The organism is Labrys sedimenti (assembly GCF_034424805.1).
Taxonomy (GTDB): Bacteria; Pseudomonadota; Alphaproteobacteria; order Rhizobiales; family Labraceae; genus Labrys; species Labrys sedimenti.
In genome coordinates, this window is sequence record NZ_JAXOUF010000002.1 from 1,017,736 (window position 1) to 1,070,379 (window position 52,644).

General features: G+C 64.1%; 52 protein-coding genes (1 of these 52 only partly in view). 25 read left to right on the top strand and 27 right to left on the bottom strand.

Going from position 1 to position 52,644, the window contains the following annotated elements:
* The 3 genes from mltG to gmk form a co-directional block, all read left to right on the top strand.
* Positions 1 to 1,072, top strand: partial view of an endolytic transglycosylase MltG gene (gene mltG / locus U1R88_RS11105; protein WP_322431269.1) — the 3' portion only. 374 nt of this gene lie to the left of the window's left edge; 1,072 of the gene's 1,446 nt are visible here — the last part of the coding sequence; its start codon lies off the left edge, out of view; the stop codon is at positions 1,070 to 1,072.
* A 161-nt stretch (positions 1,073 to 1,233) separates the two neighbouring features.
* Complete coding sequence (locus tag U1R88_RS11110; RefSeq protein ID WP_322431270.1) at positions 1,234 to 2,121, top strand: YicC/YloC family endoribonuclease; 888 nt, start codon at positions 1,234 to 1,236, stop codon at positions 2,119 to 2,121.
* Complete coding sequence (gene gmk / locus U1R88_RS11115) at positions 2,118 to 2,783, top strand: guanylate kinase (RefSeq protein ID WP_068287223.1); 666 nt, start codon at positions 2,118 to 2,120, stop codon at positions 2,781 to 2,783. Before U1R88_RS11110 ends, gmk begins: the two co-directional genes overlap by 4 nt.
* Before the next feature lie 2 nt (positions 2,784 to 2,785).
* On the opposite strand, the gene rsmA is transcribed toward gmk, so the two are convergent.
* The 5 genes from rsmA to lptF all read right to left on the bottom strand — a co-directional run bounded on the left by rsmA (position 2,786) and on the right by lptF (position 9,391).
* Positions 2,786 to 3,628: a 16S rRNA (adenine(1518)-N(6)/adenine(1519)-N(6))-dimethyltransferase RsmA gene (gene rsmA, locus U1R88_RS11120; RefSeq protein ID WP_322431271.1), complete on the bottom strand. Its 843-nt coding sequence runs from the start codon at positions 3,626 to 3,628 to the stop codon at positions 2,786 to 2,788.
* 2 nt (positions 3,629 to 3,630) lie between these two features.
* Positions 3,631 to 4,635: a 4-hydroxythreonine-4-phosphate dehydrogenase PdxA gene (gene pdxA, locus U1R88_RS11125; protein WP_322431272.1), complete on the bottom strand. Its 1,005-nt coding sequence runs from the start codon at positions 4,633 to 4,635 to the stop codon at positions 3,631 to 3,633.
* A 69-nt stretch (positions 4,636 to 4,704) separates the two neighbouring features.
* The gene (locus tag U1R88_RS11130) at positions 4,705 to 7,149 is read right to left on the bottom strand and encodes an LPS-assembly protein LptD (protein WP_068287232.1); all 2,445 of its coding nucleotides are present in this window, start codon (positions 7,147 to 7,149) and stop codon (positions 4,705 to 4,707) included.
* Positions 7,149 to 8,228: an LPS export ABC transporter permease LptG gene (lptG, locus tag U1R88_RS11135; RefSeq protein ID WP_322431273.1), complete on the bottom strand. Its 1,080-nt coding sequence runs from the start codon at positions 8,226 to 8,228 to the stop codon at positions 7,149 to 7,151. Before lptG ends, U1R88_RS11130 begins: the two co-directional genes overlap by 1 nt.
* On the bottom strand, positions 8,225 to 9,391 hold the full coding sequence (lptF, locus tag U1R88_RS11140) for an LPS export ABC transporter permease LptF (protein ID WP_068287238.1): 1,167 nt from the start codon (positions 9,389 to 9,391) through the stop codon (positions 8,225 to 8,227). The genes lptG and lptF overlap by 4 nt, the downstream gene beginning before the upstream one ends.
* Before the next feature lie 176 nt (positions 9,392 to 9,567).
* Between lptF and U1R88_RS11145 the strand changes: the two genes are divergently transcribed.
* The 3 genes from U1R88_RS11145 to U1R88_RS11155 are packed head-to-tail and all read left to right on the top strand — an operon-like array spanning position 9,568 to position 12,141.
* Entirely contained in the window at positions 9,568 to 11,064 is a 1,497-nt protein-coding gene (locus U1R88_RS11145) for a leucyl aminopeptidase (RefSeq protein WP_322431274.1), read from the top strand.
* Complete coding sequence (locus U1R88_RS11150) at positions 11,061 to 11,681, top strand: glutathione S-transferase family protein (protein ID WP_322431275.1); 621 nt, start codon at positions 11,061 to 11,063, stop codon at positions 11,679 to 11,681. The genes U1R88_RS11145 and U1R88_RS11150 overlap by 4 nt, the downstream gene beginning before the upstream one ends.
* 13 nt (positions 11,682 to 11,694) lie before the next feature.
* Positions 11,695 to 12,141 (top strand): DNA polymerase III subunit chi, encoded by a 447-nt coding sequence (locus tag U1R88_RS11155; protein ID WP_068287244.1) that lies wholly within the window; start codon positions 11,695 to 11,697, stop codon positions 12,139 to 12,141.
* A 28-nt stretch (positions 12,142 to 12,169) separates the two neighbouring features.
* Here U1R88_RS11155 and U1R88_RS11160 read toward each other — a convergent pair whose 3' ends face one another.
* Complete coding sequence (locus U1R88_RS11160) at positions 12,170 to 13,099, bottom strand: LysR family transcriptional regulator (RefSeq protein WP_322431276.1); 930 nt, start codon at positions 13,097 to 13,099, stop codon at positions 12,170 to 12,172.
* Positions 13,100 to 13,189: 90 nt separating this feature from the next.
* Between U1R88_RS11160 and U1R88_RS11165 the strand changes: the two genes are divergently transcribed.
* The 6 genes from U1R88_RS11165 to U1R88_RS11190 all read left to right on the top strand — a co-directional run bounded on the left by U1R88_RS11165 (position 13,190) and on the right by U1R88_RS11190 (position 18,763).
* A complete protein-coding gene (locus U1R88_RS11165) occupies positions 13,190 to 14,338 on the top strand; it encodes a CaiB/BaiF CoA transferase family protein (protein WP_322431277.1) in 1,149 nt (382 codons plus the stop codon).
* Entirely contained in the window at positions 14,335 to 15,468 is a 1,134-nt protein-coding gene (locus tag U1R88_RS11170) for an acyl-CoA dehydrogenase family protein (RefSeq protein ID WP_322431278.1), read from the top strand. The genes U1R88_RS11165 and U1R88_RS11170 overlap by 4 nt, the downstream gene beginning before the upstream one ends.
* A 237-nt stretch (positions 15,469 to 15,705) precedes the next feature.
* Positions 15,706 to 16,527, top strand: a complete 822-nt coding sequence (locus U1R88_RS11175; RefSeq protein ID WP_322431279.1) for a transporter substrate-binding domain-containing protein — start codon at positions 15,706 to 15,708, stop codon at positions 16,525 to 16,527.
* A 154-nt stretch (positions 16,528 to 16,681) separates the two neighbouring features.
* Entirely contained in the window at positions 16,682 to 17,329 is a 648-nt protein-coding gene (locus tag U1R88_RS11180) for an amino acid ABC transporter permease (protein WP_322431280.1), read from the top strand.
* Positions 17,329 to 17,985, top strand: a complete 657-nt coding sequence (locus tag U1R88_RS11185; RefSeq protein ID WP_068287262.1) for an amino acid ABC transporter permease — start codon at positions 17,329 to 17,331, stop codon at positions 17,983 to 17,985. Before U1R88_RS11180 ends, U1R88_RS11185 begins: the two co-directional genes overlap by 1 nt.
* A gap of 1 nt (position 17,986) precedes the next feature.
* Positions 17,987 to 18,763 carry an amino acid ABC transporter ATP-binding protein gene (locus tag U1R88_RS11190; protein ID WP_322431281.1) on the top strand — a complete coding sequence of 259 codons (777 nt, stop codon included), beginning with the start codon at positions 17,987 to 17,989 and terminating at the stop codon, positions 18,761 to 18,763.
* Positions 18,764 to 18,796: 33 nt separating this feature from the next.
* Here U1R88_RS11190 and U1R88_RS11195 read toward each other — a convergent pair whose 3' ends face one another.
* Complete coding sequence (locus U1R88_RS11195; RefSeq protein WP_322431282.1) at positions 18,797 to 19,279, bottom strand: ester cyclase; 483 nt, start codon at positions 19,277 to 19,279, stop codon at positions 18,797 to 18,799.
* 74 nt (positions 19,280 to 19,353) lie between these two features.
* Positions 19,354 to 21,213 carry an ABC-F family ATP-binding cassette domain-containing protein gene (locus U1R88_RS11200; RefSeq protein ID WP_322431283.1) on the bottom strand — a complete coding sequence of 620 codons (1,860 nt, stop codon included), beginning with the start codon at positions 21,211 to 21,213 and terminating at the stop codon, positions 19,354 to 19,356.
* Positions 21,214 to 21,475: 262 nt separating this feature from the next.
* Between U1R88_RS11200 and U1R88_RS11205 the strand changes: the two genes are divergently transcribed.
* The 6 genes from U1R88_RS11205 (at position 21,476) to U1R88_RS11230 (ending at position 27,127) form a co-directional block, all read left to right on the top strand.
* Entirely contained in the window at positions 21,476 to 21,898 is a 423-nt protein-coding gene (locus U1R88_RS11205) for a VOC family protein (protein ID WP_322431284.1), read from the top strand.
* A gap of 356 nt (positions 21,899 to 22,254) precedes the next feature.
* Positions 22,255 to 22,947 carry an aquaporin Z gene (gene aqpZ, locus U1R88_RS11210; RefSeq protein ID WP_322431285.1) on the top strand — a complete coding sequence of 231 codons (693 nt, stop codon included), beginning with the start codon at positions 22,255 to 22,257 and terminating at the stop codon, positions 22,945 to 22,947.
* A 358-nt stretch (positions 22,948 to 23,305) separates the two neighbouring features.
* A complete protein-coding gene (gene ndk, locus U1R88_RS11215) occupies positions 23,306 to 23,728 on the top strand; it encodes a nucleoside-diphosphate kinase (protein WP_322431286.1) in 423 nt (140 codons plus the stop codon).
* 493 nt (positions 23,729 to 24,221) lie between these two features.
* Positions 24,222 to 25,235, top strand: coding sequence for a taurine ABC transporter substrate-binding protein (gene tauA, locus U1R88_RS11220; protein WP_322431287.1), 1,014 nt, complete (start codon positions 24,222 to 24,224; stop codon positions 25,233 to 25,235).
* 183 nt (positions 25,236 to 25,418) lie between these two features.
* The gene (locus tag U1R88_RS11225; protein WP_322431288.1) at positions 25,419 to 26,201 is read left to right on the top strand and encodes a taurine ABC transporter ATP-binding protein; all 783 of its coding nucleotides are present in this window, start codon (positions 25,419 to 25,421) and stop codon (positions 26,199 to 26,201) included.
* Complete coding sequence (locus U1R88_RS11230; RefSeq protein WP_322431289.1) at positions 26,198 to 27,127, top strand: ABC transporter permease subunit; 930 nt, start codon at positions 26,198 to 26,200, stop codon at positions 27,125 to 27,127. The genes U1R88_RS11225 and U1R88_RS11230 overlap by 4 nt, the downstream gene beginning before the upstream one ends.
* An 80-nt stretch (positions 27,128 to 27,207) precedes the next feature.
* Here U1R88_RS11230 and U1R88_RS11235 read toward each other — a convergent pair whose 3' ends face one another.
* The 18 genes from U1R88_RS11235 to U1R88_RS11320 form a co-directional block, all read right to left on the bottom strand.
* Positions 27,208 to 27,591: a DUF427 domain-containing protein gene (locus U1R88_RS11235; protein ID WP_322431290.1), complete on the bottom strand. Its 384-nt coding sequence runs from the start codon at positions 27,589 to 27,591 to the stop codon at positions 27,208 to 27,210.
* Positions 27,592 to 27,605: 14 nt separating this feature from the next.
* A complete protein-coding gene (locus U1R88_RS11240) occupies positions 27,606 to 29,090 on the bottom strand; it encodes an MFS transporter (protein WP_322431291.1) in 1,485 nt (494 codons plus the stop codon).
* Between the two features lie 81 nt (positions 29,091 to 29,171).
* Positions 29,172 to 29,753 carry a TetR/AcrR family transcriptional regulator gene (locus U1R88_RS11245; protein ID WP_322431292.1) on the bottom strand — a complete coding sequence of 194 codons (582 nt, stop codon included), beginning with the start codon at positions 29,751 to 29,753 and terminating at the stop codon, positions 29,172 to 29,174.
* Between the two features lie 132 nt (positions 29,754 to 29,885).
* On the bottom strand, positions 29,886 to 30,062 hold the full coding sequence (locus U1R88_RS11250) for a hypothetical protein (protein ID WP_322431293.1): 177 nt from the start codon (positions 30,060 to 30,062) through the stop codon (positions 29,886 to 29,888).
* Between the two features lie 13 nt (positions 30,063 to 30,075).
* Positions 30,076 to 31,176, bottom strand: a complete 1,101-nt coding sequence (locus U1R88_RS11255; RefSeq protein ID WP_322431294.1) for an amino acid ABC transporter permease — start codon at positions 31,174 to 31,176, stop codon at positions 30,076 to 30,078.
* On the bottom strand, positions 31,173 to 32,363 hold the full coding sequence (locus tag U1R88_RS11260) for an amino acid ABC transporter permease (protein ID WP_322431295.1): 1,191 nt from the start codon (positions 32,361 to 32,363) through the stop codon (positions 31,173 to 31,175). The genes U1R88_RS11255 and U1R88_RS11260 overlap by 4 nt, the downstream gene beginning before the upstream one ends.
* Before the next feature lie 47 nt (positions 32,364 to 32,410).
* Entirely contained in the window at positions 32,411 to 33,454 is a 1,044-nt protein-coding gene (locus U1R88_RS11265; protein WP_322431296.1) for an amino acid ABC transporter substrate-binding protein, read from the bottom strand.
* A 291-nt stretch (positions 33,455 to 33,745) separates the two neighbouring features.
* Complete coding sequence (cysE, locus tag U1R88_RS11270; RefSeq protein ID WP_322431297.1) at positions 33,746 to 34,585, bottom strand: serine O-acetyltransferase; 840 nt, start codon at positions 34,583 to 34,585, stop codon at positions 33,746 to 33,748.
* A gap of 14 nt (positions 34,586 to 34,599) precedes the next feature.
* Positions 34,600 to 35,364: an ABC transporter permease gene (locus tag U1R88_RS11275; RefSeq protein ID WP_322431298.1), complete on the bottom strand. Its 765-nt coding sequence runs from the start codon at positions 35,362 to 35,364 to the stop codon at positions 34,600 to 34,602.
* Positions 35,361 to 36,323: an ABC transporter ATP-binding protein gene (locus U1R88_RS11280; RefSeq protein WP_322431299.1), complete on the bottom strand. Its 963-nt coding sequence runs from the start codon at positions 36,321 to 36,323 to the stop codon at positions 35,361 to 35,363. The genes U1R88_RS11275 and U1R88_RS11280 overlap by 4 nt, the downstream gene beginning before the upstream one ends.
* The gene (locus U1R88_RS11285) at positions 36,320 to 37,468 is read right to left on the bottom strand and encodes an ABC transporter permease (protein ID WP_489671954.1); all 1,149 of its coding nucleotides are present in this window, start codon (positions 37,466 to 37,468) and stop codon (positions 36,320 to 36,322) included. Before U1R88_RS11285 ends, U1R88_RS11280 begins: the two co-directional genes overlap by 4 nt.
* A gap of 74 nt (positions 37,469 to 37,542) precedes the next feature.
* Positions 37,543 to 38,418 (bottom strand): glycine betaine ABC transporter substrate-binding protein OsmF, encoded by an 876-nt coding sequence (gene osmF / locus U1R88_RS11290; protein WP_322431379.1) that lies wholly within the window; start codon positions 38,416 to 38,418, stop codon positions 37,543 to 37,545.
* Positions 38,419 to 38,635: 217 nt separating this feature from the next.
* The gene (locus tag U1R88_RS11295) at positions 38,636 to 38,929 is read right to left on the bottom strand and encodes a hypothetical protein (protein WP_322431301.1); all 294 of its coding nucleotides are present in this window, start codon (positions 38,927 to 38,929) and stop codon (positions 38,636 to 38,638) included.
* Positions 38,926 to 39,693: an ABC transporter ATP-binding protein gene (locus U1R88_RS11300; RefSeq protein WP_322431302.1), complete on the bottom strand. Its 768-nt coding sequence runs from the start codon at positions 39,691 to 39,693 to the stop codon at positions 38,926 to 38,928. The genes U1R88_RS11295 and U1R88_RS11300 overlap by 4 nt, the downstream gene beginning before the upstream one ends.
* Complete coding sequence (locus U1R88_RS11305) at positions 39,693 to 40,712, bottom strand: ABC transporter permease (protein ID WP_322431303.1); 1,020 nt, start codon at positions 40,710 to 40,712, stop codon at positions 39,693 to 39,695. Before U1R88_RS11305 ends, U1R88_RS11300 begins: the two co-directional genes overlap by 1 nt.
* A 9-nt stretch (positions 40,713 to 40,721) precedes the next feature.
* Positions 40,722 to 41,741 carry an ABC transporter substrate-binding protein gene (locus U1R88_RS11310; protein ID WP_322431304.1) on the bottom strand — a complete coding sequence of 340 codons (1,020 nt, stop codon included), beginning with the start codon at positions 41,739 to 41,741 and terminating at the stop codon, positions 40,722 to 40,724.
* Positions 41,742 to 41,925: 184 nt separating this feature from the next.
* On the bottom strand, positions 41,926 to 43,257 hold the full coding sequence (locus U1R88_RS11315) for an O-acetylhomoserine aminocarboxypropyltransferase/cysteine synthase family protein (protein ID WP_322431305.1): 1,332 nt from the start codon (positions 43,255 to 43,257) through the stop codon (positions 41,926 to 41,928).
* A 43-nt stretch (positions 43,258 to 43,300) separates the two neighbouring features.
* Positions 43,301 to 44,344 carry an isopenicillin N synthase family dioxygenase gene (locus U1R88_RS11320; protein WP_322431306.1) on the bottom strand — a complete coding sequence of 348 codons (1,044 nt, stop codon included), beginning with the start codon at positions 44,342 to 44,344 and terminating at the stop codon, positions 43,301 to 43,303.
* Positions 44,345 to 44,629: 285 nt separating this feature from the next.
* Between U1R88_RS11320 and U1R88_RS11325 the strand changes: the two genes are divergently transcribed.
* The 3 genes from U1R88_RS11325 to U1R88_RS11335 are packed head-to-tail and all read left to right on the top strand — an operon-like array spanning position 44,630 to position 47,201.
* The gene (locus U1R88_RS11325; RefSeq protein ID WP_322431307.1) at positions 44,630 to 45,586 is read left to right on the top strand and encodes a sulfonate ABC transporter substrate-binding protein; all 957 of its coding nucleotides are present in this window, start codon (positions 44,630 to 44,632) and stop codon (positions 45,584 to 45,586) included.
* A gap of 14 nt (positions 45,587 to 45,600) precedes the next feature.
* Positions 45,601 to 46,401 (top strand): ABC transporter permease subunit, encoded by an 801-nt coding sequence (locus U1R88_RS11330; protein ID WP_322431308.1) that lies wholly within the window; start codon positions 45,601 to 45,603, stop codon positions 46,399 to 46,401.
* Entirely contained in the window at positions 46,398 to 47,201 is an 804-nt protein-coding gene (locus U1R88_RS11335) for an ATP-binding cassette domain-containing protein (RefSeq protein ID WP_322431309.1), read from the top strand. The genes U1R88_RS11330 and U1R88_RS11335 overlap by 4 nt, the downstream gene beginning before the upstream one ends.
* Positions 47,202 to 47,282: 81 nt before the next feature.
* Here the strand turns inward: U1R88_RS11335 and U1R88_RS11340 are convergent, their stop codons facing one another.
* On the bottom strand, positions 47,283 to 48,578 hold the full coding sequence (locus tag U1R88_RS11340) for an NCS2 family permease (protein WP_322431310.1): 1,296 nt from the start codon (positions 48,576 to 48,578) through the stop codon (positions 47,283 to 47,285).
* A gap of 996 nt (positions 48,579 to 49,574) precedes the next feature.
* On the opposite strand from U1R88_RS11340, the gene U1R88_RS11345 reads away from it, so the two are divergent.
* The 4 genes from U1R88_RS11345 (at position 49,575) to U1R88_RS11360 (ending at position 52,521) form a co-directional block, all read left to right on the top strand.
* Complete coding sequence (locus U1R88_RS11345) at positions 49,575 to 49,802, top strand: hypothetical protein (RefSeq protein WP_068287353.1); 228 nt, start codon at positions 49,575 to 49,577, stop codon at positions 49,800 to 49,802.
* The gene (locus U1R88_RS11350) at positions 49,799 to 50,902 is read left to right on the top strand and encodes a methionine ABC transporter ATP-binding protein (protein WP_322431311.1); all 1,104 of its coding nucleotides are present in this window, start codon (positions 49,799 to 49,801) and stop codon (positions 50,900 to 50,902) included. The genes U1R88_RS11345 and U1R88_RS11350 overlap by 4 nt, the downstream gene beginning before the upstream one ends.
* A complete protein-coding gene (locus U1R88_RS11355; RefSeq protein WP_322431312.1) occupies positions 50,892 to 51,557 on the top strand; it encodes a methionine ABC transporter permease in 666 nt (221 codons plus the stop codon). Before U1R88_RS11350 ends, U1R88_RS11355 begins: the two co-directional genes overlap by 11 nt.
* Before the next feature lie 151 nt (positions 51,558 to 51,708).
* Positions 51,709 to 52,521, top strand: coding sequence for a MetQ/NlpA family ABC transporter substrate-binding protein (locus U1R88_RS11360; RefSeq protein WP_068287357.1), 813 nt, complete (start codon positions 51,709 to 51,711; stop codon positions 52,519 to 52,521).
* Positions 52,522 to 52,644 lie beyond the last annotated feature (123 nt).

Here is a 52,644-nt window from a genome sequence, read left to right on the forward strand (position 1 = left end):
TTCGATCACCATACCCGAAGGCCTCACCAGCCAGATGATCATCGACCGGCTGAACCAGGACGACCTGCTCACGGGCGATGCCCCGCCGGTGCCGCCGGAAGGTGCACTGCTGCCCGATACCTACAAATATGAGCGCGGCACCACCCGTTCGGCCATGGTACGCAAGATGCAGGAAGAGCAGAAGGCGCTGGTCGATCAGATCTGGAAGCAGCGCGCCGCCAATTTGCCGCTGAAGAGCCCGGCGGAAATGGTGACGCTCGCCTCGATCGTCGAGAAGGAGACGGGCCAGGCGGATGAGCGCCCCCATGTCGCCAGCGTCTTTATCAACAGGCTGCAGAAGAACATGCGCCTGCAGTCCGATCCGACCGTGATCTACGGCATGGTCGGTGGCAAGGGTAAGCTCGACAGGGCGCTGACCAGCGCCGATCTTTCGCAGCCGACGCGCTTCAACACCTACACCATCACCGGCCTGCCGCCGTCTCCCATTGCCAATCCCGGCAAGGCCGCCATGCAGGCCGTGGCGACACCCTTGGCGACCAAGGATCTCTATTTCGTCGCCGATGGCACGGGCGGGCACGCCTTTGCCCCGACTCTGGACGAGCACAACAAGAATGTCGCCAAATGGCGGCAGTTCCAGCAGCAGGGTGGTAACGTCCCTGCCGCGCCGCCCCAGCCGACACCTGCGCCGGCTCCGGCACCGGACAATGCCGCCGCGACGCCGGCGCCGGCGCCTGCCCCAGCCGAGGCCCCTGCAGCCAAGCCGCCGGCCAAGCCCTGCAAGAAGGGCAGTAAGGCCTGCAAGCAGCAGACCGAGGCCGAGGCCCCGGCTGCCTCTACGCCGCCGCCGGTACCAACACCTGCACCCGCAGCTGCTCCGTCGCCCGCAGCCGATATCCCATTGCCTGTCCCGTCGGCGCCTCCGGCGGCAGAGACGCCGGCCGCTCCCAATGCAGACCCGGCCCAGGCTGCCAAGCCCAAGAAGGGTGGCTTTGACGATCCTGTCGCCAATACCAACCATGACCCGCTGCTCGACAAGACCTTCGATCTGAACTCGCCGCAGTCGGTGCAATAGGCTGGCTGCGTGCGAGCCGCTTGAGCGCGGAGCCGCGGGGCTCTATCTTCTGTCAGGCTTATTCGACGCGCCCGCGGCGCATCGGGAGCGAGCGCTCAGTTCCGGTTGCCGGTGAAATCCATCCGGTCGGATGCTGAAATCACTGTATGGAACATTGGAAGATGTCCGTTGTCAGTATGACCGGCTTTGCCCGGGTGGAAGGACAGACCGGCGCGAACCGCTGGGCCTGGGAAATCAAGACCGTCAATGGCAAGAGCCTCGACGTCCGCTTCCGGTTGCCGCCCGGATTCGATGCGCTGGAGGCATCGGCGCGCGCCGCCTTGGGCGCCGCTTTTGCCCGTGGCTCGTGCCAGATCGGGTTGTCGTTGAAGCGCGACGCCGTGGCGCCGGTGGTGCGTATCAACCAGGCGGTGCTCGACGCCATCGTCTCGGCGATGGCCGAGGCCTCGCACAAGGTGGATGCTGCGGCTCCACGCCTCGATGGCCTTTTTGCCATCAAGGGGGTGCTCGAGGTCGAGGAGCAGGAGGAAGACGAGGCCGGACGCGCCATGCTGCAGGAGGTCCTGCTGGAGGGGTTCGCCAGGGCTGTAGCCCAATGCGCCGAGATGAGGCGGCGGGAAGGCCAGGCGCTCGCACGCGTCCTGCTCGGTCGTATCGACGAGATCGAAGCCCTCACCCGCGAGGCGGACACCAATCCGGCACGCCAGCCCGCGGCGGTGCGGGAGCGGCTTGCTGCCCAGATAGCCGCACTGCTCGACGCCTCGTCGTCGCTCGATCCCGACAGGCTGCATCAGGAGGCGATCCTGATGGCAGCCAAGGCCGACATACGCGAGGAACTCGATCGGCTGCATGCACATGTTGCCGCCGCGCGCGATCTTCTGGCCAAGGGCGGCCCGGTGGGACGCCGCCTCGACTTCCTCGCGCAGGAGTTCAACCGGGAAGTCAACACCCTTTGCTCCAAGGCGAATGATGTCAGCTTGACCGCGACCGGCCTTTCTCTCAAAGCAGTGGTCGAGCAATTCCGCGAACAGGTTCAGAATATCGAATGAGTAGCACTGCGTCCGTTCCCCAGCGCCGGGGCCTCCTGCTGATCGTTTCCTCGCCTTCCGGTGCCGGCAAGACCACGCTGACGCGCCTTCTTCTGGCCGAGGACAAATCGATGCATCTGTCGATCTCGGTCACCACCCGCCCGCGCCGGGGCAGCGAGATTGACGGCGTCCATTATCGTTTCATCGATGCCGGCACCTTCGAGACCATGCGTGAGAGGGGCGAATTGCTGGAATCGGCCAAGGTGCATGGCAATTACTACGGCACGCCGTCCGGCCCGGTGGAAGAGGCCCTGGCCGCCGGGCGAGATGTCCTGTTCGACATCGACTGGCAGGGCACCATGCAGATCTACAACAAGATGAGGCCGGATATCGTCTCCGTCTTCGTCCTGCCGCCGTCCGTGGCTGAGCTCAAGGCGCGGCTGGAGCGGCGAGCCGAGGATAGCGCCGACATCATCCTGCAGCGCCTGCAGAATGCCCGCGTCGAGATCAGCCACTGGACGAAATATGACTATGTGCTGGTCAACACCGACCTGCAGACCACCTATGCCAAGCTCAAGGAAATCCTCGACGTCGAACGCATGAAGCGTCAGGACAAATCGCAGGTCGGCCAGCTGGTTGATACCCTGAAGGCCGATCTCGACGCCCTCACGCGCGGCCGCTGACGCTATTTCAAGGCATTCGCCAGCGCGACGAAGGCAGCGATCGGGACCTCCTCGGCGCGCATCTCCGGGCGCAGGCCCGCATCGGCCAGTGCGGCCGCCAGGTCGCCGCCAAGCCCTTTGAGGCTCTGGCGCAGCATCTTGCGCCGCTGGCCGAAGGCTGCCTGCGTGATCCGCTCCAGGGCCGCCGGTGTGCAGGGCAGCGGCGTCGGGCGCGGGCGCAGATGCACTACCGAGGAGGTGACCTTGGGCGCCGGGACGAAGGCACTCGGCGGCACGTCGAAAACGATCTCGGCTTCCGTCCGCCATCCGGCAAGGACCCCGAGGCGGCCGTAGGCCTCGTCCGCTTCGGTAGCCACGATGCGCTCGGCAACCTCCTTCTGGAACATCAGCGTCATCGACTGGAACCAGGGCGGCCAGGGCTCGGTCTTCAGCCAACCGATCAGCAGCGGGGTCGCCACGTTGTAGGGCAGGTTGGCGGCGATGCGCACCGGCCCCTCCAGCCCCGCGATCAGGCCCGGCCAATCGGCTTCGAGGGCATCGCCCGCATGCACCGTCAGCCGGCCGGGATAGTGGGCCGCGATTTCGGCAAGGGCGGCCAGGCAGCGTTCGTCGCGCTCCACGGCGACCACGTGCCGAGCTCCGCAGGCCAGAAGCGCCCGGGTGAGGCCGCCTGGGCCCGGGCCGACTTCCACCACGTTCACGCCCTCCAGCGAGCCGCCCGCCCGCGCGATCTTAGCGGTGAGGTTGAGGTCGAGCAGGAAGTTCTGGCCTAGCGATTTCTTGGCCATCAGCTCGTGCTGGCGAATAACCTCGCGCAGCGGAGGAAGGGTGTCGATCTGTGCCATGATCAGCGGGACATTCTATCGGCCAGCGCCAGGCTGGCGAGGAAACTGGAAGGATTGGCCTTGCCGGTACCGGCGAGATCGAAGGCTGTGCCGTGATCGGGCGAGGTACGCACGAAGGGCAGGCCGAGGGTCACGTTGACGGCTTCGTCGAAGGCCAGGGCCTTGGCTGGCGCCAGGGCCTGGTCGTGATACATGCACAGGGCTGCATCATAGGTCTGGCGCGCCCGGGCATGAAACATCGTATCGGCGGGCAGGGGACCGCGAGCATCGATGCCGGCAGCCCTGAGCCTGGCGATGGCGGGCGCGACGACGGCGTTGTCCTCGCCGCCTAATGTGCCGTTCTCGCCGGCATGGGGATTGAGGCCGGCAACCGCGAGCCGCGGTGCAGCGATGTTGAAGCGGTCCTTGAGGTCCCCCGCGGTGATCAGGCCGGTCTCATAGATCAGCTCCTCGCTGAGGGCTGTGGATACTTCGGCCAAGGGAATGTGAATGGTGACCGGCACCACGGCCACCATTTCGGACCAGATCATCATCACCGGCCTGCCGTCATGGCCCCAATGGCGGCGCGCCAATTCGCCCAGGAATTCGGTATGGCCGGGGTGGCCGAAGCCGGCACGGTAGAGCACTTCCTTCATGATCGGTGGCGTGACCACCGCCCGGGCCTGCCCGCGGTGAACAGACAGCACGGCGCGTTCGATCGACTCGATGACCGCAGCGGCACCGGCGACATCAGGCTTGCCGGGCTGGTCAGGGGTGGGATTGGCCAGGGGAACGACAGGAAGGCCATGTGCGAAGGCTGCGATTGCGCCGGTTTCGTCGGTCTCGACGATGGCCAGATCGAGGCCGATGCGCCGGGCGCGGTCCGACAACAAGCCGGGATCGCCATAGACGAAGAAAGGCGCGGCTTCGCGGCGGGCTGAGGCTGCCATCACGATCAGCTCCGGGCCGATGCCCGCCGGTTCCCCCATGGTTAAGGCAATTGGCAGCAAGGACTGTTCGGTCGACATGATCGGGTCAGATGAGCTCGCTTGCATGAACGGGCCAGCCCCGGGCAGGGCAGGCCGGCTCGCTTCGTCTCAGAAGGTCTTCAGATTGCCGTAGCGGTCGGTGTAACTGCTCGGCTTGGTGACATTGAGATTGTCGAAGTCGTTGTTCCAGATCTTGTCGGTGAATTCCTTCGGGCTGCCGCTGACACCCAGGCCACGCAGCTGCAGCTGGAACTGCACCGTGGTGTCGTATTTCAACGACGTGGTGTCATAGGAGCGCGAGACGCTCATGCCGAGCGCGATGCAGGCGTCGACATAGGTCAACCCGGCATAGCTCGACGAGAATTTCTTGGTCCTCATGTCGTAGAGAGCGCCGGCGCTGGCAATCCAGTTCTCGCTCAGCTTGAAGGCGGCCTTGCCATTGATGCCTTCGCGATCGTCGAGCCCCAGCAGCGGCTGGGCATCGTAGCGCGCATAGATGATGTCGGCCTTCAGGCGCCCGATCGTGCCGAGGGCGCCGACCTCGAACTGCCGCATGTCCCAGTTCTTCTGGTCGAAGCGGGCCCCCGACAGAATCGCGAAATTGTTCACCGGCTGCAGATAAACACGCGCGACATAGTCGGAAATGTTGCGATCCAGGCCCGATTGCAGGCCCGTATTGGCCATGTCGCCCCTGGTGAAGGAATTGGTGCCACCGAAGGAGTAGGATTGGCCGAACATGGCGTTGTAGTAGCCGCCGCCATTGGTGGTCAGCGAATATTGCAGGCCGGCATTGACGCGAGAACCATCCTCGGCCCGATCATAGCCGGAATACTTATCCCAATCGAACAGGTTGGTGTCGTCGAAGATCAGGCTCTGGGCGTCTTCGTTCGGGAAGACGCCGCTCTGCATCGCCTTGGGACGCAGGATGACCTGGGCGATCGGTTCGATGATCTGCGTACCCCAATCGGATTGAGAGATGAAGGGGTAGCGATAGTCGAGGCCGATGGCCGGCACCAGGCGCGCCGCAGTGTCGTTCTTCTTGTTGCTGACGAACTGGTCGGCAGGGTTGCCGTCGAGCTGCGTGAAGCCGAGATCGCCGCGAACATAGGCGAAGGGCGTCCACTGCTGCCCATAGGTATCGGTGAAGGTCTTCTTCCAATAGGCGTTGATCGAGGCGCGCGTATAGGTACCGTCGATGCCGCGCTGCAGGCAGTTCGTCCGCGTCTTCGGCGTGAGATTGTCGCAGTTGTAGCCCAGGATGTTGTCGAAGGCGGCCTGCTGGCGGGTCAGGCTGGTCAGATTGAGGTTCCAGCCGAGTTCGCCGCCGAAGACCGGGCGGTCGACGATGTAGTCATAGTCGAGCACCGGCGCGACGACGGGCAGCTGCTTCTGCACGTCGGCCGTGGTCAGGCCCTGGAAATAATAGGCGCGCAGATCGAACCAGGATTTGGTGCCGACGCCCGTCAGATAGACGGTGGAGGTTGCCTCCGTCTTGCCCCTGAGATTGTCGAGGCGGTAGTCGCGCCAGTAATATTTGTCGCTCAGCAGCGAGCCGTCCCAGCCGAAACGCCATTTGTCGTTCAGCCAGAATTCGCCTTTCGACGAAATCGAGCCGCGCCAGTTCGGCCTGCCGATATCCTCATTGGCGAACTTGTCGGGGTCGCTGATGAAGGCGCCCGACGCCATCACCGAATAGGCACCATTGAGCGTACGATGGCGCCATTCGATCTGGCCCGTCGGACCCTGGCTGCTGGCATAGCCGGGGGTCAGGGTCAGATCGTAATTGGGAGCGAGGTCGATGAAATAGGGCAGCTCGAGGCCGTAGCCGATCCGCGAGGAGTGGAAATAGCGCGGCGTGATGAAGCCGCTCTTGCGGGTGACCGACGGGTCGGGGGTCGACATATAGGGCAGATAGGCGATCGGCAGGCCGAAGAACTCGAAGCGAGCATCTTCGAAATAGATCATCTTCTCCTGCTGGTTGTGGATGACCTTGACAGCCTTGATCTGCCACAGAGGCGGCTTCTGCGGATTGTCGGCACAGGGCGAGCAGGCCGAATAGACGCCGTTCTGGAACACGGTGACATTACCGCCGGTGCGCTCGGCGCGGTTGGAGGCGATATAGAGCTCGTCCGCCGTCACCATCTTCAGCGAATTGACAAAACCGTCCCTGAAATCGTCGGTCAGGTCGAAATTATTGGCATAGGTCTTGGTGCCGTCGGCTTCGGTGATGACGACATTGCCATTGGCCCGCACGCGCTTGGCCTTGCGGTCATAGACCACGCGGTCAGCCTGAAGGGCGCGGCCGTTGTAATAGATCTGCACCGTGCCGATAGCGGTTACGACCTCGTTGTCCTGGTCATACTGCATCTCCCTGGCCTTGAGGACCATGTTGGAGCTGCCCTGACCTCCGGCACCATCGGAACGCGCACCCAAGGGGCCCAGCAGATTCTCCTGGGCATGGGCTTTCGACGGCAACAACGCAAACGACAGCGCTGCAACCGCGACGGTGGTGCACAGCATGGTCGTAAGGAAGTGGCGAGCTGATACGCGCATCAGCCATCCTCCTGGTTAAGCAACACGGTAAATCCGATCAGGGCCGCAATGGCGGCCGGAGTCCAAGCGGCGACGGCCGGCGCAACCAGCCCCGCAATGCCCAGATCCTTGGCCATTTTGGTTACGACATACAGCAAGAAACCCGCCCCGATTCCACTCAAGATCATCACACCAATACCGCCAAGGCGTGCAAACCGCAGCGATACCGTCGCGGCGATCAGCACCATCGCCACGAGCAGCAGGGGACGAGCTAGAAGTGTCTGATATTGCAACCGGTAGTCATTTGCATCAAGTCCCGCGGCGCCTTGTTGTGCGATTGATGACGGGAGTCTCCAGAAAGACACGCTGTCCGCGGACACCGCAAATTTCTGATCAACCTGGGACTTGGTCAAATTACTAGGAAAATCAATGCTTTCCGAGGGTTTGACCGGTTGGTTGGGGATGAATTCCTGGACGTTGGATAGATGCCAGACGCCCTTGTCAAGTTTTGCGGTATCGGCTTCCAGGCGCCTGACAAAACGGCCGTCGGCGTCGAGCGCATAGATGGTAACGCCCGTCAGCGCACCGTCGTCGCTATTCTCCGCCGAAGTATGAATGACGGCCTGGCCGTCGCGGATCCAGCGACTCTTGTCGTCGTCGCGGATCTGGCGGGCGCCGAAGACGCGCGTGTCGAGCAGGTCGCTCCTGGTCTTCAGCGCAGCCGAGAGCGGGTTGAAGGCAATTGCCGCGAGAATGCCGAGGAGGATGGCGCAGATGATCGGTGGGGCCAGGAATTGCCAGACCGACAGGCCGGCGGCACGCATCACCACCAGTTCGAGCCGCAGGCTGAGATTGACGAAACAGATGATGGCCCCGAACAGGAAGACGAAGGGCAGGGTCTGCTCGATGATGGACGGTGTTCGCAGCAGGGAGAGGGCGGCGATCGAGCCCACGGAAACCCGCGGCAGGTCGCTGGCACGCCGGCTGGTCTCGGCGAAATCCAGCAGGAAGATCATGACGAACAGGAAGGCAAGCACGCCGAAAATGGCGATCAGGAAGCGCTTGCTGAGATAGCGGCCGAGAGTGGAGGTCAGGATCATGCGCGCGCCGTCCTGTTGGCGAGGCGCGAAGTCAGCTCATTGTACCAATTCGTCAGCCCGCGCGGCAGCGACAGGCGCAGATGGCCGGTAATGACGGCAAGGCAGACCAGCGAGGTCAGGATCGGTACGCCGAATGCAATATAGACGCCGCCGGCCGAATGCACGCTCAGGCTCTGCGTGGCGATGAAGCCGAGAATGCGCACCACCAGCACGCTCAGAATAGCAAAGCCGATCGCGCTGGCCCGACCCTGGCGGGTGGTGCGCGCCTGGCCGAGGAAGGCGAGGGCGACCAGCATGAAGGCGATCGGATAGAGGGGCGCCGTGAACCGGTCCACCAACTCGCCGCGAATGCGGCCACGTTCGGCCTGTCCCTTCATCTCGGATGGCTGGGTGTTCCACAGTTCGCTGGTGTAGCGGTCGCGCGGCTTATAGTTGATGGCGTCGTTGTCATCGCGGGCGAGCTGCGAGAGGTCGAACTGATACTGCTCGAAGGTGACGATCGAGGCGTCGGAGGAAGCGCCGCCTTCCTGCTGCTGCAGCGAGCCGTTGTTGAGGACCAGCACCAGCCCCGTCGGCGTGTCGACGATCTTGCCGGTTCCGGCGATGTAGGTCTTGGTCTTGCCCTTGTCGCGGGCATCCTGCACGAAAATGCCGAGCAGCGTACCGTCGGGCTGGCGCTCGCGGATATGGAAGGTGAAGCCGCGCAGAGCGGTGAACTGGCCTTCCTTGAGGAAGTGCTGCACCACGTCGGCTGCCGCCGCGACGCGCCAGGCGGTCAGCTCATGCTGGCTGGCGGGCTGGATATAGAGGGTGACGGCAGCAATTCCCGCAGCGACCAGACCGGTAATGCCTGCAAAGGGCGTGATCAGCCGGGAGGGGGAATAGCCCGCAGCATTGAGGACGACGAGTTCAGAGCCGGCATTGAGCCGCTGCAGAAGCCACACGGCCGCCAGGAAGACCGCCAGCGGTGCGACCACGACCACCAGCGCCGGCAAGGCAAGCGAGCTGATGGCCAGGAAGACCAGCACGGACTGGCCTTGTGCCGTCATGACGTTGAATTCGCGCAGAGCCCCGACCATCCAGGCCAGAAGCGTCAGCACGACGAGGCAGACCAGGAAGGCAAAGCCAAACTGTCTGGCAATATATCGGCTGACGAGGTTCATTGCCTTTTCGGGTCTCCTACCCGTTGCTTGTAGCCTCGTGCTAGGCAGGAGGCGAGACGTTTGTATGGCAGGACCGCGGCTGCAAGCGGATTGTTGTAGACATGGTTACGGATTGACATGCAAAAGTCCCAACAAGCCGTCAATCGCGCGGCAGCTTCCTAGAATGGGCATTAATTATGGTTTCCGAATTGAAACTGTCTTTTTCAAAAGTCGAGAAAATTGCCAACGGCATCGCCGTCATATTCACAAATATCGATTTGGCGGTATCGCCTGAAACGGAAGCTGCTCTACCGGGTATCGGCAGTCTGGTCAAACGTGCGGCTTCCGCCGACAATTTCAAGGGGAAGGCGCTGACCTCCCTCGACATTCTCGCGCCCTTGGGCCTGACGGCAGACCGGGTGATCGTGATTTCGCTCGGCAAGGCCGAGGACAGCGCCCGCACCGATTGGGTCAAGGCCGGGGGCAATGTGATCGGCAAGCTGCCGGCCTCGGCGAAGTCGGCGACGGTGGTGCTGGACCTGCCGGACGCTGCCATCACCGCCGATCAGGTGGCGGACTTCACCCTCGGTGCCCGTTTGAGGGCCTATAAGTTCGAACGCTACAAGACGCGCAAACAGGACGATGCGGCGAACAAGGTGCTCGAATTGACGATCGCCAGCAGCGTCGACGGCGCAGCCAAGAAGGCCGGCAAGTCGCGCGAGGCGATCGCCGACGGCGTGAGGCTCGCCCGCGATCTCGTCAACGAGCCGCCGAACGTGCTCTATCCGGAAGCCTTCGCCAAGCGGGCGGCTGAGTTGGAGGAACTCGGCGTCGAAATCGAGATCCTCGACGTCAAGGCCATGAAGAAGCTCGGCATGGGGGCGTTGCTCGGAGTCGGCCAAGGATCCGAACATGACAGCCGGCTGGTGGTGATGCGCTGGAACGGCGCCAAGAATCGCGAGGCCAAGCCGGTTGCCTTCATCGGCAAGGGCGTGACCTTCGACACCGGCGGCATTTCCATCAAGCCTGCATCGGGCATGGAGGATATGAAGGGCGACATGGGTGGCGCGGCCTGCGTGGTCGGCCTGATGCATGCGCTTGCCGCCCGCAAGGCCAAGGCCAACGTGATCGGAGCGATCGGCATCGTCGAGAACATGCCTGACGGCAAGGCCCAGCGTCCGGGCGATATCGTCACCTCGATGTCGGGCCAGACCATTGAGATCATCAATACCGACGCCGAGGGCCGGCTCGTGCTGGCGGATGTGCTCTGGTACATCCAGGACAAGTACAAGCCGCAATTCATGGTCGATCTCGCCACCCTCACCGGTGCCATCATGGTGGCGCTCGGCCAGGAATATGCCGGCCTCTTCTCCAACAACGACGAATTGGCCGGGCGCCTGTTCGTGGCCGGGCAGACGACGGGGGAGCGGGTCTGGCGCATGCCGCTCGGCCCGGAATACGACAAGCTGATCGATTCCAAATTCGCCGACGTGAAGAACACGGGCGGCCGCAATGGCGGCTCGATCACCGCTGCCCAGTTCCTGCAGCGCTTCGTCAACGAAACACCCTGGGCCCATCTCGATATCGCTGGTACCGCCATGGGCTCGCCCGCCAGCGACGTCAACCGCAGCTGGGGCTCGGGCTGGGGCGTGCGCCTGCTCGATCGGCTGGTGGCGGAGCACTACGAGGGGTGAGGATCACGCTGTTCGGCACGCCTGACAGCGTCCATACGCGGATCATCCGGCTGATTCCCGATTTGAAGAATGTCAGTCATGACTTTGTCATGGCTGACATTTTTGACGACAGGGGCATACCGGATGACTATGAGCGGCGCCATCCGTTCCGGCGTATCCCGAGCATCGAGATCGATGGCATTGTTGTCTATGAGACCGATGCCATTGCCCATTATATCGAGGCGCTGCTGCCCGACCCTTCGTTGGTGCCTGCCGATGCCCAGGCCGCGGCACGCATGCGCCAGATCATGCGCGTGGTCGATCATTACGCCTATCGTCCGCTGGTCTGGGGGATCTATGTGCCGCTATGGTGGCGCGATGGCACGATGCCCACACCGGAGACACTGGCGAAGGCCGAGACGGCATTGCGCGCCTTGCAGGAATTGGTGGGTGAGGGGGGCGTGGGGCTTTCTCCCAACCTGGCTTGGTGCTACCTCGCGCCCGTCCTGGCTGTTGCCGACAGTGTTTCGGCCGGAAGCGAGTTGATCGCTCGCGTACCGGTTGTGAGAGAATGGTGGCATTCCGTCCGGGATGCGCCTGCCATGGTGAGGACACGCTCGCGAGAGAGCCGCTATTGAGAAAGGCGAGGCGATGACGGAATTGCTCTTCTATCATCTGCAGAGAGCCCCGCTCGAACGGGTTCTGCCGGGCCTTCTGGAAAAGTCCCTGCAGCGCGGCTGGCGCTGCGCGGTGCAAGGGCCGCAGGAGCGCTTGCGTTCGCTCGATGATGTGCTCTGGACCTATAATGACGAAGCCTTCCTGCCGCATGGGCTGGAGAGCGACGATGGTCCCGCCCAGCCGATCGTGCTGGTGACGCATGAGGGCAATCCCAACGGCGCTGCGATCCGTTTCCTCGTCGATGGCGCCCCCTTGCCGGCGGATGCTCCGAGCTATGAGCGCATCGTGCTGATGTTCGACGGCAATGACGCCGACGCCGTGCAAGGCGCGCGGGATCAGTGGAAGCAGGCCAAGGAACTGGGATTTGCCGCGACCTATTGGCAGCAGAGCGACGAGGGGCGCTGGGAAAAGAAGGCGTAAGCCAGATCCGATCGGATCGGCAGTCGATCTAGGCGCACTGCTGCCCCTCGGCCAAGGAATCTTCCTGCCTCTGCCCGAAATGCGCGCGGACATGGTCGATGAAGGCACTTGCCATCCAGGTGATGGGAAATTGGCGCGGCGTGATGATCGCCGCCTTTTGCGGGGGGAGTGGATCCTCGAGCTCCACGATCGCCAGCGGGAGGCCGTCCTCACTGACACCGGAACGGGAGCGTGTGGTCAGCAGCGCGATGCCGAGACCATTGGCAACCAGGCCGCGTACCATGTCGATCGTGCGCGCTTCCATACCGAGGGTCGGCACCACCCCCGCCTGGCGGAACAGCGCCAGGAAATAGTCGCGGCTGTGCGGCAGGTTGATCAGGATCAGGGGCCAGGCCGCGACGTCCCGCAGCCGGGCACGGCGCTTGCCGGCAAGCGGGTGACCGGCCGGAACCAGCACATAGGGCTGGAATTCCGCGACTGTTTCGGTCGCGCCAGCGCGGCCGAGATCGAGATCGTAGAGCAGCGCAACTTCGATCAGCCCGTTATCGACCAGGCGGTGCAGTTCCTCGATGTCGCCCTCCCGCATCCGCACTTCGACATGCGGGTGGGACTGGCGGAAGGCACGGATGATCGGCGGCAGGTGCAACGGGCCCAGCGTGGCCAGACAGCCGACGTCGAGGAAGGTCTGCCGCCCGGACGAAACGCCCGGCGAAGCTGACCAGGCATTGATCTGGGAGAGGATGGAGCGAGCCTCGGCAAGCTTGTCGCGTCCGGCCTGGGTCAGGACAAGGCCTTGGGCATGGCGGCGCACGAACAGGGGCTGGCCGATCCTTTCTTCCAATTGGCGGATGGCCACTGAGATCGCCGGCTGGGAGACATGGAGCGCGCGCGCCGCCTGTGCCGTACCCTCATGCTCGGCGGCAGCCACGAAATAGCTCAGTTGACGGACCGTGATCATGAATAGGAAAAACTTATTTTCTTGATGCAATAAGAATATTTGCCTTTATCCACGGGCTGTCAAATCCTGCGCAGACATCAAGGAACAGCCATGACTGGATTTGACCTGCCGCTCGAGGGCCTCGTCGTCCTGGACTTCTCGCGCGTGCTCGCGGGGCCTTTCGCCACCGCCCTTCTCGCCGACGCCGGCGCCGATATCATCAAGGTGGAGGGCAGCGCCGGCGACGACTATCGCCATGTCGGCCCGTTCGTTGGGGACGACAGTGCCATGTTCGAATTTGCCAATCGTGGCAAGCGCAGCATCGTGCTCGACCTCAAGACCGAGGCCGACCGTATCACGGCGCGGCGGCTGGCCGCCCAGGCCGATGTGGTGGTCGAAAATTTCCGGCCGGGCGTCGCGTCGCGGCTCGGCATCGCCTATGCCGACCTCGTCGGCGAGAATCCCGATCTCGTCTATCTCAGCATTTCGGGTTTCGGGCAGAACGGCGCCGGGCGTGATCGGCCGGCCTATGACATCATCGTGCAGGCCGAGAGCGGGCTGATGGCGATGACGGGCATGCCGGACGGGCCACCGACCTTGATCGGGGAGGCCATCGGGGACATCGGCGCCGGCCTGTATGGCGCCTGGGCGATTACGGCTGCGCTGTGGCAGCGCGAGCGCACCGGGCGCGGCTGCCATATCGATCTCGCCATGTTCGATGCCCTGCTTTCGCTGTTGCCGACCGGAGCGTGCCGCTATCTGGCGACGGGGGCTGTACCGATGCGCGTCGGCAACCGCCACCCGCTCTCGGCGCCCTTCGGAGCCTATCGGACCATCGACGGCCACGCGGTGATTGCGGTCCTCAACGAGAAGCTGTTTGCTGATCTTGCCGCGACCATCGACCAGCCCGGACTGGCGAGTGATCCGCGCTATCGCAGCGATTCCCTGCGCTCGGAAAACGAGCCATCCTTGCGCGCCTGCGTGGAGCGGTGGACAGGCACGAGGTCGACGGGCGAGGTGGTCAGGGTTCTGGCCGGCGCCGGCATCCCCGTGGCGCCGATCAGCACCGTGGCGCAGGCGATCGATTCCGAGCAGGCGCATGAGCGTGGCCTTTTTCGGCAAGGAAGTATCGTTCCCCTGCCGGAACAGCCAGCCCATTTCTCGGGCTCCCGGCGTGGCCGGCCCGTGCGTGCGCCGCGGCTCGGAGAGCACACGCACGACATTCTCGCCGGCCTTGCCGCGCAGGAGGAACAGCAATGAATTTCGAACCGGATGCCGACACCCTCGCAGTGGTCGAGCAGATCCGCCGCTTCGCACAGGACGTGCTCAAGCCGAATGCCCGTGAGATCGATGCCAGCGGTGCCTTCGCGTCGCGGCACATTCCGGCTTTGGCTCAACTGGGAGCCATGGGCATGAACCTGCCGCCGGCATGGGGCGGCCCCGGCCTGTCGCCCGTGGCGCTCTACCTTGCCGTCGAGGCGCTGGCGGCCGGTTGCGGCTCGACCGTCTCGATGATGACCGCGCATTTCCTGGCCACCGATGCGATCCTGATCGGCGGCGACGACGCGCAGCGCGGCCGCTATCTATCGGATGCGGCGGCCGGCAGGACATTGGGTGCATTCGGCCTGACTGAGCCGGGCGCCGGCTCCAATCCGGCCGACATGACGACCCGAGCCGTTCGGGACGGCGCATCGTATCACCTGCGCGGCGTCAAGCATTTCATCTCCAACGCGGCGCATGCCGATTTCGTCGTCGTCTTCGCCAAGACCGATGCGACGGCCGGCGCCCGCGGCATTAGCGCCTTCGTGGTCGAGCCCGCCAAAGGAGGCGTGAGAATCGGTCCCCCCGAAAAGACGATGGGCCTGCGCGGCGGGCATGTGTTCGAGGTCGAGTTCGACTGCCGAATCGAGGAGGAGGCAAGGCTCGGACCGGAAGGAAGTGGCTTCAGGACAGCCCTGAAGACGCTCGACAACGGCCGCACCGAAGTCGCCGCCATGTGCACCGGAATGGCTGGAGAGGCACTGGCCATGGCGGTGGAATGGGCCAAGACCCGCCAAGTCGGCGGCCATGCGATCGCCGAGTTCCAGGGACTGCAATGGATGCTGGCCGATATGGCGACCGAACTCGATGCGGCGCGCCTGATGGGACTGAGGGCCGCCTCCCTGCGCGAGAGAGGCGAACGCTTTTCGAAGGAAGCCTCCATGGCCAAGCTATTTGCCTCGGAAAAGGCCGGGTCGATCATCGACCGCGCCCTGCAGATCCATGGCGGCTATGGCTATTCCCAGGAATTGCCCCTGGAACGAATGGCGCGCGATGTCCGCATCATGCGGATTTACGAGGGCTCATCGGAGATACAGCGTAACATCATAGCGCGCATGCTGCTCGCCTGAGTGTTCGCGACTTGATGGTGGTCTCAAATCGTAGAGGCCCCCCGCAACGAAGGGGAACAAGGATGTGGTTTTGCCGATACGTATCTTGCGCTCCAACGTCCTGATGGTGATACCACCCCATGATTTAACGCGAGGCCGTCACCTCTGAGAAACTGTCGCGGTGCGATTGCGAAATCCACTCTCGACGGTGCCAAGAAAAGCGGGTTCAATCCAAAACCTATCCAGGTGGAGAACATAATGAAAATCGGAACCTTATTGCGTGGCGCGCTGCTCGGTCTTGCCCTTGTCGGGGGTTCGGGACTGGCGGCGTCGGCCGATCAGCTGGCCAACGTCAAGAGTGCCGGTAAGATCGTGACGGCAACGGACATGCACTATGCCCCGTTCGACATGGTTGTCGACGGCACCTATCAGGGCATGACCAAGGACCTGTTCGACAATGTCGCCAAGGAGATCGGCGTCGAACCCGTCTATCAGGACCTGCCCTGGACCTCCCAGCTTCCGGGCCTCGAAGTGTCGAAATTCGACATCGTCATCGCGCCGGTGACGATCACGCCCGAACGGCTCGAGCGCTACACCTTCACCCTGCCGATCGCCGATGCGACAGTCGGCATCGTCAAGGCCGCCGCCAACAAGGACATCAACAAGCCCGAGGACATCGCTGGGAAGACCGTCGGCGTGCAGCAGGGCACGGCTCAGTTCAAGCAGTTGCAGGAATTCGGCACCAAGGTCGGCAATGTAACCATCAAGGAATATGGCACCACCGACGAGGCCTATGCCGATCTGGCCGCCGGCCGTCTCGATGCCGTGGCGGGCTCGGCCCCCAATCTCGCCTATCTCGTCAAGCAGCGTGGCGACGTGTTCGCCCTGCCTGAGGTTTCGACCTTCGGCAAGCCGACCTATTTTGCCTGGGTGCTGCGCAAGGGTGATGACAGCGCCAGCTTTGCCGGCGCCATCAAGGATGCCATCGTCAAGATGACCAAGGATGGGCGCGTCAAGGCGATCCAGGAAAAGTGGCTCGGCAAATATACCGAACTGCCGCTGGAGGTGCCGGCCAAGTGACCTGAAGCGTCCCGCGATCCGGCGCAACTCGTCGGATCGCGAGGGCGCATCACAATGAAGAGCCGGAGCAAAGCGCGATTCGCCGCAGTCGCGCCTCGCTCCGGGAACGCAGGGCGTCCCGGTGGCGCCGTGCTCCGGTCACCGGTCCTCCCGCATGTTCTCGCTGAATGCCTTCATCAAGAGCTTCCGCGCATTGGCGCTGGGAGTTCCGAGCACCCTGATCGTCTCGCTGCTGGGGATCGCGATCGGGCTCCTCGTTGGTGCACTGATCTGCGCCGGTGCCCTGTCGCTCTCGCATGTATTGCGGAGGGGTGCTGCGGTCTGGATCAGCTTCTTTCGCGGCGTGCCGCTGATGGTGCAGCTGCTTTTGATGTTCTACCTCCTGCCGGTCGTCGGCATCAATGTGCCGCCGATGGTGGCGGCAGTGCTGGCCGTTGGCCTGTGCTCCAGTGCCTATGTCGCCGAAATCTGGCGTGGGGCCATCAATGCGCTGCCGCGCGGGCAGACCGAGGCGGCCGTCGCCATCGGCATGCTGCCGCGTTCGATCTGGACACGGATCATCCTGCCGCAGGCGGTCCGGCTGTCGCTGCCGGCGCTGGTCAACGAACTCATCCTGCTCGTGAAGGCCTCCTCGCTGGTCTCCCTGGTCGGCATCTGGGAGATCACGCGGGCCAGCCAGGCCGAGGCGGGGGCAAGCTATCGCCCGCTCGAGGCCTATGTCGCGGCTGGGTGCCTCTATCTCGTGATCAATCTGTGCCTGGCCACGCTCGGCCGGTACCTGGAACGAAGGACGGCTGCGTGATGGAGCTGATCGTTCACTACGGGCCGGCGCTGCTGCGTGGTTTCGGCATGACGGTGCTGTGCTGGCTGGTCGGCACCGCCTGTTCCGTCGTACTCGGCCTCGTCATCGCGCTGGCGCAGCGCTATGGGCCGGCGCCGTTGCGCTGGCTGCTCGTCGGCTATGTCGAGGCTATCCGCGGCACGCCCTTCCTGGTCCAGCTCTATGTGCTCTATTACGGCGGCCCCGCCTTCGGCTTGAGGCTCGATGCCCTGCCGGCGGGGCTGATCGGCCTGTCGATCTATGGCAGTCCCTATTTCGCGGAGATTTTCCGCTCGGGCTTCAACGCGGTCCCGCTGGGGCAGATCGAGGCGGCGCGCACCATCGGCATGAGCGAGTTCGCCATTGTCAGGCGCATCCTGCTGCCGCTCGCCTTGGTGTCGTCCCTGCCGGCGCTGGTGAATTTCGCCATCATCCTGACCAAGGAGACGGTGGTGCTCTCCACCATCACGGTGCCGGAGCTGCGCTACCAGGTGGACCGGATGATCACCGAGACCTTCCGCTATTTCGAGGCCACTTTGGCGCTGGCTTTGTTCTTCTGGGGCCTGGTGGAATTCGTTTCCCGGCTCGGCCGCTGGCTGGAAGGCCGCGTGACCCACTACATGATCGAAAGACGCTGAGATGGAACAGGCTTCCTCCGTCGAGATCCGCAAGGTCGACAAGTTCTACGGGCCGTTCCAGGCGCTGAAGCAGATCTCTGCCTCGATCCCTCCCGGCAAGGTCACCTGCCTGATCGGCCCGTCCGGATCGGGCAAGTCGACCCTGCTGCGCTGCATCAACTTCCTCGAGGAATATGATGCCGGCGAGATCCGCATCGATGGCCGGCTGATCGGCTACGAGACCCCGGGCGGCAAGCGCATGGCTTCGGGCAAGCTGCGCGAGATGCGCCGGCGCATCGGTATGGTGTTCCAGCAGTTCAATCTCTGGCCGCATATGACCGCGTTGCAGAATGTCGCGGAAGGCCTCGTCCAGGTGCGCGGCTTCTCCAGGTCCGAAGCTCAGGCGCGTGCGGCGGAGGCGCTGCGCAAGGTGGGGCTGGCGGACAAGATGGCCAATCATCCCGGGCGGCTTTCCGGCGGGCAGCAGCAACGCGTTGCCATCGCCCGGGCTATCGCCATGGAGCCCAAGCTGATGCTGTTCGACGAGCCGACCTCGGCGCTCGATCCCGAACTGGTCGGCGAGGTGCTGAACGTGATGAAGCAACTAGCCGCCGAGGGCATGACCATGGTGGTCGTCACCCACGAAATGGGCTTTGCCGCCCATGTCGGCGATCAGGTGGCCTTCATGGAAGCGGGTGAACTGGTCGCCGTCGATACGCCGGCGGCGATCTTCCACAACCCGGCCGACAAGCGCATCCAGTCCTTCCTGCGCACCTATAACGAGCGCAACAGTTTCTAGGCCGTAATCCCATGGTGCCGTGCGGCGGCAAGCCTACCCCTTCAACTGCGCCATGACGCCGGCGATGTCGCCCATGCCCCAGTGCTCGGCGATCAGGCCGGCCTCGACGCGGAAGATGTCGCAGGAGGTGAAGCGCAGGTGCTTGCCGGTGGGGGCGATGCCGAAATAGGGGCCCTTGTGCGTGCCGCTATAGACGAAGCTCGCGGCGACCTTGTCGCCTTGGCTCACCTGCGTCTCGATCGCGACCTGCAGGTCGGGTAGGGCTGTGAGGCGGGCCTGGAAGAAGGCCACCGTGGCCTGCTTGGCGCTCAGCTCCTTGCGGGCCGGGGCGGCAGCACTGGCCTGGTTGTTGATGTAATCGTCGGAGAACAGGGCGGCGAAACCCGCGATGTCATGGGCGTTCAGCCGGGCCGCAAAACGTTCCGCCACATTGGGCTCCTGCGCCAGCGCCGGCAGGCTGGTGCCACCTGCCAGGGCGAGTCCGCCGAGGATCATCAGTCTGCGCCGATCGTCCATGTCAGGCCTCCGGTCTGGTGTCGTTGCCGCAGCGCGGGATTGGAGTGTCAGCCGGAGGCTGACACTCCGTGACGTCAGGAAGATGCTTCCTCCAGGGCGGCGCTGGCTTCGAGCCAGGCTTCCTCAGCCAGAAGCAGCCTTTCCTCGGCGGTTGCGCGCGCCTTGGCCATCTCGGCCGCCTTGTCGGGCGAGCGTTCGAACAGGCCGGGACGCGACAGCTTCTCGTCGAGATCCGCGATGATGGCCTGCAGCTTTTCCATCGCCGCTTCGATCTGCCGAACTTTTTCGCGGTCAGCCGCGGTTTGCGCCCGCCGCGCGGCATTGGCCTGGCGCTGCGTCGGCTCGCCGGCGCGCTCGTTTTTCTCTACGGCCGGCTTGGCTAGCACCAGGCGGCGATAATCCTCCATGTCGCCGTCGAAGCCCTTGACCGTGCCGTCTGCCACCAGCCAGAGCCGGTCGACGCAGGCTTCGAGGAGATAGCGGTCATGGCTGATCAGGATCACCGCGCCGGGATAGTCGTTGAGCGCCTGGATCAAGGCCTGGCGGCTGTCGATGTCGAGATGGTTGGTCGGCTCGTCCAGGATGAGCAGATGCGGCCCGCCGAAGGTGGCCAGGCCCATCAGCAGGCGTGCCTTCTCGCCGCCGGAAATATTGGAGACCGGGGTGTCGGCCTTGTCGGCCCCGAAACCGATCTGGGCGGTACGGGCGCGGATCTGTGCCTCGGTGGCGCCGACCATCATCTCGGCGACATGGTCGCGGGCCGAGGCCTGAGGATTGAGCTCGTCGAGCTGGTGCTGGGCGAAATAGGCGACCTTCAGCGCCGAGGAGCGCCGCATGCGGCCGGCCATGGCCGCGAGGCGCCCGGCCAGCAGCTTGGCGAAGGTCGACTTGCCGTTGCCATTGGAGCCGAGCAGACCGATGCGGTCCTCGCTGTCGACGGAAAGGTCGAGCCGCGACAGCACCGTGCGCTCGCCATAGCCAGTGCTGGCGCCTTCCAGCGCGATGATCGGCGGTGACAGCGGCTTGGCGGGCGGCGGGAAGTCGAAGGGCCTGACTTCCTCGTCGACGAGCGCCGCCACCGGTTCCATGCGCGCCAGCATCTTCATGCGCGACTGGGCCTGGGCCGCCTTGGTGGCCTTGGCCTTGAAGCGATCGATGAAGGATTGGATATGGCGGCGCTGGTCTTCCTGCTTCTTCCTGAGCTTCAGGCTGAGGGCCTGCTTTTCCCGACGCTGTCTTTCGAAACCGTCATAGCCGCCGCGATAGAGTTCGAGCCGGCCCTCGGTCAGGTGCAGGATGTAGTCGACCGAGGCGTTGAGCAAATCGCGGTCATGGCTGATCACCACCACGGTGTGGGGGTAGGAGGCAAGATAATCTTGCAGCCACAGCGTGCCTTCGAGATCGAGATAGTTGGTCGGCTCGTCGAGCAGCAGCAGGTCCGGCTCGGTGAAGAGCAGGGCGGCCAGCGCCACGCGCATGCGCCAGCCGCCGGAGAATTCCGAGCAGGCGCGGCTTTGCGCGGCATGGTCGAAGCCGAGGCCCGCGAGGATGGTGGCGGCGCGCGCTGGTGCTGCGTGGGAGTTCTTGTCGGCAAGGCGGGTCTGGATCTCGGCAATGCGGTGGGGATCGCTCGCCGTCTCCGCCTCGGCCAGCAGGGCCGTGCGCTCCTCGTCGGCCGCCAGCACCACCTCGATCAGGGTTTCCGGCCCGCCCGGCGCTTCCTGGGCGACACGGCCGATGCGCATGCCCCGCGGTACCGAGACGCTGCCGAGATCGGGCGAGACTTCACTCATGATCATGCGGAACAAAGTGGTCTTGCCGGTGCCGTTGCGGCCGAGGAAGCCGACGCGCGCATCCGGCGGCAGCGCCACCGTGGCGTTGTCGAACAGGACGCGCGATCCCAGGCGATAAGTGAGGCCGTTCACATGTAACATGGCCGGGCTTTTGGCATGAGCCGGCCGGCAGGGCAATCATGCAATGCCGAGGGCGTCGCGTTGCTCCCCTGATTTGGCTACTCTGACCTCATCCTGCTCACAACCATGGCTGACGGCCCGCCAGGAAGAGAGCAATCTCCCGGCATATGGCAGAAGCCTTCAAGGCGGATGCGCGACATGCCGCCATGTCGGGAAAGGGGCGCCTTGAGCCACACGCGGCTGTCGAACGTTCTGGCAGGACATCGAACAAGGAGTTTTCGCGATGAAACCGCTTATCAGCGTCTTGAGCATCGGCGTGGACGATCTGGAAGCCGCCCTGCGTTTCTACCGGGACGGCCTCGGCCTGCCGACCGAGGGGATCATCGGCCACGAATTCGAGCACGGCACTGTCGCATTCTTCGATCTGCAGAGCGGCTTGAGGCTCGCGCTGTTTCCGCGCGCCAACATCGCCCACGACGCCGGCATTGCGCAGTCGGCGCCCAGTCCGACCGAATTCACTCTCGGCCACAATGTCGGCAGCGAAGCCGAAGTCGATGCGGTGATGCAGCAGGCTATCGCCGCAGGTGCACGCCCAGTCAAGCCCGCTCAGAAGACCTTCTGGGGCGGATATGCCGGCTATTTCCAGGACCCCGACGGCCATTTGTGGGAGGTCGTTTTCAATCCGGATTTTCTGCCGCCAGCCTGAGAACGTGATGGTTGAGCGGAGAAGGATAGATTCCTCTTTTATGGTAGTCCATGCGGAAAACTATTTCGGCTTTCCGTTCCGTGATGCCATGGTTGGTGTTGTCGAATCTCGTGGTGGGCAATCGCCATTTTTAACCAATTGCTGAAGCTTCACTCGCGAATCTGGCATTTGATCCATGGTGTTGCGCTAGAATCATGATATTTCATCTATCCGGGCGATTGGGGAGGTACAATATTAATTCGTTCCCCAACGTCAATTTAGGATGCCGGGCGACAGCAAGAATTGGTCCATGAAGATGAGCCATTCACGGCGTGGACCAAGCAACCTCTCGTTAGACAAGCCCCAATGGATGAGACATGATTAAAAAACTCGCGGCAGAGTTCTTTGGAACGTTCTGGTTGGTTTTCGGCGGCTGCGGTGCCGCCGTGCTTTCGGCGGCCTTCCCGGAACTGGGCATCGGCTTCGCAGGTGTGGCCCTGGCTTTCGGCCTGACCGTCCTGACCATGGCTTTCGCGGTCGGCGGCATCTCCGGTGGCCATTTCAATCCGGCCGTCTCGCTGGGCCTGGCCGTCGGTGGCCGGTTCAGCTGGGCCGAGCTCATTCCCTACTGGATCGCCCAGGTCGTCGGCGGCCTCGCCGGTGCGGCGGTGCTCTATGCCATCGCCACCGGCAAGCAGGGCTTCGAGGTCGGCGGCTTTGCGTCCAATGGCTTCGGCGATCTTTCGCCCGGCAAATACAGCATGATCGCCTGCCTGATCGCCGAGATCGTGCTCACGGCAGCCTTCCTCGTCATCATCCTGGGCTCGACCTCAAAGGTGGCGCCGGCCGGTTTTGCGCCGATCGCCATCGGTCTTGGCCTGACGTTGATCCATCTGATCTCGATCCCGGTCACCAACACCTCGGTCAACCCGGCCCGTTCGACGGCTGTCGCCTTCTTCGCGCAGACGGGCGCCGTGAGCCAGCTCTGGCTGTTCTGGGTTGCTCCGCTTGTCGGCGCCATCGTGGGCGGCCTGATCTGGAAGGTGCTGCTGGAGCCTGAGCAGGCCTGAGGCAAGCCGAGAGAAAGTGCGATTTCCCTGAATCGCACTTTCTCTCTAACTCTTTGTTTTGACACGATTTCTTAATCGAAAAGTCTATCAAATTTTCTGGAAAACGCTCGAGATGGAGGCTTTCAAGCGGCGATCGGTTCATCCGGTCGCCGTTTTTTTGCGTGGAAGGATCAGAGGTTCGCGCGGCCATGGTGCCGACCGATTTGACGGCGCCGGCGGGAAGGGCGAAGGCGCGCCCATTTGCGGGGAACCGGAGTAAACGAGCATTCGGCGTGAATGCGCTTCGCAGCGGGGGTTGAAGCCGGGCAGGGGCATGGCTATAAGCCGCTCACCTCAACTCACAGCAACCAGGACGATCATGGCTCTCGAGCGCACCTTTTCGATCATCAAGCCCGACGCGACCAACCGCAACCTCACCGGCGCCATCAATGCCGTGTTCGAGAAGGCCGGCCTGCGTATCGTCGCCCAGAAGCGCGTCCGCATGACCCGCGAGCAGGCCGAGACCTTCTACGGCGTGCACAAGGAACGTCCCTTCTTCGGCGAACTCGTCGAGTTCATGATCTCGGCCCCCGTCGTCGTGCAGGTGCTGGAAGGCGAGAACGCCGTCGCCAAGCATCGCGAAGTGATGGGCGCCACCAACCCGGCCAATGCCGCCGAAGGCACCGTCCGCAAGCTCTATGCCCTTTCGGTCGGCGAGAACTCGGTACATGGCTCGGACTCGCTCGACAATGCCAAGATCGAGATCGCCCAGTTCTTCTCGGGCAACGAGATCGTCGGCTGATAGCGCTGACAGGCTGTCGGCCTGATTTGCGCAAAGAAGCATTCAGCCTGAATGCACCTTGCGCCGGGCCGGACAGGCATTCTTCCAGGCGGACCCCATTGGGTCCGCTTTTCTTTGGCTTAAATTTTCTACTAATTCTATAGAAATTAATTGACACAAGCTCGCTGCCGTCGCAACCTTCGATGATGACGAGCGGGCAGCCCTGATTTCCCCGCAAGCCGAACCTGTTGAGGGGATCGCCATGATCGAAGCAAAATGCGTTCGAGCTGAAACGTTCTTCCCGTCTGCCGCACCGGTAGACGGAGCATTTTGCGATTCCTGGCTGGCCGGTGCAGGAGTGAAGCACGCCAGTTGTTGTCGCCGCTGAGTCCTTTGCATTCGAACGCCGGGCCGGCGTTGCATCACACATTGCCTCCATCACCGCATCGACGTTGCCGAGCGTTTTTTAATGCTCCGTGCAGCGGATGACGGATCGTGTCTTCAAGGATCTCACATGACAACGCTCAATCGCCGCCTGTTCCTGGCCGCTGGCCTGGCGCTCGGCACCGCCCTGGGCGGTGCGGCCCACGCGGCCGACAACAAGGTGACCATCGGCTTCCAGACCGGGGTCGACCCGGCCAAGGCCGCACAGGCCGCGGGCGCCTATGAAAAGGCGACCGGCTGGCAGATCGCCTGGCGTAAATTCGACTCCGGCGCCGACGTGATCGCGGCCATCGCCTCGGGCGACGTGCAAATCGGCTATGTCGGTTCAAGCCCGCTCGCTGCGGCCGCCAGCCGCCAATTGCCGATCGAGACGATTTTCGTCGCCGCCCTCCTGGGCGATTCCGAGGAATTGGTGGTGCGCGACACCATCAAGGAGCCCAAGGATCTCGCCGGCAAGAAGATCGGCGTGCCCTTCGTCTCCACCTCGCATTACAGCCTGCTTGCGGCGCTCAAGCACTGGGACATCGCGCCGAAATCGGTCGAAATCCTCAATCTGCGCCCGCCGGAACTCGCCGCTGCCTTCGAGCGTGGCGACATCGACGGCGGCTATGTCTGGGATCCTGCCCTGGGCAAGCTCAAGGAAAAGGGCAAGGTGCTGGTATCCTCGGCCGACGTCGCCAAATGGGGCGCGCCGACCTTCGATGCCTGGATCGCTTCGAAGGACTTCGCCAAGGCCCATCCCGACGTGGTGACCTCCTTCGTCAAGGTCACCGGCGAGGCCTACAAGATCTATCGGGACAATCCGGAGACCTGGAGCGCCGCCTCCGATCAGGCCAAGGCGATCGCCCGGCTCACCGGCTCCAAGCCCGAGGATGTGCCCGGCCTCTTGAAGGCGAATGTCTGGCCGCTTCTGGCCGAGCAGTCCTCGCCGGACCTGCTGGGCGGCGCCACGGTCAAGGCCATCGCCGATACGGCCGGTTTCCTTGCCGAGCAGAAAAAGATCCCGGCGGTGCTGCCCGACTATTCCGCCTATGTGAACAAGACCTTCGCCGCACAGGCCCTGACGAAACTCTCCTCCCAATAGATTTTCGTCGGCTTGCCCGCCCCGGGATCTCCTCCCTCCCGGGGCGGGCCTTATTCAATGAATTGAAACGGTGGCCCGCACCGTCATTGCGAGCGCAGCGACGCAATCTGGCCTGCCTCGCGCAGGAACTTGAATTGCTTCGCTGCGCTCGCAATGACGTTCCGAGGGCTGAAAGAGGTTCCCGTGTCCGCTTTGTCCGCCCGTGACGTCAATGTCGTCTATTCCGGCAGAGGAGGGCGTTCCGTCACCGCCCTCAGCAATGTCTCCCTCACCATCGAATCTGGCGAGTTCGTCGTGGCGGTCGGGGCCTCCGGCTGCGGCAAGACGACCTTGCTCAAGCTGTTCGCCGGGTTTCTGCCGCCGAGCTCGGGCGCGATCACCCTCGGCGACAAGCCGGTGAAGGGGCCCGGCGGCGAGCGCGGCGTGGTCTTCCAGGACGATGCCCTGTTTCCCTGGCTTTCGGTGCGCGGCAATATCGAGTTTGGCCCCAGGCTTGCCGGGCTCGATATTGCCGAACGCAAGCAGCGCTGCGGACGCATCATCGACCTGGTGGGTCTTGCCGAATTCGCCGATCACCGGATCTGGGAATTGTCCGGCGGCATGCGCCAGCGTGTCGGCATGGCGCGCGCGCTCGCCAATGAGCCCGAAATCCTGCTGATGGACGAGCCGCTGGGCGCTCTCGATGCGCTGACGCGCGAGAAGATGCAGGAATTGCTGATCCATCTGTGGGACCGCACGCGACGCAGCGTCTTCCTGATCACGCATAGCGTCGAGGAGGCAATCTTCCTTGCCACCCGCATCGTGGTGCTGTCGCCGCGCCCGGGACGCATCACGCGCGAGTTTCATACCGATTTCTCGCGCCGGGTCCTGGCCGGGGAGAGCAGCCGGTCGATCAAGTCGGACCCGGCCTTCATCGCCCTGCGCGAGCAGGTGCTCGCGGCCGTCCTGAAGGGAGCGGATGCATGAGCGATCTGGCCAACTCAGTCAGCTCTAAGCCTCGTGCCGAAAAGTGGTCACCGGTTTTCGGCAAAGACGATGCGACAACGAAAATCCACAGCATCAAATCCGATGCTGTGGACGATGTCGAAGAGCAGAACGGCAAGCGCAGCCCGCGTAGATCCGCCTCGCCGATCGGTGCGACACCGGTGCGCATCCTCACCATTCTCGCCTTGCTGCTGCTCTGGTCGCTTGCCAGCTATTTCGAATGGCTGCCGGCCTTCTATCTGCCGTCGCCACGGGCCGTTCTGGAGCAATTCGGCACTGTGGCCATGGAAGGTTATGCCGACGCAACGCTGCTGCAGCATTTCGATGCCAGTCTCTGGCGCATCCTTGCCGCTCTGCTGATCGCGCTGGTGACGGCCGTGCCGGCCGGCGTCGCCATCGGTCTCAGCCCGATCGCCCGCGGCATTCTCGATCCGGTCATCGAATTCCTGCGCCCGGTGCCGCCGCTTGCCTATCTGCCTCTGATGGTGATCTGGTGCGGCATCGGCGAAACCACCAAGGTGCTGATCATCCTGATCGCGGTCTTCGCACCCGTGGCCATCACCACGGCCGCCGGCGTCGGTGCCGTGCCGCCAGACCGCGTGGACGCGGCCCGGGCCCTGGGCGCACGGCGCTGGCAGGTGCTCTGGCATGTCATCCTGCCCAATGCACTGCCGTCGATCCTGACCGGCGTCCGCATCGGGCTCGGCGTCGGCTGGTCCACCCTGATTGCCGCCGAGCTGGTCGCCGCGTCGCGCGGCCTCGGCATCATGATCAAGACGGCCTCCGACTTCCTGCAGACCGATATCGTCGTCCTCGGCATCTTCGTGATCGCCCTGGTCGCGATCGGCTTCGAGTGGATCGTGAGGCTGGCCGAGAAGCTGCTGGTGCCCTGGCACGGCAAGGCGTGAGGCCAACTCGCCGGTTCGGGTTTTCTTCTTGTCGGGTTTGCGCTGCCCCTCAAGCAAAGTGAGTGGCTGACGAAACGCTTCTATCCGATCGGCAATCTCTCGATCGTGTCCACCCGATCGGGGTAGAAGGCTAGGTGGTCCTTGATGGCAGCCACCGCGGGGTGGGGCGCCTCATAGCTCCACACCGCGTTGAGCCCGCGCTCACCGGCCGCCGGAAGGCTGAAATAGGAGCATTCGCCCTTGTAGGGGCAGTAGGTGGCATGCTCGCTGCGCGTGAGCGCGTCCATGTCGACGTCGTTGCGCGGAATATAGAGGACGGCGGGATAGGACGCTTCCTGCAAGCGCAGCGCCTGCCGGCTGTCGGCGATCACCCGGCCGGCGAGGCTGACGACGATGCGCTCGCCGCTTGGCTCGATGGTGATGGGGTGATCGGGTCCTGGAACTTTCATGGCCTTGTTCGTCATGACGTCAGCTTTCCTTAATCCGCGACGGAGGGAACCACCTGGATGGTCATGGCCTTGCGCCGGCCCAAGCCCGCGGCAAGATAGGTGCCGACGCTGTGACAGGCAGCGATGGCCAGCAGGGTCCAGGCGAAGGCGTGACCGATAGCGGCAGCATCGGTTCTCACACCCAGGATGGTATAGAACAGCCCGCCCAATACCGCCACGCTGATCGCGGCGCTGACCTGCAGCGTGGAGTTGACGATGCCGCCGACCAGGCCGGCATGATGCGGCCCGACCCGTTCGACGATTGCCCGCATCATGGTGGGCATGGAAGTGCCCATGCCGAGGCCGATGAGGCCGAGGGCAGGCGCCATCAGCGGCAGCGGTGGCATGGCCCCGGCCGGAAAGGCCAGCACGAGGAGCGCGGTGGCCGCGGCGCCGAGGGCCGAACTGGCGAAGCCGAAGGCGGGGGCGAAGCCGCCGGCAAGTCGGCTGATCGTTGGGCTGGACGTCGAGCCGATGAGGAAACCCGCCGAGAAGGGCAGGATGGCGAGCCCCGCCTGCCAGGCGGTGTAGCCGAGCGAGCCCTGGAGATAGAGCGAATAGGTCAGGAAGAAGGTCGCCATGGCGTAGAGCGACAGGATGGCGCTGATACCGCGAACCAGGCCCGGCAGGCGGAAGATGCTCAGGTCGATGAGGGGATCGCCGCCGGCCCGGGCGAGGCGCTGCTCGTAGCGGCGGAAGAGTTCCACGAAGATCGGCGTTACCAGCAGCATCAGGATCGACCACCAGGGCCAACCGCGTTCACGGCCCTCGACAAGGGGCACCACCAGGCTGCTGAGCGCCAGGCTCGAAAGCACCACGCCGCCGAGATCGAGACGAGGCCGCTTTTCGCTGCGGGTTTCGCGCAGCAGCGGAATCGCGGCAAGAAAGGCGACGAGTGCTATAGGCAGGTTGATCAGGAAGATTAGCCGCCAGCCGAAGCCGTCGAGATCGGCGCCGACGAGCGCACCGCCAAGCAATTGGCCGATGATGGAGGACAGGCCCAGCACGATGCCGTAGATGCTGAGGGCTCGTCCGCGTTCATGTGCCGGGAAGAGGGCGTGGACGGAGGCCAGGGCCTGGGGCGCCATGGCGGCGGCGGCGAGGCCCTGCAGCATCCGCGCGGCGATCAGCACGGTGGGGGACCAGGCCAGGCCGCACAGGGCGGAGGCGGCGGCGAAGCCGGCGAGGCCGGTCATGAAAATCGCCTTGCGGCCGAAGATGTCGCCAAGCCGCCCGCCGGTGATCAGGAAAACGGCATAGACGACCGCGTAGCCGGAAATCACCATCTGCACGTCGGCAGCCGTGCTGTGGAGGCCGGTGGTAATGGCCGGCATGGCGACGTTGACGATGAAGAAGTCGAGAGGAGCCAGGAAGGCGCCGGTCAGCAGGATAGTCAGGGCCGACCAGCGGCGCGGGTCGGGCGTCGAGTTGGCCTGCCGGGCAATATCTGAGGGGCAGAGTGCCGAGTCTGGCATTGCAGAACCTCGTTCTGAAAAGGATAAAGTACGTACGAGCGTATTATTTCGTGCTGAAGCTGAGCGTCCGAAGCTGGGGCCTCAACGTAGGATGGAACCAAACAGGAATTTCTTGAAACGTTCGACCGGCGCCGGGCCGCGCACCGTCTTGGCGGTAAGGAAGGCTCCCTGGAGCGAAGAGAGGATAAAGGCGGCGGCCTCGTCACAATCGAACGCCGGAGGCAGGTCGCCGGTCCGGATGGCGGCCTCCAGGCAATAGCGCATGGCGCGCCGGCTCTCGGCGAAGATGTCGAGCAGTTCGAGGCGGATTGCCTCGCTTTCGCTGCTGGATTCGGCCGCGAAATTGCCGAACATGCAGCCGCAACGCATGCCGTTCTGCTTGAACCGCTCCGTCCTGGCGTCGATATAGCCCCGAATGCGCTCGAGAGGAGGCTGGTTGTCGTCGAGCAGGGTCTTGTGGGCATCCTCCCGCTTCTCGCTGCGGTAGAGACCCAGCACCTCCAAGCCGAAAGCCTCCTTGGAAGTAAAGTGGTTGGTGAAGCAACCCTGCGGAACGCCGGCCGCGCGCACGACGTCGCGTACGCTGGTGGCGTTGTAGCCATGCTCGTGGATCAGGCCGAGCCCGGCGACGAGGAGCTTTTCACGGTTCGATGCGCGTGCCATAGTTTCAATATGTACGACCGTATTATTTTGTCAAGGATCGATCGTGGGGCGATTGGCATGCCGGTCTGCAGACCTCATGCGGTTCACTTGAGGAGGAAACGCTCCCAATTGTCATAGCCGGGCTTGACCCGGCTATTCAGAAGCCGCAGGCGCAACGTTGAGATCCAGGCTGGATTGCCGGGTCAAGCCCGGCAACGACAAAGGTCGAGCAAACACATGGACGCTTAAGTGAACCGCATGAGGTCTCAAGAGCAGCAGTTCTGAACCAAAAATGCCTGTCTTGGAGACCGGCACACCAACGATCGTCATCGCAAGCCGCCTTCTACTTCTCCTTCGCCTGATGGCTGGTGGAGGCCTTCAGGCGGCGTTCGAGCCACAGGCTGTAGCGCGAGGCCGGGAAGCAGATCAGGAAATAGACCAGGGCGGCGAAGGCATAGGCCTCCGGATAGGAGTGCGGCCAGACCTGCTCATTGGTGGCGGCCGTGTTCCTGACGGCGGTCAGGAAGTCGATCATGCCGATGAAGCCGATCAGGGGGGTGCTGAGCAGAACGCCGATGCCCAGATTGACCAGAGGCGGGATGATGGCGCGCAGGGCCTGCGGCAGGATCACCAGGCCCGTGGTCTGCCAGTAGCTCAGGCCCAGGGCCCGGGCCGCCTCGCTCTGCCCAGATGGCAGGGCCTGCATGCCGGCCCGGATCACCTCCGCCAGATAGCAGGCGATGAAAAGGGTCAGCGCGACCTCGACGCTGAAGAACAGGTTCACGTCGAAATAGGGCAGGGCCATCGGCACGATCAGGCTGGAGACATAGAGCACCACCAGCATCGGCATGCCGCGCACGATCTCGATGAAGCTGGTGCTGACCAGGCGCACGCCGCCCATGCTCGAACGACGCCCCAGGGCGAGGGGAATGGCGATCAGGAAGGACGAGGCATAGGCGATCGTCCAGATCAGCATGGTCAGCGGCAGGCCGCCCCAATCATTGGTCGAGACGATGATGCCGGAGAAATAGCCGCGCAGCAGCAGGCAGGTGACCAGGGGCACCGCGATCCAGGCCAGGATGAGGCCGCGCCCCCAGAAGCGCGGGATCGTGCTGAGGCCGGCCAGGCCGAACATCAGGACCAGGCCGAGAATCGGGCGCCAGAGGAGGTCGGACGGATAGGTCCAGAACAGCATCAGCTTGAGATTGACCCCCACGAAGGCCCAGCAGGCGCCGCCATTGGCCTGGCAATCCTGCGAAGTGCCCGACCAGGTCGCCCGGATGAAAGCCCAGTCGAACAGATGCGAACCGGCCCAGGCGATCAGGGCCAGGACGACGAGCGTGATCGCCGTGTTGAGAGGGGAGGAAAACAGGCCGGCCTTGAGTGTTTGCCAACGCCGGCTCGATCGGATCCGCGCTGCATCGGGAAGGGACATCGAGCTCATTTGGCGATGATCCCGCGCTTGGCCAGGCTGCGATTGTAGCGATTGATCAGGTATGAGGTCGGCATGCTCACGGCCAGGAAGACGGCGACGAGCACGATGATGGTCTCGACGGCGTTGCCCGTATTGTTGGCGCTGGTCTTGATGATGGCGGTCACCTCGGTAAAGCCGATCAGGATGCCGAGCGTGGTGTCCTTGGTGAGGTCGAGATAGCTCGAGGTCATCAGCGGGGTGATCACGCGCATCGCCTGCGGCATCACGATCAGGCGCATGATGCGCCCGCGCGGCAGGCCGATCGCCCGGCCGGCTTCCCACTGGCCGACATTGACGGATTCGATGCCGCTGCGCACGCTTTCGGAAATGCTGGCGGAATAATAGATCGTCAGCCCGACGAGCATGGCGGCGAATTCCGGCGTCAGGGTGATGCCGCCGCGAATGTTGAAGCCCTGCAGCACTGGCAGGTCCGGCGTGAAGGTGACGTCGGCGATGAAGATCCAGGCGATGGCGACGGCCGGAAAGAGGGCTGATACACCGAGGAGGCCGAGAGCCGACAGGGGATGCTGCAGCCGACGGAGGAAGGCCCTGACGCCGAAGGCGAGCAGCACCAGAACGACGGCCAGCAGCCACAGGCTCTCGCCATTGTCGATCTCGACCCAGGGCAGGAAGATGCCACGCACCGACAGGAAGGTCGAACTGAAGGGCTGTAGGGCCTGCCTGGTGGGGGGCAGGGCCTGGGTCAGGGCGATCCAGAAGAAAAGCTGCAGGGGCAGGGGCGTGTTGCGGATCAGTTCGACATAGGCCTGCACGAGGCGGGAGAGCAGCAGATTGCCGGACAGGCGGGCAATGCCGAGGCTCGTACCGAGAATGGTGGCGAACAGGCAGCCGAGCACCGCGAGCTTGAGCGTGTTGAGCAGGCCGACTGCGATGGCGCGCGCATAGCTGTCGCCGGCCTGATAGACGAGCAGGCTTTCGGTGATGTCGAAATTGGCCGGCTGCCACAGATAGTCGAGGCCGGGCGCCATGCCCAGGCGATGCATGCTGGCCAGGATGTTGTGGCAGATGAGGCCGAGAAACAGCGCCAGGGCGGCGATCAGGAAGAGCTGGCCGAAGGGATGGGCTCCCCACCATTGGCGGATCTTGCCGGTAAACCCGGGCGGGGCGGGGGAGGCTATGCTGATCGTATCGGCCATCAAGCGATCCGAAGTTTGGGGCGGGTTCGAAGACCCGCCCCCTCATTTCAACGGAAGGGCGGCGAATAGATCAGGCCGCCCTTGGTCCACAGATTGTTGAGGCCGCGATCGAAGCCGATCTTCGTGCTCTTGCCGAGATTGCGCTCGAAGATCTCGCCGTAATTGCCGACCTTCTTGATGATGTTGTAGGCGAATTTCGGATCGAGCCCGATGGCCTGGCCGAGAGAGGGGTCGACGCCGAGGAAACGCTTGATCGCCGGATCCTCGCTGGTGAGAAAGCTGTCGACGTTCTGGCTGGTGATGCCGAATTCCTCGGCTTGGATGGTGGCGTAGACCGTCCAGTTCACGATCTCCAGCCAGCGGTCGTCGCCGCCGAGCACCGCCGGCGCCAAGGGCTCCTTGGACAGGCGCTCTGGCAGCAAGACATATTCGTCCGGATTGGGCAGGGCGGCGCGGCGCAGGCCGAGATCGGTGCCGTCCTGCGTCAGCGCATCGACGCGGCCGGAGGTGAGGGCCTGGGTGAAGGTGGCGGTGTCCTCGATCACCACGGATTTGTAGGTCTTGCCGGTCTTCTTGAAGAAATCGGCGATGTTCTGTTCACCGGTGGTGCCGCTCTGCACGCCGATGGTGGCGCCGTCGAGCTCGGCAGCCTTGGTCACGCCCAGCGACTTCTTCACCAGGATGCCCTGGCCGTCATAGAACACCACCGGGCCGAAATGAAAATTGAGCTTGAAGGCGCGCGTGATGGTCTGGGTCACGGCCGAGAGCAGGATGTCGAACTGGCCGGCCTGCAGGGCGGGGAGCCGCTGCTGGGGCGAGGAATTGGTGAACTCCACCTTGTCGGGGTCGTTGAACACGGTGATGGCGAGGGCGCGGCCGAAATCGACGAAGAAGCCCTGCCAGCGGCCATTGGCGTCCGGCGCGAAGAACCCGGCCTGGCTGCCGACGCCGACCTTGATGACGCCGCGCTCCTTGATCTTGTCGAGCGTGGGGCCGGCCTGAGCCGGTGCCGCCGCGATGAAGCCGGCCGCGAGCGCCGCGATGGCAATGCCTGCGCTGCGCGTGAAGCCGCGTTTGACTGAGTTCAGCATGAAAGTCCCTTTCATTCCCCGCATGGTCGATATCCACGACAGGGCGCCCCGTTTTTCTCTTATCTCACCGGCCCGGCGGCATGCGCCGACGCCTGTGGTTTCGGAAGGATGTCACTGCCTCCAGGCATGATCGGGCGATTATACCGCGATAGCAAGGTCGGCGGCGGCGCCCCCGATCTCTGTCAGCTGTTTCATCCATTCAGCAGAGCGTGATCGTAAAATGAATTATTACACACTGTCCACTGGTTTATAAATCAATTCACAAGCCGAAATTGGGTGTTACGTCTCGCTTCAAAGGCCGACATCGAAGAAGATCTGGTCCATGGTCCGCCCCGGTTCGGCCCCCGGCGTATCGCCGATAATGCGGGCCGGCACACCCGCGACGGTCTTGTGCGGCGGCACCGGAGCCGTCACCACCGAGCCGGCACCGATGCGGGCGCCTTCGCCGATCTCGATATTGCCGATCAGCTTGGCGCCCGAGCCGATGAGGACGCCCTTGCGGATCCTGGGGTGGCGCTGGCCGGACTGTATGCCGCTGCCGCCCAGCGTCACCGATTGCAAGATCGAGACGTCGTCCTCGATCACCGCCGTCTCGCCGATGACGATGCCGGTGGCATGATCGAAGAAGATGCCCCGCCCGATCGAAACGGCGGGATGGATATCGACCTGCAGCACCTCGGAGACCCGGCTTTGCAGATAGAGCGCGAAGTTGCGCTGGCCATGATGCCAGAGCCAGTGGGCAAGGCGATGCAATTGCAGGGCATGGAAGCCTTTGAAGTAGAGCAGCGGCTCCAGATAGCGCTTACAGGCCGGGTCGCGCTCGAGCACGGCCTGGATGTCGGCGCGTATGGCCAGGCAGATGCCGGGGTCGGCCGCGATTGCCGTGCGGAAGGCATGGCGCAGCACCGAAGCCGGCATGTCCGGATGTTCGATACGCTGGACCAGGCGCTGGATCAGGGCATCCTCGAAGGAGGCATGATCGAGCACGCTGGCATAGAACTGGGTGGCGAGCTGCGGCTCGGCGGCGATGGCATCCTGTGCCTCGTCCACCAGCCTGTCCCAGATCAGGTCGGATACGGCGCCCGACCTTCCGGTCCGGCGCGGAAGCTTGCGGCTGTTCGAGGCGTTCATGGCGGCCCCTCCGATCAGCGTATGCCGGCCGTGCCGGTGCGCTTGGCAAGAGTGCGCTCGAGGCTGCCGAGCGCATCGTAGATGAGCACGGCCAGGAGCGCGACGATGACGCCGCCCTGCAGGATATAGGCGGTGTTGGTGGTGGTGATGCCGGCCATGATCACCTCGCCGAGGCTCTTGGCGCCGACGGTGGAGCCGATGGTGGCCGTGCCGAGATTGACCACGAAGGAGAGTCTTATGCCGGTGAGGATCACCGGGAGGGCGAGCGGCAGCTCGACCTTGATCAGGCGTTGCCAGCCGGTCATGCCCATGCCGCGGGCTGCATCGAGCGCCGTAGGGGGAACACTCTTTAAGCCGGCCATGGTGTTCTCGAAGATCGGCAGCAGTCCGTAGAGGGTGAGGGCGAGCAGCGTCGGCTCCGCTCCGAAGCCAAGGGAAGGCACGGCGATGGCGAGCACGGCGATCGGCGGGAAGGTCTGCCCGATATTCACGATCGTTCGCGACAGCGGCAGGAATTCGGCGCCGGCTGGCCGTGTCACGAAGATGCCGGCGAGCAGAGCGAGCGCCCCGCCGATGAGGGTGGAGACGGCGACCAGGCCGAGATGGCTGAGGGAGAGGAACAACAGGCTGCCCTGGCGATAGACCGCCGGCGCCCCATTGTCGTTCAGCGGCGCCAGGACCGGCACGAACAAATCCGTGTCGAACAGCAGGAGCAGCAGCAGGAGGAGGGCGAGCGCCCTGGCACCCAGTCCGATCAACTTCAGGCCGAGCCATGTCATGCCGGGGTACTCTCGACGCGATGCGCATCGGCCCCGGCCAGGTCGAGGATGGCAGGCAGGGTGATACGCCCACGGGGGGTGCCGTCCGCCGCCGTGACGGGCAGGGCTTGCGCGCGGGCCCACAGCAATTCTGAGAGGGCATCGCGCAATGTCGCATTTTCCTGCACGGGCTTGCCCTCGGCGGTGCCCGGCTGCACGGAATCGGCGACTTTGAGCAAAGAGAGCAGGCGCAGCGAACGGTCGGGCCCGCCGATCAGGCGCTCGACGAAACCGGGCGCCGGATGGGTGAGGATCTCGGTCGGCGTGGCGTATTGCAGAAGCTTGCCGCCATCCATCACGGCGATGCGGTTGCCCAGCAGCATGGCCTCTTCCATGTCATGCGTAACCAGAACCACGGTAATGCCGAGTCGGCGCTGCAAGGCGAGCAGGTCCTCCTGCGCCTTGGCGCGGATGATCGGATCGAGCGCCCCGAAGGGTTCGTCCATCAGCAGGACCGCGGGCTCCGCCGCCAGGGCACGGGCGACGCCGACACGCTGCTGCTGGCCGCCGGACAATTGGTGCGGCAGCTTCTCGGCGTAGAGGGCCGGGTCGAGATCGAACAGGCGGAGCAGTTCGTCGACTCGCCTGGCTGTACGAGCCTGGTCCCAGCCGAGCAGGCTCGGCACGGTGCCGATATTGCGGGCCACCGTCCAATGCGGGAACAGGCCGTGGCCCTGAATGGCGTAGCCGATGCCGCGCCGCAGTTCCTCGCCCGACAGGGTGGAAGTGTCCCGGCCGTTGATCAGCACGGTGCCCGAGGTCGGCTCGATCAGCCGGTTGATGATGCGCAGCAAAGTGGACTTGCCGCTGCCTGAGGTGCCGACCAGCACGGTGATCGTACCGCGCTCGATGGTCAGCGAAACATTGTCAACGGCCAGCTGGGAGCCGAAACGGCGGCTGACTTGCCTGACTTCGATCATGCGTGCCGTCCTTTGAGTGTATCGACGATGGCATCGAGGATGATGGCCGCCGAAAAGGCGAGGGCGATGGTGGGGATGGCGCCGAGCAGGACGAGATCGATGGCGGTGGCGCCCATGCCGTTCTGCACATAGACGCCGAAGCCGCCGCCTCCGATCCAGGCCGCGATGGTGGCGAGGCCGATATTCTGCACCAGAACGATGCGCACGCCTGTCAGGATGACGGGGAAGGCCAGCGGCAGCTCGACCTGGAACAGACGCTGCCACTGTGTCATGCCCATGCCGCGGGCGGCATCGACCACGTTGGGAGAGACCGAATCCAGGCCGATCGCCGTGTTGGAAACCACCGGCAGCAGGGCATAGAGGAACAGGGCGATCAAAGCCGGCGAGGAGCCCGTGCCATGCACGCCGAGAGCTTCGACGATGGGATAGGTTTTGGCCAGGTAGGTCAGGGGCGCGATCATCAGCCCGAACAGCGCCAGGGACGGGATCGTCTGGATCATGTTGAGTGCGGGCAACACCGCGCCGCGCAATCCCTGATGGCGCTGGCAGAGAATACCGAGCGGCAGGCCGATGACGAGGGCGCCGAAAAGCGAGGCTAAAGCCAACGTGACATGCACCACGGCATTGGCGGCGAAACCGGAGCCGTTGGTAGTATATTCCTTCATGATCGACAGCCCGCTCCAATGGCCGGAGAGCAGGAAGGCGAGGAAGACCGCGAGGGCGAGAGCCAGGGCGGCGATCCGCAGGAGCGGGCGCAGGGATAGCTTAACCAGGGCGTCGGTGAGCAGGATGGCGAAGGAGAAGGCGAGCAACCAGAAGCCGGCGGCTGGCCCTACACGTGGTCGGGCATTGCCGGGTGGAATCAGGACTTGGGGCACCAGGCCGATCAGGATGGCCAGGAGCACCAGCGCACCGACGGCCAAGACGAGCCTGACGCGCGGCGAACTCCGGCGCAGGAGCGCGACCAGACAGAGAACGAGCAGCACCAGACTTCCCCAGGCCAGACCCGTGGGAAGCGCCTGGATGAAGCCAATGCCATGAGCCTGGCCAATGCGGCTCGGCCGGAAATTGGCGAAAGGCAGCGCCAGCGCCGCGGCGCCGATCACCGCCATCACGACGCCGAGCTTGTCGAAGCCCGAGGCCAGGGCACGCGCGCCCGTGGCGGCGGGGGGCGCCGGGAAAGCGCTGTTGTCGGCCCGGACCTCCCCGGCGCCTGAACTCACTTCACCAGACCCTTCTTCTTCAGATAATCGGCGGCCACGTCCTTGGCTGCCTCGCCATCGACCTGAATGCGGCCGTTGAGCTCCTGCAGCGTGGTGAGATCGAGGCTGGCGAAGACCGGCTTCAGCCATTCGGCGATTTCGGGATGGGCCTTGAGCACGGCTTCGCGGATCACCGGCGTCGGGGCGTAGACCGGCTGCACCGACTTGTCGTCGTCGAGCACCACGAGATTGCCGGCGGCGATGCCGCCATCCGTGCCATAGACCATGGCGGTGTTGACGCCGTCGGTCTGCTCTGCCGCCGCCTTGATGGTGGACGCGGTATCGCCGCCCGAAAGCACCACGAGCTGATCGGAGGAGAGCTTGAAGCCATAGGTCGTCTGGAAGGCGGGCAGGGCACCGGCGCTGTTGACGAATTCTGCCGAGGCGATCAGCTTCACCTTGCCGCCGCCGGTGACGAACTTGCCGAAGTCGTCGAGCGATTTCAGCTTGTTGGCATCGGCGACGTCCTTGCGGATGGCGATCGCCCAGGTGTTGTTGGCCGGGGCCGGATCGAGCCACACCAGCTTGTTGGCGTCGTAGTCGAGCTTCTTGGCCTCGGCATAACCCTTGGCGGCATCCTTCCACAGGCCGTCATCGGCCTTGTTGAAGAAGAAACCGGCATTGCCCGTATATTCGGGATAGAGGTCGATATCGCCGGCAACCAGCGCCTTGCGCACGATCGGCGTGGTGCCGAGCCCGACCCGGTTGTTGACCGACAGGCCATGGGACTCCAGAACCTGCACGATCAGGTTTCCAAGCAGATTGCCTTCGGTATCGATCTTGGAGGCGACGGTAACGTCGGCGGCCTGGGCCATGCCAACCGTCGCCATCATGGCGACGGCGGCCGCTGCGGCTGTCAGCCGCTGCGCCCTCTTGCCGATGAGGGAGCGGAGGGGAAGCGAGAATGGCATCTTGTGATCCTCTTGATGTCCTTTGAACGACGCCGGATGCGGAAGGGCTGTGCCGGCGGTCGATGATTCAGATTCTGAAGTTGAACGAGGTCCCGTATCTGGTTGATCCGACTCGGGAACTCAGGTCGGCAGTCTTTGTTCAGGCATCTCGCGCCGTCCCCGTCGCGAGGCTGGCGCAGAGCGCGGCGACACCGATCCACAGGCTCGCCGACCAATAGGCGACGATGGCCGGAGGATGGGTGCTGCGGCACAACGATCTCGCAAGCTGGCAAATATCGCTGTTGCTGACAAGGCAGAGCCCGGCATCGGGAAGCGAGAGGTAATTGTAGCCGATCACATCCTGGTAGGTAATCCACCACCAGGCGAGGGACAGCGCGACGATACCAGCCCCGAAGATCTGCAGAAGACGGGTGAAGGCGGGCAGGGCACTCATGAAAGCTGCAATCCGAGTGCCTGCAGGATCTCCCGGCGCAGATGAACCAGTTGAGTGTCGTCGCGATGGCGCGGATAGGGCTTGTCGACGGCAAACTTCGCCTTGATCCGCGCTGGCCTGTCGGAGAAGACGATCACGCGGGAGGCGAGCAGCAAGGCTTCCTCGACATCATGGGTGACCAGCAGGGCGGTGAAGCCCGTGCGCTGCCAGAGCGACACCAATTCGTCCTGCAGGGCGAGGCGCGTCAGGGAATCGAGCTTGCCCAGCGGCTCGTCGAGCAGCAGCAGGGCGGGGTCGTGCACCAGGGCCCTTGCGAGCGAGGCTCGTTGGGCCATGCCGCCCGAAAGCTGGTGGGGATAGGCATCGGCGAAGCGCTCGAGCCCGACCAGAGACAAGGCATGGCCTATGCGATGGCGCTGACGGGCGAGCACGCCGCGCGCCTCCAGCCCGGCCGCGACATTCTTGCGGACGGTGAGCCAGGGAAACAGGGTCGGGTCCTGGAAGACCAGGATGCGGGAGGGATCGGGTGCCCCGACCGCCTTGCCGTCGGCCAGGATCGTGCCGGTGGCGGGAGGCTCCAATCCTGCGATCAGGCGAAGAAGGGTGGACTTGCCACACCCCGAGGGACCGAGCAGGGCGACGAATTCGCCGGGCGCGACCTTGAGATCGATGCCATCCAGCACGGGCAGTTCCGCGCCCGAGAGATCGAAATGATGGCTGACGCCGTGGACGTCGATGCCGATGCTGTGGCCGGAGACAGCCATCAGATGAAGCCCTTCTGCCAGGTGAGGAGGCGATCGCGCAGCACGAAGAGCAGCTTCACGATACCGGCGCAGATGACGGACATGATCAGCAGCGTTGCGTAGACGTTGGCATAGCCCGAATAGGCGGTCTGGAACTGGATGTACCAGCCGAGCCCGTATTTGGCGCCGAGCATCTCGGCGACCACCAGGACTGCGAATGAGTAATAGAGGCCCATGAACAGGCCAACGAAGACATGTGGCAGGGAGGCGGGAATGGCGATGTTGCGGATCAGGTACCAGCTCTTGGCGCCAAAGATGCGGCTGACGTCGTAGTAGGCCCGGTTGACCGAGGCGACGCCGGAGGCCGTCAGGATGGCGACGGGAATGCCGGACGCCAGCGCCACGATGAACACGCTGGCATCGAAGGTATTGGGGAAGAAATAGAAGGTGCAGGGGATCCAGGCCGTGGCCGGGACCGGGCCGATCAGCTTGAGGACGGGCATGCCCCAATAGCTGAACCGCTTCGACCAGCCGAGCGCCACCCCGAGCGCATAGCCGACGGCAATGCCCGAAAGGAAGCCTGCCGCCCACAGGCGCAGCGAATAGGCGATGCAGATCAGGAGGCGCTGGCTCTCGGTGACATAGACGTGGAGCAGGCCGTGCGGCGGCGAGAAGAACGGCTTGGGCAGCCATCCGGTCTTGGCCGTCGAGAGTTCCCACAGCGCCAGCCAGAGGCCGATGGCGGCGAACCAGGGGCCGTAATACAGCAGCGTGCGTCCCAGCCCGCCAAGACGGTGCACGGCAAAGGCTAGGGCCAGGAAGACCAGCGCCGCCGTGCCGGTAAGGGCGGCGAACAGACCAGCGCTGCCCCAGGGGACCACGTCGGGCAAGCCGATCGTGATGCCCGCAGTGGCCGCCAGAGCGGCCGAGGCAAGCAGCCCATGCTTCCACACGCCGTTCCAGAGGGCCTGCAGGGAAACCTGTGAAGGCGGCCTCGCCTTGAGGACTCCGGAGTTGGGCGCGCGCAGGGTATCGCTCATGACAAGGCCTCAGGCGAGCAGGTTGATGGTGATCCGCTCGGCGAACTCCTTGGGATCGGTGGTGGGATCGAGCACTTTGACCAGCTTGAGATCTTCAGCCGCCAGGCGGATCTGGTCGATCAGCGGCTGGCCGATCGGATGGTTGTGGTAGACCAGCGTTCCCAGGATTTCGGTAAGCTGAGCGGTCGTCAGGCCGGCGGGCTTGAGCGTTTCGAAATACCATTGCGCCACCTCGTCGGGATGGTTGGCGGTATATTCATGGATCTCGATATTCGCCTCGGCGAGGCGACGCAGCGCATCCTTGTTCGCTTCCAGGAAGGGGCCGTTGGCGCCGAGGACGCAGCAGGTGTGGTTCTCGTAATAACCGGTCTGGGTGTCGGCGATCTTGGTGAAGCCGAATTGCTTCTCGATGGCCCAGGCCCAGGGATCGAGATGGGCGGCAAGATCGACATCGCCTCGGTTCAGCGTCTCGCCGACGAGATCGAAGGGCACGGCCTTCCAGGTCACGTCGGTTTCCGGATCGAGCCCGGCCTTGGCGAAGCTGACCTGGAAAGCGACCTGGGGCGGAGCGCCGATGCCATAGGTGGCGATGGTCTTGCCCTTGGCGTCCGCCAGCGTCTTGATGCCGGAATCCTTGCGTGTGAGCAGGCGCTGGCAGCCGCCATGGGAGCCGACGAAGAGCTTGACGTCGAAACCTTGTTCCAGGGGCTTCAGCCAGTCTCCGATCAGGCCGGCGCCGGCATCGGCCTTGCCGGTGGCGAGAGCCTGGATCAGCGTCTGGCCGCTGGCGCCCTGGTAGAACAACTCGACGTCGAGATTGTGCTTGGCGTAGATGCCCTTGGCCACGCCGAAGCCGAGCGGCGAGTGGCAGGCAGCCACCTCCGTCCAGGCCAGGCGGATCTTGGGCGCTGGCGCCGCGATGGCGGGCGAGAAGATCCGGCCGCCGACGGCGCCGAGGGAGGCGAGGGCACCGGCCGTTCCGGCCAGTTTGAGCGCCCTGCGGCGCGAGAAAGTGGGAAGTTTGGACATGGGTTTCATCCGTGGCCGGCTGGGCGGTGAAAAGACTGTGTCATCCCCGGCGAGCGAAGCGAGGGAAGGGGATCCAGGGGCCATCAGTCGAGCCCTTCAGTTCCTGGATCCCCTTCCCCTCGCACTCACAAGCAAGCTTGTGAGGCTCGGCCGGGGATGACAGGCGCTATTCTCGAGCGATGTTTTAGGCCGCCTTACGTTCCGCGGCGTCGTGCTCGTCTTCGGCAGTGGCCAGGGCCTGCGTCAGGTCGGCGATGATGTCGTCCGGGTGTTCGATGCCGATGGACAGGCGCACATAGCCGGGCGTCACCCCGGTCGCGAGCTGGTCTTCCGGCGTCAGCTGCTGATGGGTGGTCGAGGCCGGGTGGATGGCGAGCGAGCGGGCATCGCCGATATTGGCGACGTGGTAGAGCAATTTGAGTGCGTCGATGAAGCGCTTGCCGGCCTCGACACCGCCCTTGAGCTCGAAGCCGACCAGGGCGCCATAGCCACCCTTGAGATAGGCCTCGGCGCGACGGCGGTTCGCGTCCGACTGCAGGCCGGGGAAGATGACATGGCTGACGCCTGGGTGCTTGGCGAGGAAGTCCGCCACCTTGATGGCGTTCTCATTGTGCTGGCGCAGGCGCAGCGGCAGGGTTTCCAGCCCCTGCAGCAGCTGGAAGGCGTTGAAGGGCGACAGGGCCGCGCCGACGTCGCGCAGGAGCTTCACCCGCACGCGCAGAATATAGGCGATCGGCCCGAGCGGCTTGGCGGCCTCGGTCCAGATGGCGCCGTGATAGGCCTCGTCCGGCTGGGTCAGCAGCGGGAAGCGTTCGGCATGGTCTTCCCAGGGGAAATTGCCGCCATCGACGATCAGCCCGCCGATGGAAGTGCCATGGCCGCCGATATATTTGGTCGCCGAATAGACCACGACGGCCGCGCCATGTTCGAGCGGGCGGGCGATCAGCGGCGCGGCGGTATTGTCGACGATGAGGGGAATGCCGATCGAGCGGCCGATGTCGGCGATCTCGCGGATTGCCAGCACCTGCAGCTTGGGATTGGGCAGCGTCTCGGCATAGAAGGCGCGGGTCTTGTCGTCGCTCGCCCGGCGGAAATTCTCCGGATCGGAGGGATCGACGAAGCGGACCTCGACGCCGAACTGCCTGAGGGTCGAAGCAAACAGGGTCCAGGTGCCGCCATAGAGGTCGGTGGACGAGACGATATTGTCGCCGGCCTGGGCGAGGTTGAGGATCGAATAGGCCGAGGCCGTCTGCCCCGACGAGACAGCCAGGGCGGCCGCGCCGCCCTCGAGGGCGGCAATGCGCTGTTCCAGCGCGTCGGTCGTCGGGTTCTGTACGCGCGTATAGATGTTGCCGAGCTCCTCGAGCGCGAAGAGGCGCGCGGCGTGGCCGGTATCCTGGAACTGGTAGGAGGTGGTCTGGTAGATCGGCACCGCCACCGCACCGGTGGCCGGATCGGCGCGATAGCTGCCGCCATGCAGAGCGAGGGTTTCGAAATGCCGGGAGTCGGTGGTCATGCGAATGGCTCCGGAGGAGGGGCTTTGAAGATCGAACCGAAGATCAGTAGGCGGAAGCGACCTGCACCGGCTTGCTGGTGTCGATCAGGTCGGGATGGTGGCGGCGGGCGACGTCGGGGTGGGAGCGCAGGCGGCTCTTGAGATAATTGCGTCCGGCCTCGCGGAAGAGCGGATTGAGCGGGTCCTGCGTCAAGCCGCGTGCTTCAGCTGCGAGTTCCGGTGCAAGTGTCAGCAACGGTACTTCGGCTTCGAGATTGGCGCCGAGGAAGAAGGGCACCGACAGGCGGTCGGTTCCGGCGGGCGGCGAGACGACGCGATGGATGTTGGCGCGCAGATAGCCGTTCGAAGCCAGTTCAAGGATCTCGCCGATATTGACGACGAAAGTGCCGGGAATGGGCGGTGCCTCGATCCAGCCCTGCTCGCCCTCGACCTGCAGGCCACCCTGCACATCCTGCAGCAGCAGCGTGAGGAAACCCGAATCCTTGTGGGCACCGACGCCTTGGTCGCCCTCGCTGGCCTCGCGGCCGGGATAGCGCACGATCTTGAGGAGCTGGTTGGGCTCGGGCGTATAGATCGGTTCGAAGGAATCGGCCTTCTGGCCCAGGGCCAGCGCGAAGGCACTGAGAACCCGGATGCCGAGCTGGGTGATCTCCTGGAGATAGCGCAGCGTGATGAGTTGCAATTCGGGCAGCGCTTCCGGCCATTGATTGGGCCCCTGCAGGCGATGCCAGGCCGGCGCGGTCGGATCGAGGGGGCGGGCTCGCTTCTCGGCGCCGATGTCGACCTGCTCGCGCCAGTCGGGTTTGCCGCGCGTATGCTCGAAGCCGGCCCGGTTGTAGCCGCGAAAATGCGGCGAGTTGATCATTTCGATCGCCAGCTTGTCCTGCTCAGGCAGGTCGAAGAAGCGACGTGACAGGCGCAGCACATCGTCGATCAGCTGCTGGGGAATGCCATGCCCGGCCAGGTAGAAGAAACCGGGACCACGGGCTGCCTCGCGCAGGCTTTGAAGAAAGGCCGCGCGCTCTGCCGTTCCGGCCTCGAACCAGCGGAAGTCGAGGATGGGCAGGCTTTCGGCTGAAGTCGTCATGGCATTGAACCGTCTGGTTGAATCTCTGCGTGAAATCGACCATGGCGATATTTATAAGTCAACTGATTTTATAGACTATATAGAATTATGAGGGTGAGGCGAAGGAATAACACCGCCTCGACAAGGAGTTAGGTGCTGGATCGGAATCACTTCGCGAAAAGGCATGGCGGGGAGGAGCGGCTCGGATCGTGGCCGAAACCATGCAGCCGAGATAGGCAAATTAATTATTGACTAAATCTATCAACTATTGGGATTATGGGTGTCGATACCCTCAAGGATGACCTGATGACTGCGCTCTGGACCCGCCGCTCCCTGCTTGCTGCCGCGCCCGCCCTTGCTGTGACCGCTGCCCTCGGGCCCGCACACGCGGCGGCGAAGACGATCCGTGTCGGCTATCAGAAATACGGCACCTTCCTGTTGCTGAAGGCGCGCGGCAATCTGGAACGCAAGCTCGAGCCTCTCGGCTTTGGCGTGACCTGGACGGAGTTTCCCGGCGGCCCGCAATTGCTGGAAGCCCTGAATGTCGGCGCCCTGGATTTCGGCATTACCGGCGAGGCCCCGCCGATCTTCGCCCAGGCGGCCGGTGCGCCGCTGGTCTATGTGGCCAACGAGCCGGCGGCTCCGCTCAGCGAGGCCATTCTGGTGCGCAAGGACAGCCCGCTGCAATCGGTGGCGGAACTGAAGGGCAAGAAGGTCGGGCTCAACAAGGGATCGAACGTTCACTACCTCCTGGTCAAGGCGCTGGAGAAGGCGGGGCTGGCCTATGGCGACATCCAGACGGTGTTCCTGACGCCGTCCGACGCCCGCGCCGCCTTCGAGCATGGCGACATCGATGCCTGGGTGATCTGGGACCCCTTCCAGGCGGCGGCCGAGATCGCCGTCGAGGCGCGCCAGCTCGCCAATGGCGAGGGCCTGGTCGCCAACCGGCAGTTCTATCTGGGCGAGCGTTCCTTCACCGAGGCCAATCCGGCGGCGATCGACGCCGTCCTCGCCGCCATCAACGAGATCGACCAATGGGCCAAGGATCATGTCGACGAGGCGGCAAAGGAGCTCGCTCCCGCTGTCGGCATTCCTGCGCCGGTGCTCAAGCTGGCGCTCGGCCGGCAGTCGTGGAACGTGCAGCCGATCACTGCCGAGACGGTGGCCGCTCAGCAGCAGATCGCCGACACCTTCCACAAGCTCGGCCTCATCCCCAAGGCGATCAAGATTTCTGACGCCTTGCGGCCCGGCGTGACGCTCTGACCGGGGAGCGGACGATGGCATCGCGACGCGTGAATGGGCTTGCCCAGCGCCTGACCCCTTGGTTGCTGCCCGTGTTGCTGCTGGCGGGCTGGGAGATCGCTGCCGATCTCGGCTGGTTGCAGGCCAGGGTCCTCTCGGCGCCGAGCGCGGTGGCGCTCGCCTTCTGGCAGACCCTCCAGGATGGCAGCCTCCTGCACAATGTCGGCGTCAGCGCCGGACGCGCATTGCAGGGCCTTGCCATTGGCGGCCTCATCGGTTTCGCGCTCGGCGTCGCCAATGGCGTTTGGCGCCCGGCCGAGCTCTTGCTCGACTCCACCCTGCAGATGCTGCGCAACGTGCCGCACCTTGCCATCATTCCGCTGGTGATCCTGTGGTTCGGCATCGGCGAGAGCGCCAAGATCTTCCTGGTCGTCCTCGGCGTGCTGTTTCCCGTCTACATCAATACCTATCACGGCATCCGCACCATCGATCCGCATCTCACCGAGATGGCTCGTGTCTACGGCCTGGGGCCGGTGGCGAGGTTCTGGCGGGTGATCCTGCCGGGCGCCCTGCCGTCGGTCTTCGTGGGATTGCGTTACGGCCTCGGCATCATGTGGCTGACGCTGATCGTGGCCGAGACCATCTCGGCTTCGTCAGGCATCGGCTACATGACCATGAATGCCCGCGAGTTCCTGCAGACCGATGTCATCCTGCTCGGCGTGATCATCTATGCGGTGCTCGGCAAGCTTTCCGACACGCTGGTGAAGCTGCTCGAACAGGCCGCCCTGCAATGGCATCCCACCTATGCGCGACCTCGCCGGGAGGCTCTGGCATGACCAACGCTCTGCTCCATGTCGAAGATGGCTATTTCGTCCCCGAACTGACCCGCAACAGCCTGGCACCTTCGGATCTTCCCGTATCGTCGTCGCGGCCCAAGGGACTGTCGATCGAGCTGAAGGGCGCGTCCAAGGCCTTCGATCACCGGGTCGTGCTCGACAGGCTCAATCTCACCGTCGAACCCGGCGAATTCGTTGCCGTCGTCGGGCGCTCGGGCGGCGGCAAATCCACGCTTCTGCGCCTGATTGCCGGCCTCGACCGTCCCAGCGCCGGCGAGGTCGCGGTGGGCGGAGACGCCGCGCAAGGGGCCCATCCCGCCGCCCGCCTGATGTTCCAGGATGCGCGGCTGCTGCCCTGGCAGCGGGTGATCGGCAATGTCGGCATCGCCCGCGGCCCGAACTGGCGCGGCCTGGCCCCGGCCGCGCTCGACGAGGTGGGACTGGGTGACCGGGCCAATGAATGGCCGAGCGTGCTGTCCGGCGGACAGAGGCAGCGTGTCGCCCTGGCGCGCGCCTTGGTCAGCCGACCCGACATTCTGCTGCTCGACGAGCCCTTCGGCGCCCTCGATGCCATGACGCGGGTCGAGATGCATCAATTGCTGTCACGTATCTGGCGCGAGCATGGCTTTACCGCCATCCTGATCACCCATGATGTGTCGGAGGCGGTGGCGCTGGCCGACCGGGTGATCGTCCTGCGCGAAGGCGCGGTCGCGCTCGATCTGGCCGTCGACCTGCCGCGGCCGCGCCGCGACGAGGAGCGCAATTCGCAATTGGCGAACCGTATTCTCTCCTACGTCTGATCGTGCCGTTGATGCGAACAAGGCCCGGGCAGCGATGCTGCCCGGGCCTTTTCATTTGTGTCGGATTCTACGGCCGGAGGCTCAGCCGCCGGAGAAGAAGGCGAAGCGGATCACGAACAGGACGGCGACCAGCCAGGTGGCCAGGTGCACCTGCTGCGGGCGGCCGGTGAGGGTCTTCAGGGCGCAATAGCTGATGAAGCCGAAGGCGAGGCCGTTGGCGATCGAATAGGTGAAGGGCATCATCAGCGCGGTCAGCGCGGCCGGAGCGGCCTCGGTGATGTCGTCCCACTCCACCTCGAGCAGTTCACGCATCATCAAGCAGGCCACATAGAGCAGGGCCGGCGCGGTTGCGTAGACCGGCACGGAGCCGGCGAGCGGCGAGAAGAACAGAGCGGCCAGGAACAGGATGGCGATGACGATGGCGGTGAGGCCGGTACGCCCGCCGGCCTGCACGCCGGACACGCTTTCGACATAGGCGGTTGTCGAGGAGGTGCCGAGCAGCGAGCCGGCGAGAATGGCCGAGCTGTCAGCGAGCAAAGCGCGGCCGAGGCGGTTGGGCTTGTCGGGCTGGATCAGGCCGGCGCGCTTGGCAACGCCGATCAGCGTACCGGTGGCATCGAATACCTCGACCAGCACGAACACCAGGATGACATGCACCAGGCCCGCATGCATGGCGCCGACGAGGTCGAGCTGCAGGAAGGTCGGCAGGATGGAGGGCGGCATGGAAATGACGCCGCCGAACTTGCTGACGCCGAGCGCGATCGAAAGCGCGGTGATGACGAGAATGCCGATCAGGATGGCGCCGCGCACCTTGAGCACGTCGAGGGCAGCGATGATGAAGAAGCCGAGGATCGCCAGCAGCGTGCCGGTCTCCTTGAGCGAGCCCAGGGTCACCAGCGTGGCGGGGCTGGCGACCACGATGCCCGAGCTCTTGAGCGCGATGATGCCGAGGAACAGGCCGATGCCGGCTGCGATGGCCGAGCGCATCGAGTGCGGAATGCCGGCAATCAGCCAGCTGCGCACGCCGGTCACGGTCAGGAGCAGGAAGATACAGCCGGAGATGAACACCGCGCCCAGCGCCTGCTGCCAACTGAAGCCCATGGTGGCGACGACGGTGAAGGCAAAGAAGGCATTCAGGCCCATGCCCGGCGCCATGCCGATCGGCCAGCGGGCGACCAGGCCCATGATCAGCGAGCCGAGGGCGGCTGCCAGGCAGGTCGCGACGAAGACCGCGTTGCGGTCCATGCCGGTGGTCGACAGGATCTCCGGATTGACGAAGATGATATAGGCCATGGTGAGGAAGGTGGTGATGCCGGCGATCACCTCCGTCCGCACCGAGGTGCCCTGTTCCTTCAGTTTGAAAAACGCGTCCAGCACGTCTCGCTTCCTCTCTTGCGGCACCCGCACGACCAAAGTCGCGCGCCTGACCTTTCCCGGTGAAGCGATTGCGGTCGCTACCCCGGGCTTGGCCTCTGCCGAGCGTTATGACTCCCCTTGCAGAACCTCCGGTTTCATCGCTCGGATGAAGCCAGCACGTACTGCATTTTCTCAATATTCAAGCAGATGATTTCGGGCAGGAAGCGCGTCCCAACCTGAAGGTATCTGCTCCGGCGGCTGTATTTTGTCATCCCGGGAGGAATGGCGGCTGCCGATCGTCTGACGCGGCAGGGTGCCAGCCTCAAACCATTTCAATCTCTGCTGCTTTGGCTCGTGGCACAAGGGGCCCGACGGCAGGCTGGGCTGGAAGGTCTTTCGCAAATATCTGTAAGAGGAAGAAGCCGCCGGATGGCGGAATGCTGGCCGTGCTGGACAGAAATTCCGGCACAAATACCGTCATCGACCTGCCGGTTGAAGGGCAAGGGCAGGCCGATATGGGGGTCTTTCGCCGTGTCTCGTCGACGAAAAACACGTAATTATGCCCTGTATACGGCGAACGTGCAGTTTCGACTAGTGACCCGAAGCATTGCCGGCCTGCTTTGTCCTTATTGTCCGATCATTACGGCAGGTTGAGTTCCGCCTGACAGCGGTTTATGTAAAGGCGCAACGCTGTTCGGGATGCTCGGTTGTGGACATCGAAAAAATCGCCGAACAACAGTTGACTAATTTTGTGGACTATTTATTTTTGTGTCATCGGCTTCCCAGGGAGTCGGTCGCGGGGATTTGAGCGAGCAGCTTGCGCCGCGTCATCAAACGCTAAAGCGCCACGGCTGATGTCGTGGGCTCCAGATAGGAAGTGACCCATGATCGTTATCAGCGGAATGGATATCGGAAAGCCAGACGGAAAGATGTGTTGCGGCTGCTGTTGTTGCTGAAGCCGGTCTGAACACATGCATTCCCTGTTTTTTGGAGCGCCACCACGTGGCGGCTTTATCCATGTCCCATCCCTCCAATTCCGAATCCTATGTTATTGAGATCTCCGGTGCCGCTGTCGGCATCGTGGTGCGCGAACCTCAGGCGCGCCGCTTCGCCTTTCATGCCGCCAGCCGGCGCTTCAGCCGGTTCGACGGCATGACCTTCGTGGGGCCGCGTGATGCCGAACGCTATCTCTCAGGCCAGGTCGCCAGGCGCCTGCACTCCCTACTGGAGGAGTTGGTCGCGTGAACGCACCCGTGAGAGTGGAAAGCCTGACCTTGCCTAACCAGGCCGAGGCGGGCGAGCCGATCGTACGCTTCGAGCGCGTGTCGCGCTCCTTTGCTGCGCGCAAGGGCAGTGCGGCCGTGTTCGCGCTCGACGATCTCAGCCTGGAGATTCCGCGCGGCGAGATCTTCGGCGTGATCGGGCGCAGCGGTGCCGGCAAGTCGACGCTGCTGCGGCTGATCAACGGGCTGGAGCGCCCGACCAATGGCCGCGTCGTCGTCGACGGCATCGAGGTCGATGCCCTCAGCGAAAGCGAGTTGCGGCCGGTGCGCCGTTCCATCGGCATGGTGTTCCAGCATTTCAACCTCTTATCCTCGCGCACGGTCTTCGAGAATGTGGCACTTCCCCTGGAAGTGGCTGGCATCGGCGCCGCCGAGATCCGGGACCGCGTCGAGCCGCTGCTCGACCTCGTCGGGCTTGCCGACAAGCGTAACCGCTATCCGGCGGAGCTGTCCGGCGGGCAGAAACAGCGCGTCGGTATCGCCCGCGCCTTGGCGACCCGGCCCAAGATCCTGCTCGGCGACGAGGTGACCTCGGCGCTCGACCCGGAGACGACGGCCTCCATCCTGGCCCTGCTGGCCGATATCAACCAGCGCCTCGGCGTCACCATCGTGCTGATCACCCACGAGATGTCGGTGATCAAGGAAATCTGCCACCGGGTTGCGGTGCTGGAGGCCGGTAAGCTGATCGAGACGGGGCGGGCCTTCGAGGTGCTGACCCAGCCGCGCCACGCCACCACGGCCAGCTTCGTGCGCGGCGTTACCGGCGTCGAACTGCCGGCCGATCTCGCCCGGCGCCTCTCCGAGCAGCCGAGCTCCGGCAGCCAGGCGGTGCTGCGCATCACCTTTACCGGCTCGCATGCCACGGCGCCGGTGGTCAGCCGTCTCACCACCATTCTCGGCATCGACATTAACATCCTGGCCGGCCGCATCGACACGATCGGCGGCGAGCCTTTCGGGGCACTGCTGGTCTCCGTGCCCGGCGACGAGGCGACCCGGCTTGCCGTGGTCTCGGCGGTTGAACGGCTCAATCTGCAAGGGGAGGTGATCGGTTATGTCGCCTGAGATCCTCAAGGTCATTTGGGCCGCCACCGGCGATTCCCTGATCATGGTCGGCGTCTCCATCCTGTTCGGGACGATTTTAGGGCTGCCCCTCGGCATTTTCCTCGCCACCAGCCGGCGCGGCGAATTGCTGGCCGCTCCCAAGGTCAATGCCGTGCTCGGTGCGATCGTCAATGCCGTGCGCTCCGTGCCCTTCATTATCCTCATCGTCGCGATCATTCCGCTCACGCGGCTGCTGGTCGGCAGCTCGATCGGCCTGAAAGGCGTGATCGTGCCCTTGACGATTGCGGTGGCGCCCTTCATCGCCCGTATCGTCGAGAGCGCCATCCGCGAGGTCGACGCCGGGCTGATCGAAGCGGCGCGCTCCTTCGGCGCCACGCCGTTCCAGATCATCCGCAAGGTGCTGTTTCCCGAGGCGCTGCCGGGGCTCGTGCTCGGTCTCACCCTCACCACGGTCAGCCTGATCGGTTATTCGGCCATGGCCGGCGTGGTCGGCGGCGGCGGGTTGGGCGACGTCGCCATCCGCTATGGCTATCAGCGCTTCATGCCCGAAGTGATGGGCGCTGTGGTCGTGATTCTCATCCTGCTCGTGCAGGGCGTGCAGTCGGCGGGCGATCTTGCCGCGCGGAAGCTCAACAAGCGCGTGCGACAGGACTGACACTATGACGTCTCGATGATGCCGAGGCATCCGGGACCTGAATACCTCGCAATTTATTAAGTGAACGCAATAAGTTGCGAGACGGAACCGGGAGTCATTGGCAATGCCTCCCGGCAGGATTCAATGTCTATCTAAAACAGGAAAGACTCTCATGTCCGCCTATACACTGACGCGCCGCCGCCTTGCCGGCGCTGCCCTTGCCCTGGTCTTCGCCCTGGCTCCCGCCGGCGCGGCCTTTGCCGCCGAGAAGCTCAAGCTCGGCGTGATGGGGGGCGACGAGGAGCGCATCTGGGAAGTGGCCAAGAAGGTCGCCGCCAAGGATGGCCTCGATATCGAGCTGGTTTCTTTCTCCGACTATGCCATCCCGAACGAGGCGCTGGAAAAGGGTGACCTCGACGCCAACGCCTTCCAGCACAAGCCCTATCTCGACAGCCAGATCGCCGCCCGCGGCTACAAGATCGTGCCGATCGGCTACACGCTGGTGCAGCCGATCGCCCTCTATTCGAAGAAGCTGAAGGCCTTTGCCGATCTGAAGGAAGGCGCCGTCATCGGCATTCCCAACGATCCGTCCAATGGCGGCCGGGCCCTCAAGCTCCTGGAAGCCAATGGCCTGATCAAGCTGAAGACCGCCGAAGGCCAGGTGCCGAGCGTGCTCGACGTCACCGACAATCCCAAGAAGGTCGAGTTCAAGGAAATCGAGGCCTCGCAGCTCGCCAACCTGCTGCCCGATCTCGATGCCGCGGTGATCAACACCAATTATGCGCTCGGCGCCGGCCTGACCCCGGCCAAGGATGCGCTGATCCAGGAAAGCCGCACCAACAATCCCTATGGCAATTTCATCGCCGTGCGCGAGGCCGACAAGGACAAGCCGATCTTCAAGAAGCTGGTCGCTTCCTACCAGAACCAGGAAGTGGCGGATTTCATCAACGCCAATTTCAAGGGCGCGATCCAGCCGGCCTGGTAAGGCCGCGTCGGTCGAATGCACGTCGCTGTCTCGTACAGCGGCGTGCCTGACCAAGAACGAGGAAGGCGCCGGCCGCGGGGGGTGGCCGGGCGGGCCCCGCGGGGGCCCAGGGGGGGGGGGGGG

Bases quoted from the DNA above. Each gene is read 5' to 3' on its own strand.
- osmF (WP_322431379.1), bottom strand. From the start codon at position 38,418: ATGATGGCGACGGTTGGCATGGCCCAGGCCGCCGACGTTACCGTCGCC.
- U1R88_RS11195 (WP_322431282.1), bottom strand. From the start codon at position 19,279: ATGGACGATCGGCGCAGACTGATGATCCTCGGCGGACTCGCCCTGGCA.
- U1R88_RS11280 (WP_322431299.1), bottom strand. From the start codon at position 36,323: ATGATCGAAGTCAGGCAAGTCAGCCGCCGTTTCGGCTCCCAGCTGGCC.
- U1R88_RS11295 (WP_322431301.1), bottom strand. From the start codon at position 38,929: ATGAGTGCCCTGCCCGCCTTCACCCGTCTTCTGCAGATCTTCGGGGCT.
- gmk (WP_068287223.1), top strand. From the start codon at position 2,118: ATGAGTAGCACTGCGTCCGTTCCCCAGCGCCGGGGCCTCCTGCTGATC.
- tauA (WP_322431287.1), top strand. From the start codon at position 24,222: ATGACAACGCTCAATCGCCGCCTGTTCCTGGCCGCTGGCCTGGCGCTC.
- U1R88_RS11155 (WP_068287244.1), top strand. From the start codon at position 11,695: ATGACGGAATTGCTCTTCTATCATCTGCAGAGAGCCCCGCTCGAACGG.
- U1R88_RS11255 (WP_322431294.1), bottom strand. From the start codon at position 31,176: ATGAGCTCGATGTCCCTTCCCGATGCAGCGCGGATCCGATCGAGCCGG.
- U1R88_RS11230 (WP_322431289.1), top strand. From the start codon at position 26,198: ATGAGCGATCTGGCCAACTCAGTCAGCTCTAAGCCTCGTGCCGAAAAG.
- U1R88_RS11265 (WP_322431296.1), bottom strand. From the start codon at position 33,454: ATGCTGAACTCAGTCAAACGCGGCTTCACGCGCAGCGCAGGCATTGCC.
- U1R88_RS11250 (WP_322431293.1), bottom strand. From the start codon at position 30,062: ATGACGATCGTTGGTGTGCCGGTCTCCAAGACAGGCATTTTTGGTTCA.
- U1R88_RS11300 (WP_322431302.1), bottom strand. From the start codon at position 39,693: ATGGCTGTCTCCGGCCACAGCATCGGCATCGACGTCCACGGCGTCAGC.
- U1R88_RS11175 (WP_322431279.1), top strand. From the start codon at position 15,706: ATGAAAATCGGAACCTTATTGCGTGGCGCGCTGCTCGGTCTTGCCCTT.
- lptG (WP_322431273.1), bottom strand. From the start codon at position 8,228: ATGATCCTGACCTCCACTCTCGGCCGCTATCTCAGCAAGCGCTTCCTG.
- U1R88_RS11330 (WP_322431308.1), top strand. From the start codon at position 45,601: ATGGCATCGCGACGCGTGAATGGGCTTGCCCAGCGCCTGACCCCTTGG.
- U1R88_RS11160 (WP_322431276.1), bottom strand. From the start codon at position 13,099: ATGATCACGGTCCGTCAACTGAGCTATTTCGTGGCTGCCGCCGAGCAT.
- U1R88_RS11245 (WP_322431292.1), bottom strand. From the start codon at position 29,753: ATGGCACGCGCATCGAACCGTGAAAAGCTCCTCGTCGCCGGGCTCGGC.
- pdxA (WP_322431272.1), bottom strand. From the start codon at position 4,635: ATGTCGACCGAACAGTCCTTGCTGCCAATTGCCTTAACCATGGGGGAA.
- U1R88_RS11360 (WP_068287357.1), top strand. From the start codon at position 51,709: ATGTCCGCCTATACACTGACGCGCCGCCGCCTTGCCGGCGCTGCCCTT.
- cysE (WP_322431297.1), bottom strand. From the start codon at position 34,585: ATGAACGCCTCGAACAGCCGCAAGCTTCCGCGCCGGACCGGAAGGTCG.
- U1R88_RS11235 (WP_322431290.1), bottom strand. From the start codon at position 27,591: ATGACGAACAAGGCCATGAAAGTTCCAGGACCCGATCACCCCATCACC.
- U1R88_RS11205 (WP_322431284.1), top strand. From the start codon at position 21,476: ATGAAACCGCTTATCAGCGTCTTGAGCATCGGCGTGGACGATCTGGAA.
- U1R88_RS11170 (WP_322431278.1), top strand. From the start codon at position 14,335: ATGAATTTCGAACCGGATGCCGACACCCTCGCAGTGGTCGAGCAGATC.
- U1R88_RS11320 (WP_322431306.1), bottom strand. From the start codon at position 44,344: ATGACGACTTCAGCCGAAAGCCTGCCCATCCTCGACTTCCGCTGGTTC.
- U1R88_RS11275 (WP_322431298.1), bottom strand. From the start codon at position 35,364: ATGACATGGCTCGGCCTGAAGTTGATCGGACTGGGTGCCAGGGCGCTC.
- U1R88_RS11145 (WP_322431274.1), top strand. From the start codon at position 9,568: ATGGTTTCCGAATTGAAACTGTCTTTTTCAAAAGTCGAGAAAATTGCC.
- U1R88_RS11165 (WP_322431277.1), top strand. From the start codon at position 13,190: ATGACTGGATTTGACCTGCCGCTCGAGGGCCTCGTCGTCCTGGACTTC.
- U1R88_RS11355 (WP_322431312.1), top strand. From the start codon at position 50,892: ATGTCGCCTGAGATCCTCAAGGTCATTTGGGCCGCCACCGGCGATTCC.
- U1R88_RS11190 (WP_322431281.1), top strand. From the start codon at position 17,987: ATGGAACAGGCTTCCTCCGTCGAGATCCGCAAGGTCGACAAGTTCTAC.
- U1R88_RS11185 (WP_068287262.1), top strand. From the start codon at position 17,329: ATGGAGCTGATCGTTCACTACGGGCCGGCGCTGCTGCGTGGTTTCGGC.
- aqpZ (WP_322431285.1), top strand. From the start codon at position 22,255: ATGATTAAAAAACTCGCGGCAGAGTTCTTTGGAACGTTCTGGTTGGTT.
- U1R88_RS11345 (WP_068287353.1), top strand. From the start codon at position 49,575: ATGTCCCATCCCTCCAATTCCGAATCCTATGTTATTGAGATCTCCGGT.
- U1R88_RS11200 (WP_322431283.1), bottom strand. From the start codon at position 21,213: ATGTTACATGTGAACGGCCTCACTTATCGCCTGGGATCGCGCGTCCTG.
- U1R88_RS11110 (WP_322431270.1), top strand. From the start codon at position 1,234: ATGTCCGTTGTCAGTATGACCGGCTTTGCCCGGGTGGAAGGACAGACC.
- U1R88_RS11310 (WP_322431304.1), bottom strand. From the start codon at position 41,741: ATGTCCAAACTTCCCACTTTCTCGCGCCGCAGGGCGCTCAAACTGGCC.
- rsmA (WP_322431271.1), bottom strand. From the start codon at position 3,628: ATGGCACAGATCGACACCCTTCCTCCGCTGCGCGAGGTTATTCGCCAG.
- U1R88_RS11260 (WP_322431295.1), bottom strand. From the start codon at position 32,363: ATGGCCGATACGATCAGCATAGCCTCCCCCGCCCCGCCCGGGTTTACC.
- ndk (WP_322431286.1), top strand. From the start codon at position 23,306: ATGGCTCTCGAGCGCACCTTTTCGATCATCAAGCCCGACGCGACCAAC.
- U1R88_RS11325 (WP_322431307.1), top strand. From the start codon at position 44,630: ATGACTGCGCTCTGGACCCGCCGCTCCCTGCTTGCTGCCGCGCCCGCC.
- U1R88_RS11335 (WP_322431309.1), top strand. From the start codon at position 46,398: ATGACCAACGCTCTGCTCCATGTCGAAGATGGCTATTTCGTCCCCGAA.
- lptF (WP_068287238.1), bottom strand. From the start codon at position 9,391: ATGAACCTCGTCAGCCGATATATTGCCAGACAGTTTGGCTTTGCCTTC.
- U1R88_RS11130 (WP_068287232.1), bottom strand. From the start codon at position 7,149: ATGCGCGTATCAGCTCGCCACTTCCTTACGACCATGCTGTGCACCACC.
- U1R88_RS11315 (WP_322431305.1), bottom strand. From the start codon at position 43,257: ATGACCACCGACTCCCGGCATTTCGAAACCCTCGCTCTGCATGGCGGC.
- U1R88_RS11180 (WP_322431280.1), top strand. From the start codon at position 16,682: ATGTTCTCGCTGAATGCCTTCATCAAGAGCTTCCGCGCATTGGCGCTG.
- U1R88_RS11305 (WP_322431303.1), bottom strand. From the start codon at position 40,712: ATGAGCGATACCCTGCGCGCGCCCAACTCCGGAGTCCTCAAGGCGAGG.
- U1R88_RS11240 (WP_322431291.1), bottom strand. From the start codon at position 29,090: ATGCCAGACTCGGCACTCTGCCCCTCAGATATTGCCCGGCAGGCCAAC.